Raw genomic sequence first — 57,671 nt, 5'->3', positions numbered from 1 at the left:
TATCTTGTTGGATTCGTTCAATCAAGATCTGCGTGTCGGCAGTCAAGTAAATGACAGCGGGCTGCTGTTTTAGGAGTGTGCGATTTTCTGGACGTAAAACAATTCCGCCGCCGGTTGCTAAAATTCCATCTTTTGTGGCTAGCTCTGCTAAAATAGCAGTTTCCTGTTCTCGAAAGGCTGCTTCGCCAAATTGATCGAAATAATCTGCGATGGGCATGTGGATGGCTTCCACGATTTGCGCATCAAGATCAATCAATTCCTTTGATAGACGCCGAGCCAACCGCCGACCAATTGTTGATTTTCCCGCACCCATGAAGCCAATTAAAATAATACTAGACAATTTATTTCCCTCCTGTCACCAAGTCGGCTACATCTTGGAAAAATTGTGGATAAGAAATGGCTACCGCTTCTGCGTCTTCCAATTCACAAGGTTCATCTACTAATAACGCCGCGATCTGCAACATCATTCCGATTCGATGATCTCCGCGACTGGAAACACTGGCAGCGTGTAAAGGCGTGGGTCCATGGATAATCAAGCCGTCTTCTGTTGGCTGGATATCAGCACCCATTTTTTTCAATTCCTCGGCAGTTGCATCGATCCGGTTGGTTTCTTTGACCTTTAATTCTTCCGCATCCTTAATGATTGTGGTTCCTTTTGCCTGAGTAGCTAGTAATGCAATAATTGGTAATTCGTCAATCAATCTAGGAATAATCTCTCCTTCAATCGTTGTGGCAGTTAAAGAGCTGAAACGAACTGTTAAATCTGCTGCTTGATTGTGGGAATCTTCGTTGGTTTGTTCGATCACCGCACCCATTGCCTGTAAAACATCCAAAATTCCTGTTCGCGTGGGATTGATGCCAACATTTTTCAAAAGCAGCTGACTGTTTGGTACCAAAACACCAGCAGCCAAAAAGAAAGCGGCGGAAGAAATGTCACCTGGGACAGTGAGCGCTTGACCGGTAAACTGTTGTGGTCCGGTAATCATAATTTCTTTTCCTCTAACGGAGATGGAACCGCCAAATTGACGAATCATTTCTTCCGTATGGTTGCGGGAAAGTTCTTTTTCGAGAATCGTTGAGGTTCCTTTTGCCTGCATTGCTGCAAAAAGAATCGCTGATTTGACCTGAGCGCTGGCAACCGGCATTTCGTAATGAATCGGAGTCAAATCTACCACACCATCAATCGTAATGGGAGGAAATTCGGTTTCTTCATCCCCATGAAGGCGTCCACCCATTTCGCGCAAAGGAAGCATCACCCGATTCATTGGCCGTTTGTTTAAAGAACTATCCCCATAAAGCTGGGTCTTGAAGGGTTGACCGGCTAAAATCCCCATCATCAATCGGATCGTTGTGCCGGAATTTCCAATATTAATTGGTGCATCTGCAGCTTTTAATCCAGAAAAACCTTGTCCATGAACGGTGATGATTTCACCATCATCTTCGATTTTTACACCTAGTTGTCGAAAGGCATGAAGGGTACTTAAACAGTCCTCCCCCCGCAAAAAATTTCTGATCGTTGTTGTTCCGTTTGCTAAAGCACCAAACATAATACTGCGGTGAGAGATTGACTTATCCGCCGGAATCGTCAACGTTCCTTTTAGTCCGTGATTATTTTCCACTAATTTCATTTTTTTCCTCCCCGATTATTTGGTCCAACAATGATAATCCGTGTTGGTTTCGATACATTTTTGTGCAGCAAGCAAATCTTTTTGATTTTTAAAACTGATTTGCAATACACCGATAATGTCTTCTCTTGTTTCCTGAATTTTCAGATTAATCAAGGACAACTTCGCAGCTCCCAAAAGTCCGGTAACCTCTGCGATGACTCCCGGCACATCCGGTACATCAATCAACAAGTCATAAAATGCCGGGATTGCTCCATGCTGATGAACGGGTAATTGATCCCGAGTATCCTTTGCCCGATTAAAAAAAGCAAAAATTTCTTGTTGATTATCTTCTTTGAGCCATCCCGCAATTTGTTCCATCTCCTGCTGCCATTGTGTCAGGCCTTCCAGCAAAAATTTCTTGTTGCTTAGAAGAATATCTGTCCACATGACTGGATCAGAAGAAGCAATTCGGGTAATATCCCGAAAACCGCCGGCAGCCAATTGTTTTGCCCGTGGATGTTCCTGATTAAAAAGATCTGCTTGATTCACTAAACCGGCGGCAATGATATGGGGCAGGTGACTCAACATTCCTGTAATGCGGTCGTGTTCTTCTGCTGAAAGCACTACATATTTTGCCCTTGTTCCTTGAAAAAGTTCCTGCAACAAAGCGACATCTGAGCTTTGTTCTTTGACCGGGGTAAAAATATAATAGGCATTTTCAAAAAGATCACTGTCTGCCGCCTGCACACCGGATTTGTGGGAACCTGCCATCGGATGTCCTCCGACAAACCGAAATTTTTTCGTTTGGGCAGCATGAACGATTTGTTGCTTGGTACTGCTGACATCGGTTACCAGCAAATTTTCTTTGACCGGTAATTGCTCCAATTGATCGAGAAAATTTCTAGCTGCATTGACGGGTACCGCAAGCAGAATAAGATCTGCCTGCGTGGCTCCCTCAGCGAAATCGGCTGGAATCAAATCCACGATTTTTTTTTCTTTTGCAATGTTGCGGGTGGTTTCAAGTTTGTCCCACCCTATCAGTACCGTTTGCGGATGTTGCTTCTTGATGCATAATGCCATCGAAGCGCCAATCAATCCCAGACCAACGATCAATATTCGTTGTTTCATTCTCAGCGCCTCCTAGTAATTTTTCAAGTACTCCCGATATTCTGCAACACTGGTTTTTAGTTCGGTGAAGGAATCGCTTGGAAATTTTTGTAAGAGTTCATTTGCCACGACAGTAGCGACGACGCTTTCAGCAACGACGCTGGCAGCCGGAACAGCCGTACTATCAGATCGTTCAACACTTGCTTTATAGGGTTCTTTTGTATCGATATCGACACTTTGCAAGGGTTTATACAAAGTTGGGATTGGTTTCATCACTCCTCGAACAACGATCGGTTCTCCGTTTGTCATGCCCCCTTCAAATCCACCAAGGTTATTACTCCGGCGAGTGTAGCCATCTTGCTCATCCCAAAGAATTTCATCCATGACTTGTGATCCGGGCAATGAACCGGCTTCAAAACCAACACCAAATTCCACACCTTTAAACGCGTTGATACTTACTACGGCTTGTGCGATTTTAGCATCTAATTTAGTATCCCATTGCACATAACTGCCCAATCCAGCGGGAACACCGCCGACAAGGACTTCGACGATGCCGCCAATTGTATCCCCTTTTTTCTTCGTTTCATCAATGAGATCCTTCATTTCTTGCTCTACATCGGGATCGATTACTCGAACATCAGAAGCATTGGAGATTTTTTGTATTTCTTGAATACTCAAGTTTTCCGGTAATTTCGCATGGATACCGCCAAGGCAAGTAACATGACCCGCAACGATGATTCCAAGTTCTGAAAGAATCTTTTTGGCGACAGCGCCGATTGCTACCCGCATCGTGGTTTCTCGTGCAGAGGAGCGTTCCAAAACATTCCGTAAATCGTCGTGATGGTATTTCATGCCACCGACAAGATCGGCATGACCGGGACGTGGGCGGGCAACTCTTCGTAATTTTTTATCTTTTTCAGGGACTTCTGCCACGGACATTACCGTTGTCCAGTTTTTCCAATCGTTGTTTTCAACAACCAGAGTAACTGGCGAGCCCAGCGTTTTTCCGTGACGAATGCCAGAGGTGATCCGTACTTGATCTTTTTCAATTTTCATTCGTCCACCGCGACCATAACCGGTTTGTCTTCTAGCAAGTTCAAGATTAATATCTTCTTCTGTCAAAGGTAGTCCGGCAGGTAAGCCTTCAATAATTGCAGTTAACTCAGGACCGTGTGATTCACCAGCTGTTATATAGCGCATATTAATTTCCTCCTAAATATTCCTTGATGTCGGCGATGGGAATCGGGTGAATCTTAGCTTCTCCGATTTTTTCTAATAAAATAATTTTTAATTGGTTCCCACGAGCTTTTTTATCATGAGTGATCGCATGATACAGGTGATCTGTCTGCCAGTTATCATAATGAATTGGCAAATGAAATTTTTGAATCATTGTTATTAGTTGTTGTGTACTTCCGCTAGGAGATAAACCGATTGATTCGGCATGACGATTGATAGCAACCATTCCAATAGCTACCCCTTCTCCATGACTCACGATACCATAGCCGGCGGTTTTTTCGATGGCGTGACCGATTGTGTGCCCAAAATTTAGAATCAAGCGATTGCCTTGATCAAATTCATCTTCTTCCACCACTTTACGTTTGATTTTCAAGGTTGCGGTAATAATGGCTTCAGCGTGAGCCAATAAATCTGCTTCGTCTTTCAAGGAAGAAAGCAGTTGCCATAAATCGATATCGGCGATTGCGGCGGATTTGATGATTTCTGCGATGCCTTCCCGAACACGGCGAGGTTCTAAGGTTTTTAACACCAATGGATCAATCAAAACAGCATCCGGCTGACTGAAAGTTCCCACCAGATTTTTTGCGTTCGCTGTGTTGACGGCTGTTTTTCCACCAATGCTAGAATCCACCTGTGCCAAAAGAGTCGTGGGAATTTGTACAAAATGAATGCCCCGCATAAAAGTTGAAGCAACAAATGCTGCCAAATCACCAACAACACCTCCTCCTAAAGCTAAAACACCATCACTGCGGGTAAAACCATTCTCTGCTAAAAAATCGTACAGCAACGCTGCTTGATCAAGGGATTTGCTTTTTTCGCCGGCAGGAACCACGGTCAAAACTGGTTGAAATCCACTTTTCTCTACTTGTTGCATAACTGTTTCTGCATAAAGAGGAGCGACATTGCTATCGGTAATAACCGCAACTTTCTGGGGTTTCCAGATTGTTTCCAGCCATTTTCCTGTTTGTTGTAGTGCTCCTTGATTGATAAGAATATCGTATTGATGATTTGCTAAATGAACCGTAAGCATAGCTTCCACTTCTTTCCTAAATTAGAAATTATTTTGATAAAGCCTTGATTTCCTGCATGGCTTTTTCCATGATTCCCACTTCTTTCATCATGCGCAGGTAAGTTTTTTCATTTAAGGATTGGGGACCGTCTGACCAAGCATTAGCAGGATCAGGGTGGATTTCAACGATCATACCATCTGCTCCGCTGGCAACTCCTGCACGAGCCATAGGTGGTACTAAATCCCAAATGCCTGTTCCATGACTTGGATCGACGATAATCGGAAAGTGACTAAGTTTTTTGATCAACGGAACAGCGCTTAAATCAAATGTATTTCGGGTAGCTGTTTCGTAAGTACGAATCCCACGCTCGATGAAAATCACTGGCGATTTGTCCTCTACTGCAACGTATTCTGCTGCATTCAACCATTCATCAATTGTTCCTGAAATTCCTCGTTTTAAGCCGATTGGTTTACCTGTTTTCCCCACAGCAGATAATAATTTAAAGTTTTGCATGTTGCGTGCACCAATTTGTAAAATGTCACTGTATTCGGCAATCATATCGATATGTCCTTCATCCATGACTTCCGTAATTACTTTCATGCCAAACTCATCGGCAGCTTGACGAATGTATTTCAAACCTTCTTCTTCTAATCCTTGAAACGCGTAAGGAGAGGTGCGAGGTTTAAATGCTCCCCCACGTAAAATTTTTGCTCCGCCGGCTTTTGCCATTCGGGCACATTCTCTGATTTGATCCAGTCCTTCAATCGAGCAAGGTCCAGCCATTGTAACAAAACTGCCGTCACCGATTTTTACTCCGTCAACATCAACGACGGTATTGCCGGGATGAAATTCGCGAGAAGTTAATTTGTAAGTTTTAGAAATTTTAACGGTATTCTCTACACCTTCAAAACTATTGAATGCCACGTCCTGCATGCCGCGAGTATCGCCTTTTAATCCAATGACGATGTGTTCTGTTCCTTGATCAATATTCACTTCTAAGCCTTCTTTTTTGATACGGTTCACCACGGACTCAACCTGTTCTTTGGTGGCATCTTTCTTCATAATCACGATCATTCTTTTTTCCTACTCTCTTTTAATTATTTTCAACGATTGGTTTAATTTTTTCTACCGGCATCTTTTGTCCAGTCCATAATTCAAATGAAGCAGCACCTTGATACAACAGCATGCCCAAACCGTTTGCGGTTTTTAATCCTTTTTCTCTTGCAAGTCGAAGCAATTTTGTTTCTCGTGGTTCGTAGATGACATCATAGACTGCTAATTCATCGTGTAAAAAGGAAACATCCGGTAATGCCATTGCACCATCATTTGGTTTCATTCCTACCCGTGTTGCATTAACCAAGAGAACACTGGTTGCGATAGCCTGCTGTAATGCTGAATGATCTTCAAGGTCTGCTAAATGAATCTCACAGTTGGTGTGACGACTGATTTGTGCTAATTTTACGGCAATCTGATCATAAAAGGCATCTTTTCGATTAAAGACGTGAATTTTTTTGACTCCGTCTAAAGCCGCTTGAGAAATAATCGCTGTCGCTGCGCCGCCTGCCCCCATCAGGGTAATTTCTTTGCCGATAATCGAGATACCAGCATCGGTTAAACTGGCCATAAAGCCAATTCCATCTGTATTGTGACCAATCAATTTTCCTTCATGGTGGACGATTGTGTTGATGGCACCAATCAATTGTGCGGCTTCGCTTAATTCGTCCATCAAAGGAACAGCCGCCATTTTATGAGGCATTGATAAATTGACACCCAATAACTGCAATGTCTGAATCGCTTCAACGCTGGTTTTAAGATCCTCAGGTTCTACATCAAATGCAAGATATCTGGCATCAATTCCTTTTTCAATAAAGGCTGCGTTGTGCATCATTGGTGAGATGCTGTGGCGAGCAGGCTTGGCATATAACCCGGCCAAACGGGTGTGTCCTGTGATTTCCATTTTTATTCCTCCTATTTTTTACAGCAAAACCAACAAAAAAAGATGTTGACTGTAGTAAATCATCCCTCTACAGTGAACATCTTCTAAGGAGCCTGAAAAGCTCGGTAAAATTAAAATAGCCACTATAGATTTCTTATCTACGTGGCTGTAAGTCGTGTCAAAAATCTCTAGCCATCATAGATACAAACTTGGTCTGTTTGCACCCATGAAATCATGAATACAAACCTATCTAAAATAGCTAAAGTAATAATTATTCAGTTGTGCGTGTTGTACTAATTTCATTAGAATCGCTCCAAGCTGATGTAAGATTGTTCTTAGTATAGACATAAAAAAAGTAGCTGTCAATTATTTTTTGAAAATTTTTTCAATTTTTCTGAGAGCTTACAACTCTTCTTCAAAAAATAAAAGCAGATCGTGTAAGGTCAGTTTCGCTTTTTCTGCAGCATTCAGGTCTTTGACGATTTTTCCTTTTTGCAAAAGAATCAGACGATTTCCATAATGCAAAGCATCTTCCATTCGGTGAGTAATCATCATGCAGGTCAACTGCTGCTCGGCTACTCGTTGTGCTGTGAGGGCCATCAATTGTTTGGAAGTTTTGGGATCAAGGGCTGCTGTATGTTCATCCAACAAAAGCAACTGTGGCGGGCGAATGGTTGCCATTAGTAAGCTCAATGCCTGCCGTTGTCCCCCGGAAAGATTACCGGTCGGAACATCCAGATGATTTTCCAATCCATTGCCGACTTGTTGACAGAGATCAAAATAACCAGCTTTTTTCTCATTGATTTTTCGTGAAACCAAGCGTCGTTGAACACCGCGTTTTTCTGCCAGCAAAAGATTTTCCGCCACCGTCATCCGAGGAGCCGTCCCCATTTTCGGATCTTGAAAAACTCGTGAAATATACGTTGCCCGTTTTTCTTCGGAAGCTTTGGTCACATCGACACCGTCAATGGTGATGCTGCCGGTGGTTACAGGCAATGTTCCAGAAACTATATTAAACAAGGTACTTTTTCCGGCACCATTCCCCCCTAGAACCGTAACAAAATCTCCCACTTGTAAGGTTAGATCAATCTGATCCAAAAGTATTTTTTGTTCATTGATGCCATTTTTGATTACTTTTGAAACGTTTTTGATTTCTAAAACACTCATTTGGACGCCTCCTTTTCCAACCCGGTTTTCAAATTCAGGGCTTGTCTGAAACGAGGAACCATCAGACAAATAGCTAGAATTCCAGAAGAAATAATTTTTAGATAAGTTGTATCAAAGCCAGCCCAGATGATGACAAAAATCAATAATTGATAAATGATACTGCCAATCACCACTGCTGCCAATCGTTCAGCAAAACTCAGTTCTCCAAACAATACTTCACCAATAATAATTGAAGCCAAACCGATGACGATGACCCCGATTCCTTTTGAAACATCCGCATAGCCGTCATTTTGAGAAATCAAGGCACCGGATAAAGCAATCACACCGTTTGACAAGGTCAATCCAAGAATCTTCATGCGATCGGTCTTGATTCCTAATGAACGAGCCATTTCTTCATTATCACCGGTGGCAATATACGCTTGTCCAAGTTCTGTGTAAAAAAACAATAGCAATAAACCAATTGTCACCAATACCGCAACAACTCCCAGCAGCACGATATCAAAATAGTTTGGTAAATGTAGCCCGTGAAAAATATCTTGAATACGGGGAAATTTCATCAAGCCTTTATTGGGGCTTTGCATAACGAATAAAATCACGGAATTTAAACCAGACATAACAAGAATACCGGCTAAAATCACTGGAATTTTGCCCTTAGTGAAAAGCAGACCGGTCACTAAACCGGCTGCCATTCCCGCCAAAACACCCAACAATGTTGCCAAAATTGGATGAATTCCACTAGTGATTGCAGTCACACAGACCGCACCTCCCAATGGGAAAGATCCTTCTGTGGTCATATCAGGAAAATTTAAAATACGATAGGTCATAAAAATTCCCAGTCCCAGCAACGACCAAAGTAGTCCCTGCCCAATTGTTGAAACAATCATTTATTCTTCTCCTCCCGTCGTGACAAGGGTTGCTGTGTCTGCTTTATCGCCAAGATCGATGTTAAACCGTTTTGCTTGATCCGTATTGATGATAGTATCCCCATCGGTAAAAGTGTAAACGGGGGTGGTCGCTGGTTCTGCTTCGCCTTTTAGGATTGCCGCAGCCATTTTTCCGGTTTGGATACCTAATTCTTTTTGATTGATACCGACAGTTGCTAATCCTCCTTGCTGAACCATAGTGTCAACAGAGGGAATGATCGGTACATTATTTTTATCTGCTTCGGAAACCACTGTCTCCATTGCACTTGCAACCGTATTATCTAATGGAATATAAATGAAATCAACGGATTGAGCCAAAACTTGAACCGCTTGAGCAATTTCATTTGTAGAAGAAACAGCTTTTTTTTCTGCCGTCAAACCCAGATCGGTGACTGCTGCTTCTGCCTGTGCTACTTGGAATTTTGAATTAGCTTCCAACGAAGAATACAAGATGCCGACTTTTTTTGCTTCTGGTAATAATTCATGGGCCAATTTGATTTGAGCAGCAACGGGTGGTTGATCCGAAACACCGGTGATATTTCCACCAGGTTTTTCATTGCTCTTTACTAAACCGGCACCTAAGGGATCGGTAACTGCACCAAGCAGAATCGGTAGTTTATCTGTTGTGTTGGCCAATGCTTGGGCCGCAGGTGTTGCTACCCCAATCAGAACATCGGATTTGTCCTGCACTAACTGTTGACTCATTGTGTCTAATTTACTTTGATCGGCTTGCCCGTTTTGGAAGTTGATTTTTAGGTTTTTCCCTTCTTCAAAGCCTTCTTTTTTCAATCCTTCTTTGATTCCTTCAGTGATTTGATCCAATGCCGGATGACTGACGAACTGTAAAATACCTACAGATTTAACGGTTTCTGCGGTCTTTTTTTCCGGTTCTTTGTTCATTCCTTCAAAAATAGCAAAACCTGCCAAAATAATTACTAGTCCAATAACTGTTGCGATTAACCCTTTGTTTTTTATCATTTTCTTCATCCTCCTAATAAGTAAAAAGACTAGCCATCTCCCTGCGGAAATTGCTAGTCGCAACTAAAAAACCGCATAGAACGTTTCTATGCGGCAATAATTTCAAAATTATTTGGCATAGACACAACATTAGAATGTTCTCTAAAAAGTTGTATCTATGGATTTTTTTCCATCAATACAACTATCTACGCCAGTTTTGCCAACTCTTCAATTGTCCTTGAGTTTGTAATGTAAATAGTTTCATGATGGTCACCCCTTCGTTTGTGTTGAAAATAGAATACCTGATTGTTTTTTATTCGTCAATAGAAAAATGACTGTTTTCTGAATTTTTTCTATTTTTCCTCAATTTCTTTGATGCTCCACATTGGTAGCCGATTCAACTCAGGAATAAATTCTTCTCCAAAATCAGTCAATTGCTCTACGACAAACCGATTTTTTTCTTTTCCTTTTTCAAAAAAGACAATTGTCACCTGATCGGGATTGACGCCGTACTTTTCTTGAATCCCCGCTGTATTATAGACAATCGGATAATAGAAAACTTGCCGATTAAATTCTTGCGCTTTTTCACTATCCAAAAGATCAAGGACCTGTTGATAGGTTTTTCCCTGGGGTTTGCTGAACATAACAGAAATCGCCTGTGACTTGCTGATTTGATGATCTCCACTTTGATAGCTCAAAGGCTGGATTTTTTTTGACGGAAGCGCGGAAAAAACCAGATGTTCGTATTCTGATTGGCGAATATGCCGTTGCGACCAAAGCATGCCGCCGGTAAAGAGTAACGAACAGGCAAGCAGACTGGCTCCCGTGAGCATTGCTCGTTTTGGTTCTCTGTCTACCCAGTCAGCCAGCTGATCCCAATGATCAAGAACCTGTGTTTTTATAGTTTCAAGCCATTTTTTTACCTCCAACGCTTTTCCCCCCTTTCCGTCACTTCTACATGGTTTATATCTATTATCCCATACTAGCAATTAATCACTATTAACGTCAAGAATCTTTCCATCTTTTCAAATCTTTTGTATGATAGAGGAAACGACTTTTAATAAAAAGCTTTCCCTATTTTTTTCTTTTACATAGTGGATGGACTTGAGTCAGAATCAGCAAAAAAAAGGACACAGGAGGAACCCGATGATTCATTTAAGTGACAATATTATGGAGATTTTAACCCCGATTTTTGAAATTATGATCCTTTGTTTAAATTTTCTCTCCATTATCGTTTTAGTTTGGGGTGTCATTATCTCCGGATATGATTTCATCCGATCAGAATCGACCCATATCGATCACGTTCGTGCCGCCCGCAACAACAATTTCATCAAAAACTTTTTAGGCAGTTACATCCTGCTCAGTCTGGAAATTTTGATTGCTGCAGATATCATCGAATCAATCATCAATCCTACGACCGAGGATATTTTGCGTTTGGCTGCTGTCGTCGTCATTCGCACGGTGATCTCCTTCTTCTTGCATCGAGAATTGCAGGATGCATTGGATGATGAGGAAGAAAATAAAATCAAAAAAATCAAACGCTAGTGTTATAATAAGCATTTAACAGGTAATTTATGAAAAGAGGAAAAAAAGATGTCATTTGACGGCGTATTTACTCATTTAATGATTGAAGAACTTTCGAAAGAATTAGTGCGGGGACGCATTTCAAAAATCCATCAGCCTTATACAAACGAAATCATATTGGTGATCCGTAACCAAGGAAAGAATAAAAAACTGCTCTTGTCCGCCCACCCCAGTTATGCCCGGGTGCAACTGACCAACATCGCATATGCCAATCCAGATACACCGCCGAATTTTATTATGATGCTGCGAAAGTATCTGGATGGCGCAATTTTGGAACGAATCCATCAGATTAACAATGACCGGGTAATTCATTTCACTTTTAGTCGTCGAGATGAATTGGGAGACTTGCAAAATATTGTATTGATCGTCGAATTGATGGGACGTCACAGCACGATTTTATTGATGAATCAAGAAACTGGAAAAATTTTAGATGCCATCAAACATATCGGTGCATCGCAAAATACGTATCGTTCCCTTTTACCGGGAGTCGATTATGTTGAACCGCCAAAACAGGACCTTTTGAATCCTTTTACTGCAAGTGATCCGGTGATTTTCGACCGACTTTCAAAAGCCCCAGAACTGACAAAAAACTATCTGCAACAACAATTTCAGGGGTTGGGGGCCGATACTGCAACAGAACTTGCTTTTCGCTTGAACCAAGCACCAAATGAAAAATTGCGTGTCTGGCATGATTTCTTCCAAACCCTAGAGGAAAAGCTTTCCCCCACGCTCGTCTTACAAGAAAAAAAAGATTTCTTCACACCTGTTCCCTATCAAACGCTGATTGAAGATGCAGAAATACAAACCACCGAAACCATCAGTCAGCTTTTAGATCTTTACTATCATGACAAAGCGGAACGGGATCGAGTTAAGCAGCAAGGCAGTGAATTGTTACGAAAAATGGAAAACGAGCTGACTCGGAATAAGAAGAAATTGCTGAAGCGTGAAAAAACACTGGCTGATTCAGAAAACGCAGAAGAATTTCGACAAAAAGGCGAATTATTGACTACCTTCATGACTCAGGTACCAAGAGGTGCAACCTCCGTCGAGTTGCCCAATTATTATGAAGAGGACCGTCTGATGACAATCGCCTTGAATCCGGCATGGTCACCCAATCAAAATGCTCAAAAATATTTTCAACGGTATCAAAAATTACGGAATGCGGTCAAACTGATTGGTGAACAAATTCGAGAAACCAAAGAAGAAATCGCTTATCTTGAATCTGTGCTGGCGCAATTGGAAATCGCTGGACCGATGGATGTAGAGATTATTCGGGAGGAACTCCAAGATCAAGGCTATTTGAAGAAACCGGCAAAGCGTCAGAAAAAAAATAAAAAATCACAACCAGAAATTTTTTACGCAACTGATGGGACAGAGATTCTGGTTGGTAAAAACAATTTGCAAAATGACCAACTAACCTTGCGTACTGCCCGCAAAACGGATTTTTGGCTTCATGCCAAAAACATTCCCGGTTCTCATGTTATTATCCGCTCCAATACGCCTTCAGAAGAAACCATTTTGGAGGCTGCTGAACTGGCTGCTTATTTTTCAAAATACCGTTATTCTGCACAAGTTCCGGTGGATTTGGTACAGGTCAAATACATCCACAAGCCAAATGGGGCAAAACCTGGCTACGTGATTTACGAGAATCAAAAAACCTATTTTATCACGCCAGAAGAAGAAGCCATTCAGGAACGTACAAAAAAACCAACTGCTTAGGCAGTTGGTTTTTTGCTGTTGATGATGAAGGTCCGCACATCGAAAAAAAATTCTTCTGCGATCTCCGAAAGTTTTGTTTGTTTTGGATAAATACCATAAAGATGATTCAGGGGTTCTTCTGCTAATGGGATCAAGCGGATTTGTTCTTTCGTTCCCCGATCGACGATGCCAGAGCCGGATGCGTACGCATCACTGGTTCGTAAAATATTGGTTAAGGTTCCCCGATCATTGGTAACGATACAGCTTTTTGTTTGATTTTTCAGAGGATCTTCCTCAAAATAATCAAAATTACCCCCCTCTTGATTAAAACGAACTTGAGAATAGTCTTTCAACTGTGTCGTTGCGATTTCTTTTTGCTCGGCTAACGGATGCTGTTTACCGACAAAAATATGCGTGCGAAAAGTACCGAGATCAACTTTTGCCAAGCCTGCCTGTTCTAAATAACGTTCCAGCCCTTTTTGATTTTTTTCATTCATATACAACAAGCCGATTTCGCTATGGCCTTCAGCTACTTCTTCAATTACCTTAGCAGTCGTTGTCTCCATGATCCGGTACTCTTCGTACTGAGGGAAACGCTGGATCAGACCGCCGATAATCGAGCCCAAAAAATCATAATGCTGGGAAGCAATAGAAAAACGTTCGGTGGGTTCTTTTTTTTGATAACGCGTCTCCAAACGATCCATTTGTACCAGAATTTTTTCTGCCCGCGCCAAAAAATCCTTCCCGTCGGCTGTCAAGACAGCACCTTGGTTGGTACGGACAAAAAGGCTCAATCCTAGTTCTTTTTCTAATTCTTTGATGCCGTTTGACAGGCTCGGCTGAGTGATAAACATTTTCCGAGCAGCTTCGCGAAAACTACCATTATTCGCGACTGCTACCACATAACGCAACTGTTGAAGATTCATTTGTTCCTACTCCTCAAAATAGAAAATTCCCCGATCCAATTTTTCTTGTAGTGGACGATTGTTATTTTCTAAAACTTCTTCTCTAAATTCTTCAATAAAACGTCGGGACATTTTCCCCACTTCATCAAAAACGAACCAATTGATCGGTCCCTTCGTAGGTGGTGTGGTCAATGAACCGACATAATGAAAGTGACTTCTTCGACGTGGTAAAAAAATTGTTGGATCAAAAATCTCCAGATGATTGTCAAAATCCCACGAATCGCCTGCTGTAAAAGGCATTTCTTGTTCACACAATTGAAATAAAACGCCAACGACCAGGTTGTTTCCTGCTTTATCCATATGGACCAAATGAAATTCGATTTCCTTTTGTTCTCCATCAAGCCAATGTTCACTAGGCATGTGGTAATGAATATCTGTCAGCAGATATTTTCTTTCTTCAAAAAGGACATAGCTGGTGCAATCATAGGGAACGAAATGAATCGTATTTTTAAATTCTTTTTCCGTAAAACGTTCTTTTTGATAGTGAAAACTGATTGGCTTAATTCCTTTTTGCTGCGTCTCTGATCGAACCAATGAAATTGGTGATTGAAAAGGAAATTCTGCACCTTCCTGATACCAATCACATAAGGTGTGCCAATATTCTGGTCCATTTTCTCCTTGATAACTCCAAGGAACATCCATGTTTCGCTTCAACCTGTTACCTCCTAAGTTTAAGAAATAAGGATTTCATTGATTTCTTCTAAAAATTTCTGATCACCGTAAAAGCGCTCATCCAGTAATTCTGGAAAAATGTTTTTAAAGAAATATTCGACACTTGGACGATGTTGAAACTGCTTGATCGTCTGTACCGATTCTAAAAACATTTCTCCGAATACCTTTTCCGGATTATTTTTATTGATTTCTTCAAAGGATTCATACAAAAGATCTACCTTATCGGCGATCGCCAAAATTTCCCCTTCCACCGTTTCATCTTTTCCTTCCGACAAGCGGCGTCGGTAGATTGCTTGAAACTCAGAGGGAATTTCTTGGTGAATAAATTCATCCGTCATTTTTTCTTCCACATGTTGCAACATCGCCCGCAATTCAGGACTGGCGTATTTGACGGGTGTTTTGATATCACCGATAAAACGCTCTGTATAATCATGATTCAACGCTTTTTCATAAAGGGATTTCCAGTCGATTGCGACACCGTTCATCTCCTCAATATCCCCTAAAACTTGTGCAATAGAAGCGACGCGATAGGAGTGTGCTGCAACACTGTGTTCGGTAAATTTAAAAAAACCTGGTGCTCGGTAAATTTTTTCCAGATTGTTCAATCCTAGCAAATATTCATTCAATCCCATAACGTTCCCCGCTTTCCTATTGAGTTGTTTCCATCCTACCAAAAAAATTTCTGAAAATAAACAAAAAGAGACTAAAAATTGTTTAGTCTCAAAAAATCCATCACTGCAACCAATTCTCTGGATTTTCTTTCCATTTTTCCAATAATACAAGATCTTTTTGGTCGATATAGTTGGTTTCCAGAGCAGTTGCGACCAAGGCACTATAATTTGTCAGAGTTACCAAAGGCATTGCTGCTTTTTCAAAATTTTCTTTTCCTTTTGGTAGTTCATAAGTAAAAATTGCGGCTACGCCTAAGACATCCGCACCTTCTTTTTTTGCTGCTTCGCAGGCTTCCAGTACACTGCCGCCGGTGGAAATCAAATCTTCAATAACTACCATTTTTTGATTTTTAGTGATCCGACCTTCAATCTGGTTGCCTTTTCCATGATCTTTCGCCTTACTGCGGATATAAACCATTGGCAACTCAAGAATTTCTGCCACCCAAGCGGCATGAGGAATACCAGCAGTTGCGGTTCCGGCAATGACTTCTACTTCTGGGTAAAAGTCTTTGATTTTTTCTGCCAAACCTCTGGCGATTTGCTTGCGAACAGCAGGATAACTCATCGTGATTCGATTGTCACAATAAATCGGACTTTTGATGCCGCTCGCCCAAGTAAAAGGTGCACTAGGACTCAAAAAAACCGCTTCAATCTCCAATAAATCTTTTGCAATGGTCATTTCTAAGGTCATTGATTTTCTCCGTTCCATTCATTTTTGATTTTCAAATACGCCTCATATGGGTCGGCTGCTTGGGTAATAGGACGACCGACAACGATGTAACTTGCCCCATTTTTTCGGGCATCTCCGGGAGTAACCACTCGTTTTTGATCTCCAATTTCACTGCCTGTCGGACGAATACCGGGCGTGAGACAAACAAAATCAGAAGCAGTTGACTGTTTGATTTTTTCAACTTCCAATGCCGACGAAACAACACCGTCCAAACCAGCCTGTTGGGCACATTGGGCGTAATGAATGACACTTTCTTCCAGAGATACATTAATCCATTGATCTTCTTGCATTTGTTTTTCTGTCGTGGAGGTCAACTGAGTAATTGCCAATAACTTAGGACGTTGTTTTCCCATGGGCGTTCCTTCTTCCAGTCCCCGTAAAGCAGCTTCCATCATTTTGACGCCGCCTGCCGCATGGACACATGTGATGTCGACGCCTAAGTCAGCCAATCCCCGCATGGCTTTTTCGACGGTATTTGGGATATCATGCAATTTTAAATCCAAGAAAACATCATGACCATTGCGCTTTAACCAGCGAACGGTTTCCGGTCCTTCTTGATAAAACAGCTCCATACCAATTTTGACAAACAGCGGTTCATTTTTCGGGAATTTTTTAAAGAAAAGTTCGACTTCGCCGCGACTGGAAAAATCCAGGGCGATAATTGGTCGTTGATTCATTTGCGTTCCTCCACTTCTTGAATAAGTTGTTGGATTGATTCAATCCCCAGCTCTGCCATCCGTAGTGGCAATCCCTCGATAAGTTTGGGACAAATATAGGGATCAGTAAAATTTGCGGTTCCGACAGCTACTGCACTGGCACCGGCCATAATCATTTCCAGTACATCATCCACCGTCATGACGCCGCCCATACCGATGATTGGCAAATCCGACACGGCTGCGACTTGGTGAATCAATCGGATTGCGACAGGCTTGATTGCCGGTCCGGATAATCCCCCTGTTTGATTGGCTAAAATCGGTTTGCGGGTTTTTAAATCGATTCGCATCCCTAACAGAGTATTAATCATGGTGAAGCCATCTGCGCCGCCCTTTTCAATTGCTTGTGCAATAGGAACGATGTCGGTGACATTAGGAGATAATTTAACGTAGACCGGAACCGTTGCCACTTTTTTAACAGCCTTCGTCAGTTCGTAAGCAACTTTGGGATCTGTACCAAAAGCAATACCCCCATGTTTCACATTCGGACAGGAAATATTTAACTCAATAGCACGAACATTTGGTGCATCTCCAATTCGTTCACAAACAGCAACGTAATCTTCTTCACAAGCACCGGCAACATTTGCAATGATTGGTAGTTCCGGATATTTTTGTTGCAATTCCGGCAAATAGTCTTCCATCACGACATTCATTCCAGGATTTTGCAATCCGATGGCGTTCAACATTCCACTAGGGGTCTCAGCCACACGAGGAGTTTCGTTGCCAAATCGAGGTTGAGGAGTCGTTGCTTTGATCATAATACTTCCTAATTGATTCAAATCATAATATTCCCCGTATTCTTTGCCAAAACCGAAACAGCCGCTTGCCGGCATGATCGGGTTCTTCAAGGTTAAACCGGGAAGTTTTACTGAAAGATCCATTATAAAACCACCTTTCCAACGGAGAAAATGGGCCCCTCATCACAAACCTTCACGCTTTTTTCTCCTGTTTCATCCTCTTGCAAATGACAAACACAGGCATAACAAGCACCGATGCCACAAGCCATTCGTGATTCTAAAGAAAGCTGCGTGTTGGGATGTTGCTGGTAGAGTTGTTCGACTGTTTTCAATAAGCCATTGCTTCCACAGGCAAAAACAGCAGCCGGCGGAGCTGAGGAATCGGCTAACAAAAGATTGCCGACGTTGCCGTGAACACCGTAGCTGCCATCATCTGTGGCAATTCGGGTCTCACCCAATGCACAAAATTCTTTTTCGTAATATAAAACTTCTTTTGACGCAAATCCCAAAAAATGAACGGGGGTGACGCCTCGCTTCACCAATTGGCGGGACAGTTCATATAAAGGGGGAATACCAATTCCTCCCCCGATGATATATGCCTGATCTCCTGCTGCCAACTGACTTAAATCAAACCCATTTCCCAACGGTCCCAAAACATCAAGAAAATCACCAGCTTTTAATTCAGAAAAGACTCTGGTTCCATCTCCTTCGACTCGATAAATGATGCGACAGGTATTTTGAGAAAGATCGATTTGATTTAGACTGATGGGTCTGCGTAAAAGCAAATCTTGTCTTGGAACGCGAATATGCAAGAATTGTCCCGGAGTCTTCATTTCTTGAACTAGTTTTCCCGAAAGCGTCATTTCATAAATTTTCGGAGCCAAATTTTTCTGAGAGACAATAGTCATTAATTCCTGTTTCATGAGTTCCTCCTTCATCCTTTACTTTCAAAAAAAGCATGTAGATTTCTTGCTTGTCCGTAATGATTTTGTTCAGTAAAAACAGTCGTGTTAGATTGCCGAGGTAGTAAAGGCACGAGCTTCCATCACCTTCAAAATTGCTCCCGCAGTATCTAAGGATGTACATAACGGTACACCATGTTCGACAGCCTCCCGCCGAATTAAAAAGCCGTTTTGTGAGCTGCCTTGGCGATTTTTATCCATCGTATTGACTACCAACTGCGCTTTTCCTCTTAGATAAGCGAGAGCGTTTGGCTCTTTGTCACTATCAGAAAGTTTGCCTACTGCCTTGACACGAATACCAAGATTTTCAAAATAGGCCGCAGTTCCTTCTGTTGCAACGATGCTAAAGCCGATTTCTGAAAAACGCTGCGCTAATTCTGCCGCCTCTTCCTTCGTATCATCAGCGATGGTAAACAGGACTGTTCCAAATTCAGGAATATGCAGCCCAGCTGCTTCAAATGCTTTATAAAGTGCTTTTTCCAAAGTCTTGTCCGATCCCATCACTTCGCCAGTAGATTTCATTTCTGGTCCCAGATGGGTTTCCACCTTTTGCAGTTTTGTAAAGGAAAAGACTGGTGCTTTTACGTGAACCGTGGTGCTTTCTGGATAAAGACCATTTTGATAACCCAATGTGGTTAATTTTGTTCCTAAAATTGCTTTAGTCGCCAACTGTGCCATCGGAATGCCAGTCACTTTGCTTAAGAAAGGAACCGTTCGACTTGCCCGTGGATTAACTTCGATCACATAGACCTGATTTTCATGAATCACAAATTGGATGTTCATCATTCCAATACAATTCAGACCCAAAGCTAATTTGATGGTGTAGTCGGTAATGGTTTGTTTGATTTCTTCTGATAATTTTTGTGGTGGATAGACCGCCATTGAATCACCGGAATGAACACCGGCTCGTTCGATATGTTCCATGATCCCCGGTATCAGAACTGTTTCTCCGTCACAAATTGCATCTACCTCGCACTCGCTGCCGATGAGATAGCTATCTACTAAAACTGGATGTTCCGGAGATGCTTTGACTGCGTGTTCCATGTAATCTTCTAAATCTGCTTGATTTTCAACAATTTCCATTGCTCGTCCGCCTAATACATAGCTGGGACGAACTAGAACCGGATAACCGATTCGTTGAGCAATTGCGACTGCTTCTTGTTTATTCGTTGCGGTATCCCCTGGCGGTTGCGGAATATTCAATTCTTTTAATGCCTGTTCAAATAAATCACGGCTTTCCGCCCGATCCAAATCTTCAATGCTGGTTCCAAGAATTTTCACACCAGCTTTTTCCAGCGGCTCTGCTAAGTTGATTGCTGTTTGTCCACCAAATTGAACGATCACGCCCATTGGCTTTTCCAAGTCGATCACATTTTGAACATCTTCCAGTGTCAACGGTTCAAAATAAAGTTTGTCCGAGATTGAAAAATCAGTTGAAACTGTTTCGGGATTACTATTAATAATAATTGCTTCATAACCAGCGGCTTGAATGGCTTGGACCGAATGGACGGTGGCGTAATCAAACTCCACTCCTTGTCCGATTCGAATGGGACCTGATCCCAAGACTAAGACAGAATCTTTGTCGGATTTCATACTTTCATTTTCAAATTCATAGGTGCTGTAAAAATAAGGTGTTGTGGACTCAAACTCTGCCGCACAGGTATCCACCATTTTATATACCGGTAAAATTTGTGCATCTTTTCGTGTTTGTCGAATGATTTCTGTTTCACTCCCCCAAAGCTCAGCGATTTTACGATCTGCAAAGCCATGTTGTTTCGCCTTTTTCAAAAGAGGGAGAGCAAATGGTTGTTCCCTTAATTGGTCTTCGATCTCTGTGATGTGCAAAAGTTTATCCAAAAAGAATAAATCAATTTTCGTCATTTCGGCAATATCCTGGATTGTATACCCCCGACGAATAGCTTCAGCAACGTAGAACAATCGATCGTCTTGCGCTTTGACCATTTTTGTGGTCACATCATTATCAGAAAGAGTTTTTAAGATGGGTAACTCCACGTGATAGGTACCTATTTCCAGAGAACGAACGGCTTTTAACAAAGACTCCTCAATATTTCGCCCAATCGCCATCACTTCCCCAGTGGCTTTCATCTGGGTTCCTAGAGTTCTTTCCCCATGTTCAAATTTATCAAAAGGCCAGCGAGGGATTTTGGTTACGACATAATCTAAAGTTGGTTCAAACTCAGCATAGGTCGTTCCGGTTACCGGATTTTTCATTTCATCCAGCGTTAAGCCTACTGCGATTTTTGCTGCTAATTTTGCAATCGGATAACCGGTTGCTTTACTTGCTAAAGCGGAAGAACGAGAAACCCTCGGATTGACCTCGATAACATAATAATTGAAGCTGTGGGGATCAAGTGCCAATTGAACGTTACAGCCTCCTTCGATTTTCAAGGCGCGGATGATTTTAAGGGATGCATCCCGCAGCAACTGATATTCATGATCGGCTAAAGTTTGACTTGGAGCAAAAACAATTGAGTCGCCAGTATGAATTCCAACAGGATCAAAATTTTCCATGTTGCAGACGACAATTGCATTATCTGCTGAATCCCGCATCACTTCATATTCAATTTCTTTAAAACCAGCGATACTGCGTTCAATCAAACATTGGGTTGCCGGTGATAACTTCAATCCGTTTTCAGCAATCTGCCGTAGTTCTTCTTCGTCGTCACACATTCCGCCGCCGGTACCCCCAAGGGTGAAGGCCGGACGAACAATGACTGGATAGCCGATGGTTTTGGCAAACACGACCGCTTCTTCTACCGTAGTAATGATTGCTGATTCAGGAATCGGCTGTTCTAATTCTTCCATCAATTTTTTAAATAAATCCCGATCTTCCGCTTGATCGATGGCAGCTAATTTAGTGCCTAATAATTCGATACCTAATTCATCAAGGATTCCTGAATTGGCTAATTCAATCGCCATATTTAATCCAGTTTGTCCACCTAATGTTGGCAGCAAAGCATCTGGATGTTCCTTTCGCAAAATTCGAGAAACGAATTCAAACGTAATTGGTTCAATGTAGACTTGATCAGCAATATCTTTATCTGTCATAATTGTCGCCGGATTAGAATTGACCAGCACAACTTCATAGCCTTCTTCTTTCAATGCAAGGCAGGCTTGTGTCCCGGCATAATCAAATTCAGCTGCTTGACCAATCACGATAGGTCCAGAGCCAATCACCATGATTTTTTTTATATCTGTCCGTTTTGCCATTGATGCTGCCCCTTCCATGTATCCATCATTTCTATAAATTCATCAAATAAATGCAAGGCATCATGTGGTCCCGGAGCCGCATCCGGGTGAAATTGCACACTGAATGCCGGATAATTTTTATGACGAATCCCTTCGATCGTTCCATCATTGACCTCGGTATGAGTAACCATTAGGACCTCTGGATTAATAGATGCTTCGGTAACAGCATAGCCATGATTCTGTGAAGTAAAATCAATTCTGCCGGTAGCAATTTCGCGAACCGGATGATTTAATCCCCGGTGTCCAAAGGGCATTTTATAAGTATCTGCACCATTGGCTAAGGCAAAAAGCTGATGCCCTAAACAAATTCCAAAAATCGGTACCTTTCCTTGAATGTTTCGAATCATTTCAATGGCTTCCGGTACATCTTTGGGATCTCCCGGTCCATTGGTCAGCATTACGCCATCCGGTGATAATTCTAAAATCGTTTTTGCAGGAGTATTGTAAGGTAAAACCGTAAGATTACATTGACGATTAGAAAGTTCGCGTAAAATACTGTGTTTCAGCCCAAAATCGATCACCACGACATTATGGCCGATTCCAGGACTAGGATAAGGTTTTGAAGTAGAAACCTGTGCCACTTGATTTGTTGGCAGTACAGCTGCCTTCAATTGGTCGTAAGCATGAGTAAAATTTTCCTCTGTAACGATACTGGCCTTCATGGTTCCGTACTTACGCAATTTTTTTGTTAATGCCCGGGTGTCGATACCAGAAATTCCAGGGATGCCTTTTTGTTTCAAAAATTCTGCTAAAGTCCATTGATTCCGCCAATTACTGGCTAAACGGGCGTGTTCCTTGACTACAACCGCCTTGCAGGTTGGGGCAATTGATTCATAATCATCTCGATTGATTCCATAATTTCCAATCATCGGATAGGTAAAAGCAATGATCTGTCCATTAAAACTTTGATCCGTGATCGTTTCTTGATAACCGGTCATACTTGTTGTAAACACAATTTCACCGAATACATTCGTTTCTGCGCCGAATCCTTCACCTTCAAAATAAGTGCCATCTTCTAAAATCAACCAACGCTTCATTTTTCTTCACCTTTTTTCCAAACAAGTTGTCCATTTACGAAAGTATAAAGGGTATCACCATATACCTCCCATTGATCAAAAGGCGTGTTGACTGCCTTTGATTCAAACTGATCTGCTGCAATGCGATGCGCATGTTGAAGATCAAAAACTGCCAAATCAGCTTTTCCGCCAATCGTCAATCGACCAGTCTCCAAACCGAATATTTCTGCCGGTTTAACGGCCATCCATTCAATGACCTGCGCTAATGTAAAGCGGCCGGTTTTTACAAAATGGGTATAAATCAACTGAAATGCGTATTCCGAACCCACAATACCAAATGGTGCTTTTAAAAAACTTTGATTTTTTTCTTCAAATCCATGGGGGGCGTGATCCGTGGCGATGCAATCAATTGTTCCATCTAAAAGACCTTCAATCAGCGCTTCTTGATCTTCTTTTCCTCGTAATGGTGGGTTCATTTTCCAATAACCAAAATCATTCGGAATATCGTTTTCGTTAAGAATTAAATGATGAGGGGAAACTTCTGCGGTAACGTGAATTCCGGCTTTTTTCGCATCTCGGATCACTCGTACACTTTCTTTTGTTGAAACGTGGCAGACATGGTAATGACATCCAGTTTCTTCCGCCAGTAGTAAGTCACGAGCAATCTGAGATGATTCCGTAGCGCTGAGAATACCCGGTAAATCTAATTCTTTTGCTTTATTTCCTGCGTGCATCACACCACCGAAGAGTAAGGACTCATCTTCCGTATGGGCAACCAGAGCCATATTGTTTGCGGCAGCGGCTTTCATTGCCAGATACATCGTTCCAGCAGTTTGAACGCCGACACCGTCATTGGTAAAAGCAAAGGCTCCCGCTTTTTTTAGAGCTTTTTGATCCGTCAAAACTTCACTACGAAGTTTTTCAGTGATGGGTGCATATTGTAAAATATTGACAACGGCATCTTTTTTGATAATTTCATATACGGCAGTCAATTTTTCTGCTGTATCTGGAACCGGATCAAGATTTGGCATCGCACAAACCGTGGTAAATCCTCCTCGAGCCGCAGCCTTACTGCCGGTTTTAATCGTTTCCTTATAAGTGTAGCCGGGTTCTCTTAAATGGACGTGAACGTCGACTAATCCTTGGGTGATCAATTGTCCTTGGGCATCGAATTCCTCATCAAAAACGGTATCAAACGCCGTTCCGATTGCCTTGATTTTTCCCTCTTCGATCCAAATTTCTACAGGAATCAACTGATTGTCGTGGGAAATGATCTTCCCATTTTTAATGAGTGTTTTCATCTGCAACTTCCTCCAATTTTTAGGCTTTTCCTGCTAGAACAGCTTCTAATATCGCCATTCGGACAAAAACACCGTTTGTCATTTGTTCAATAATTCGTGATTGCAGTCCTTCCACTAAGGAATCTGCTAACTCGACATCTCGATTCACTGGTGCCGGGTGCATGATGATTGCTTTTGGACGCATTTTTTTCGCCCGTTCTATGGTTAAACCATAAGCTTCGTGATACTCTTCTTTTGAAAAACTTTCTTCTTCTCCGTGGCGTTCATGCTGTACCCGTAGCATCATCATAACGTCCACTTCAGAAACAAGTTCGTCAAGAGGGAGAAAATGACCGTAAACTTCAAATTCAGGGTCGTACCATTCCTCTGGTCCGGAGAAAAAGACTTTCGCGCCTAAACGTTTCAACATCTGCATATTTGATTTTGCTACACGAGAATGGGTGATGTCTCCTACGATGGCTACTTTTAGTCCATCAAAATGACCGAACTCTTCGTAAATTGTCATCAAATCTAGTAAGCATTGCGTTGGATGTTGGCCACTGCCATCTCCACCGTTGATAATCGAACATTGGATGGTTTTACTTTGGATCAATTCATCGTAGTAATTCTCATCTCCATGACGAATGACAGCCACATCTACTCCCAAAGCCGACATCGTCAAAACGGTGTCATAAAGCGTTTCGCCCTTTTGAACTGAACTGGTAGATGCTTCAAATTCAATGACTTCCAGCCCTAATTTTTTTTCTGCTACATCAAAACTTTTATGAGTCCGAGTGCTATTTTCAAAAAATAGGTTTGTCGCAAAATACTGCTGCTTTTCTGGTGTCCATTTTGCACCGGCTTTAAATTCTTGCCCGCGTCGGATCAATCCCATAACTTCCTGATCGGTCAATGCCTCAACGGTTAATAGATGTTTCAAACTGATTCTCTCTGACTGAATGATCATGTTTTACTTCCTCCTGTTCGCTTCTGGATGTTTCCGGTAAGATCAGATTTAAGATGATGCCTAAGACAGTTGCTAAAGCCATTGCTGAAAGTGTGAAGGTTCCAAATTCGAAGATCAATCCGCCGATACCGATGACCAAGATCACCGAAGCAATTAAAAGATTTTTCTTTTTATCAAAGTTGATTTTATTTTCAATCAGTATTTTCAATCCGCTTGCTGCAATAACCCCGAAGAGGATAAAGCTGATACCTGCAATAACTGGACCAGGAACGCTCAGGATCAAGGCACTAAGTTTACCGACAAATCCCAAGACAACCGCAAAAGCCGCGGCTCCCCCGATAACGAAAACGCTGTGTACCCGTGTAATTGCCAGCACACCGATATTTTCGCCGTAGCTGGTTACCGGAGGTCCACCGACGAAACCGGCTACGATTTGAGCCAAGCCGTCCCCCATCAAGGTTTTATGCAAGCCCGGTTCTTCGAAAAAGTTTCGCTTAGTCAATTTATTTAAAACCATTAAATGACCAATGTGTTCCGTCATAGTAACGAAGGCAATGGGTGCCATCGTCGTGATTGCATTGATATGAAGTTTTGGTGTGTACTGTAGAAAAGGAACTTCGAAGTTTGGCATGGCAAACCAAGGAGCGTCAATAATTGGTTGTGTATCAACGATTCCAACCAGCAATGCGATCAAATAGCCGCTGACGATGCCCAGAAGAATCGGAATCAATCCCAAGAATCCTTTTAGCCACATGTTGAAGAATATTGTTAATCCCAGTGTCAGTAAAGCGACTAAAACATATTTGAAATCATAGTGATCGCCATTGTACATGGCATTGTTGGCGGCATTTGCTGCTAGTCCCAACCCAATTACCATGACTACCGGTCCAACGACGATTGGCGGTAGGATTCTATCCAACCAAGCAGAACCGATTTTTCTAACAATCAGAGAAACAAGGAGATAAACCAGCCCCGTGGTGATGGCTCCTTGCGCGATTGCCGGATAGCCATCTGATTTCATTAAAAGCTGCATTGCAGCGATAAAAGCGAAACTGCTTCCTAAGTAAGCGGGAATTTTTCCTTTTGTTGTTGTGAGATAGACCAAGGTTCCAAGTCCAGAGCTGACAAGTGCAATTCCCGGATCGATACCCACTAGAATAGGTACTAAAACTGTTGCGCCAAACATCGTGAATAAATGTTGCAGGCTGAGCCCCACCCAGTGAAGCGGCTTTGGTTTATCATGAATATCCAGTACAGCATCTTCATTGCGAAATTCTTTTGCCAATCAAATCATCTCCTAGTCGTTTTCTTTATTAATTAAAATTCGGTCTTGTCCATCTACTTCTTCCATTTCAACGATGATTTCCTCAGTCAATGACGTAGGAATGTTTTTTCCGACATAATCAGCACGGATCGGCAGTTCCCGGTGTCCTCGGTCAACCAGCACCGCCAATGAAATTTTTCGTGGACGGCCAAAATCCATGATTGCGTCCAGTGCTGCACGAATTGTTCGACCGGTAAATAATACATCGTCGATAACAATAACTTCCTTGCCTTCTAATGCAATGGGAATCGATGAAGAATGGACTTCTGGATCTTCATTTGTTATTTTATGATCATCACGGTAAAGGGTAATATCTAATTCTCCAACCGGTACCTCGATTTCTTCTAATTGTTTCAAACGTTCTGCAATTCGTTGTGCAAGATAAATGCCCCGCGTTTTGATTCCTACCAGCACCAAATCCTCGATTCCATGGTTTCTTTCGATAATTTCGTAGGTGATTCGAGTCAACGCCCGTTTCATAGTAACTGCATCCACGACTTCTTTTCTTGACATATTTATTCCCTCCTAATTTTTGACACAAAAAAACTCCTACCCGTTTATCAGGTAGGAGGTATGTTTTCAGAGCAACCACTGTATGTCCTTAGGCAGATTATTCTGTCTCCAAAGGTATACGGATGTCATCCAGCAAGGTGTGATAGTAGCGCACTACTCACACGTCTCACTCATCTCCTTCCTAGCCTCACAGGACTACATTAAAGGATAACTATTAAATTTTTTGTTAAGATAACGATACACTTTTTGTTATGAAAAAGCAATGCCTTCTCGTAATTTTTTTAAAGTTTTTTCAAAAATCTCTGGTAGAGGTGCTTCAAAAACCATTTTTTCACCGGTTCGAGGGTGAGTAAAGCCTAACAATTTTGCATGGAGAAATTGTCCATTGCCCTTCAATGTTTTACGAGGGCCATAGATAGGGTCGCCAGCAACTGGATAGCCAATATATTGCATATGAACTCGAATTTGATGAGTTCTCCCCGTCTCCAATTGTAATTCCACCAAAGTGAAGCCTTCAAATCGTTCCAAAACAGTGAAGTGAGTAGTTGCCGGTTTTCCCTCTTCCGTGACCGCCTGTGTTTTACGATCAACTTTTGAACGGCCAATAGGTGCTTCAATCGTGCCTTTTTCATGTGAAATCACACCATGAACTAATGCGACATACTTGCGCAAAGAAGTTTTTTCTTTTAATTGTTTAGCAAGCGCTTCATGTGCAAAATCATTTTTTGCAATCATCAACAAACCGGAAGTATCTTTATCGATTCGATGGACGATTCCTGGACGAACAACGTCATTGATGGTTGAAAGATCTTTTAACTGATAAAGCAGTCCATTTACCAACGTGCCATGGGAATGCCCTGCTGCTGGATGCACCACCATTCCTTGAGGCTTATTTACTACTGCAACATCCTCGTCCTGATAAACGATGTCAAGATGCAAATTTTCAGGAATCAGATCCAAGGTCTCTGGATCGGGAATCGTAATGAGGTATTTTTCACCCGCTTTGACTTTTGCATTGGCTTTGACCGGTACACCCTCTAATGAAACTGCCTGACTTTTCAGCCATTGTTGGATTTGGGAACGACTATAATCTGGCAAGCGTTCAGCCAAAATCTTGTCCAAACGCCCTTTTTCCTCTTGAATCGTGACGCTAATTTGTTTAGGCATGGGATTTCTCCTTCGTTTTTTCATCCCAAATGCTATAGATGAAAATCATGATTACTCCGATAACTAGCGACATATCCGCAACATTGAAAATCGGGAAATTGATAAAATCGGTTTGGAACATATCGACAACGTAACCTAAACGAACCCGATCAATAAAATTGCCTAATGCACCAGCAATAATCAAGGTCAGCCCAAAGGTAAAAAATTTGTTACCGTGACGATTTTTAACTAACAAATAGCCACATACGCTGACAGCAATGATGGTTACGACAGCAAAAAAAACAATTTGCCCTTCCATCATGCTCCAAGCTGCACCAGTATTACGAATATGAGTTAAAGAAAAAATATTTGGAATGACGGTTTGACTTTCACCCAGCGCAAAATTCGCCACCGTCCACCACTTGACAATTTGATCCAGAATCAGAATCAACAAACAGGTAAGTAAATAAATGATTAACAAAAAATTCAACTCTTTTCTAAAGGGGTCTATAAATCACGAGGTCGAATGATACCTAAAAGGTTGCCATTCGGATCCCCATCTTTGGTAATTAAAATAGCTTCAATTAGTCCGTCACCATGAAACAATGTCTCGATTTCAGCAACCGTCGTTTCGGCAGAAACAAACCGGTAGTTCGTTTTTTTGCCGTCAGAAATAATCAAATCACGAGCAGTTCGCCCGTTTAATTTGATTTCCCCCTTCAAGCTTTCTCGGGCAAACCAGTAACCCAACGCCCGTAAAGTAATCAAGCCTTCAAAACGCCCCTTCGTATATAAAGGAAACTGGGAATATTTCTCCTCCGCAATAGTCGCTAAAATATCTGTAATGGGCATTGAAATCTCAAATCCAGTCACATTTTTCCTGAAACGAGGCAAAACTTTTTCCGGTTGCAACAGTTCCTGTTCGATTTGTTTGATTTTATCAACTGCCCATTGATTCGGTTCAGCAATGATAAAATCTTCGTCAATTCGATCATGAACGATGGCGTTTCTAAGCTGAGCCATCTGCAAAAGATCTTCTGCATGATTGCCCACTGGCAAATTTCGCTGCTTGGATAAACGGCGCACCATTTCGCTAAATCCCATATTTCGGGGATTGCCTAAAATATCTCGCAACCACTTTTCAATTCGATTAAAACTTATTAAAAATGCATCAGCTTGTTTGGCCATTTTTATTCTCCTCACCTATATTATTGTTACGAACTTCTTTTATCACGTAGGCTTTTTGCAGAAAACGCCATAAAAAGAGAAAAAAGAAAAGGATTAAAATCAAACTTAGGATCAGACTTCTAAACATCAACGGTAAAAACAGCATCAGAATAAAAAACGCAAGATAGATTTGCACCATCTGAGGATTCATTTCGATAATTAGGTCCAATACCTCTTTTTGAGAATGAAAATGATACACTTTGCTTTTCAGGAGATAAAAAGAAACTTGGATTGAACAGCTGGCTGTCGGAATATCTTGTTCTTTGGTTTGATCATGATTGATAAAAAAAGCATTTTTATTCAAAAGAACTTTCAACGGACTGCCCATTCCATAAAATCCAGTTTTTCGAGTGACACGAACTTTCATGCTGAACCTCCTTATTATCCGGTACATACGGAAAAATTACAATAGAAAAATCAATCCTTGTTCTCTAAATGCCTGCATTTTGTTCATTTTATTACTACTACTCTTAGTTTAGTAGAGACAAGCAAAAAAAGCAAAAAGTCTGCGAAAGTCCCAAAACAACAGAAAAAAATCTGGTCAATTAAGTCCAGATTTTTTATCTTTACTATCCATTTATTCTTTAGAACAATCCAATTGCGTGTCCGTCTTCATCAACGTCCATATTCAAGGCGGCTGGTTTTTTCGGCAAGCCAGGCATGGTCATAACGTTGCCCGTCAGAGCAACAATGAAACCTGCACCTAGTTTAGGAATGAATTCCCGAATCGTCAAGGTGAAGTCCACTGGTGCACCCAATTTCGTAGGATCATCAGAAAATGAGTACTGCGTTTTCGCCATACAAAGTGGTAGTTTGTCCCATCCTTCCTTTGTGAATTCAAGCAGCTGTTTCCTTGCTTTAGGTGTGAATTGAACATCTGACCCACCATAAATTTCAGTAACAATCTTGCGGGCTTTTTCCTCAAGGGATAGTTGATTACCATACAAAGGCTGAAAATCGGTTGATTGTACAGCAATCCCGGCAATCACTGCCTCTGCAAGTTCTGTGCCACCCGCACCGCCTTTTTCCCAAACTGCGGTTCGCTTAACTGTAACACCTAATTTTTCACAAGCTTCTTCGATCAATCTCATTTCGGCATCGGTATCCGTAAGGAACTCATTGATCGCAACAACAACTGGAATACCATAGCGTTGCATATTTTTAATATGTCGCTCTAAATTAACAAATCCACGGTCAACCGCTTCGACATTTTCTTGTTGTAACTCATCCTTCGCAATACCACCATGAAGCTTCAATGCACGAATAGTGGCAACGACGACAATCGCATCCGGTGCCTTTTTTAAATTAGGAACTTTGATGTCTAAAAATTTCTCTGCCCCTAAATCTGCCCCAAAGCCTGCTTCAGTAACGGTATATTCCCCCAACCGCAACGCAAGTTTTGTCGCCATCACGCTGTTACACCCGTGAGCGATATTTGCAAAAGGACCGCCATGGACAAATGCCGAGGTTCCCCCGATGGTTTGAACCAGATTAGGTTTTAGTGCATCCTTCAGTAATAAAGTTAAAGCTCCCTCAACATTTAAGTCGGATACAAAAACCGGTTTTTTTTCATAAGTATAACCAATCACGATTTTACTTAATCGGTGTTTTAAGTTTTGCAAATCAGTTGCTAAGCATAAAATCGCCATGATCTCACTGGCAACGGTGATATCAAAACCATCTTCTCGAGGAACCCCTTGAATTGGACCACCCAGACCTACAATGACCTGGCGCAAGGCACGGTCATTCAAATCTACTACCCGTTTCCAGATCACTCGCCGGGCATCGAGCCCCAATTCATTTCCCTGTTGGATATGATTGTCGATCAACGCCGCTAATGCATTGTTTGCAGTCGTGATAGCGTGCATATCGCCGGTAAAATGAAGATTGATGTCTTCCATCGGCAATACTTGCGCCTGTCCGCCACCGGTCGCTCCGCCTTTAATTCCCATTACAGGGCCAAGAGAAGGTTCCCGCAAGGCAATCACGGTTTTTTTATTCAATTTATTTAAAGCATCTGCTAAACCGATTGTTACGGTAGATTTCCCTTCACCGGCTGCGGTTGGATTGATGGAAGTGACTAGAATCAGTTTTCCTTCCGGTTGTTGTTCTAAGCGTTGAATAGCCGGCCAATCGATTTTTGCTTTGTATTTGCCGTATAACTCCAAATCATCTTCTGTCAAGCCAATTTTTTCAGCGATTTTTCTGATTGGCTGTAAGGCTGCTGCTTGTGCGATCTCAATATCTGTTTTCATGAAGGAACCCCTTTTTTACGAACTATTTTCATTTTATCACTACTATTTGTTCAGTTATTTACCATTATAACGAAAAATAAATAAAAATACAGCAGAAATTTATGTATTTTATCAAAAAATCCCGCTCGTCACTGATGACAAGCGGGTCAAAGAAGGGATTAATCCTCAGATGGAGCAGACTGCTGTGAAAAAAGATCCGCTGGGACATGTTTTTCAAGTTCTCTCAGCAGATTGTCTCGCGTTTTTTTTCTCATCAAAAAATGATGAGTTTTATTCTTATAGGTCAGTTCTATTCCGTTTGGCAGTGAACAAATTTTCTGAATACCTTGGTAATAAAATCTGTCTCGCTTCCAAAAACGGGAATAATAAACTAACAGATAGGTCTCTTTAACAAAGAACCAGCGCAAAAAACCGATAATCGCCATAAAAAAGAAAAATAGCAACACCAGATTGCTTTTCCAATAAGGACGTGTATTTTCTAGCGAAAGTGTTAAACTATAAAAAAGAATCATCAGTGTAACTGACCAATAAATAATTGAAATGGATAATTCTGGTTGCCAATGGTATTTTTTTGCTTTCATTTACAATTCCTTTCAATCAACTTACACTATTTATTCTAACACAAAACAAGAAAAGGTGGTCAAATGATCAAAGCGTATATCGATGCCGCAACAAAAGGTGATCCTGGATTGAGCGGCGGCGGAATCTTATTAGTGGGTACAGAATTGCATCAGCAACATGCCCTACCATTACCAATTTTAACCAATCATCAGGCAGAATTCACGATTTTTCTGGAATTGTTGCAGTTGCTGCTTGAAAAGCAATGGCAGGATCAAACGATTATGGTCTACTCCGACAGTAAGGTTCTTGTTCAGACTGTAGATAAAAATTATACCGGAAATCCTGCTTTTCAGCCGATTTTTGAACAGATTCAGCAACAATTGCCGAAATTTTCTTTGCTGATTTTACAATGGATTCCGGAAAATCAAAACAAAGGTGCCGACCGTCTTGCCCGGCAAGGATTGCAAAAGGCTGTGAAATTACAAAATCGGCGACAATAATCGGGAAAAATTTTGTTTAAATCGCAGCCACCAGGACTGATTTTCAATGATTTCATCTGTCAAAAGGGTACAGTTCATCCGATCTTTTTCAAAGATTTCCTGCATTTGCTTGGTTATTTCTTCGTCATACACAAAGGCGCTGACTTCAAAATTAAGCGAGTAGCTGCGAATATCTTGATTGGTGGAACCAAAAGAAGAAATCAAATCATCCATGAGAATCGTTTTTGCATGTAAAAAGCCATTATTGTAGGAATAAATTTTTACCCCTCGCTTGTGGAGATAGTTGGCATAGTGCTGTGTTGCTCGGAAGATAAAGGCATGGTCTGGCATATCAGGAATCATAATACGAACATCTACTCCTGAACGAACCGCCACTAAAAGCGCGTTGATCATCGTATCATCTGGAATCAGATAAGGCGTTTGAATCCAAATTTTTTCTTCTGCTGCAAGGATCATTTTTACAAAGCCGCTTTTTAGAATTTCCTCTTCCGTTTCCGGGCCATCCGACACGATTTGCATGCTGACATTACCTTCTGTTTCCGGCAATACGAAATAACGATCTTCATATTCTAATTGATCGTCATCCTCTTGAACCGAGGCATTCCAGTCCTTAATAAAAATTTCCTGTAAGCTAAAACTGGCTGTTCCCACGATTCTGCCATGGGTATCCCGCCAGTAACCGAATTTTTCACTGCGACTTAAATATTGGTCTCCAACATTAAAGCCCCCTGTCCAAGCAATCCTACCATCAATTACCACAATTTTTCGATGCAGGTGATAATTTAAGCGGGTCTTTCGAATTAAATCCCGTGAGGTAATAAAAGGTGTCACTTTTCCTCCGGCGGCTACTAAAGGATCAAAGAATTTTGGACTGGAACCTTTTGCTCCCCACGGATCAAAGATTACCCGAACTTCTACCCCTTCTTTCGCTTTTTCCACTAATAAATTTAAAAAGTCATTTCCAATCTGGTCATCAAAAAAAGCATAATATTCAACATGCACATTGTCTTTCGCCTGCTTAATATCCGCAAATAATGCTGCAAATTTTTCTTTTCCATCGGTGTAAAACGACAAATCATTTCCCTTCGCCAGAGGGGACTCCTCCACGTTGCGTAAATACCGTTCCAATAATTCAGAACCCGAAGTTTTAACGGTACGATGGTATTTTTTATTGTTTTGATGAATCAATTGATTGATTTCCTTGATTCGGCTTCGATGTTCTTGATTGAATCGATACACCGTTTCTCCGTCAATTCCTCGTCCGCAAAATAAATAGACCAAAAAGCCGATGACTGGAAAAAAGACCAACGTCAGCAACCATGCTAAGACACTGGTAATCGATCTCGGTTTGCGAAAAACTGTAACGATAGCCCCTAACGTATTGACAAGCAACAGCCCGGCAATCACCCAATTGATGATGGACATATCCATTTCAATAGTCATTTTTTTCTCCTACTTTTCATTTATAAAAGATAATTGTGATCAAACGTGATATCTAATTTGAACTTCCCAATGGAATGATTGATTGTTTTCTCCAACGTTTCACGAATCTCGTCATCAGAAAGACTGATTTTTTGAGGAACAACAACATCAAAGGACAGTGTACCAGCTTCAATGCGAAAATCATGAACCCGCAAATCAGGATCAATGCGAAACAGCAATTCTTTTAAAATCAGTAAATTACTTTTGTATTCTTCATCGTGAATCGCCACTGGATCTAAATGACACACCAATGCTACATGTAGATGCGTCCAAAAGTCTTTTTCAATTGCGTCGATAATATCATGGGCATGGTTTAAACTCCAAGTTTCATCTACTTCGATATGGACAGAGGCAAAGCGTTTCTCAGGACCGTAGCTGTGAACCAACAGATCATGATAGCCTAAAATCGTCTGATAATTATCCAATCGCCGCTCCATTTCTTTGATTTCATTATCTGTGGGACGATTACCCATTAGTTCATTGACAAATTCCCTAACCATCGACAACCCGCTGTACAAAATATACAGCGCAATCAACAGACCCACATATCCATCTACACGCCAACCAGTCAGCCCTTCAACCCCCGCCGAAACTAAAACCGCTACCGTGGTAATTACATCATTTAAACTGTCTTGAGAAGTCGCCTTCAAGGTTGTCGATTGAATTTTGTCACTGATTTTAAGGTACATTCGACTTTGCCAAAACTTGATTAAGATTGAAATCAGCAACACCAAAAAAAGCCATGGAGAGAGATTAAGATGGACCGGTTGGATGATTTTTTTGATCGCACTTGTTAAAAATTGAAATCCAACAACTGTAATGATGATCGAGATCACAAAGCCGCTGATATATTCAAACCGTTCATGACCATAAGGATGTTCACTGTCCGCTGGTTTAGCAGCCACTTGAAAACCGAATAAAGTTACAACAGAGGAAGCTGCATCGGACAAATTGTTGATGGCATCTGCCATAATTGAAACACTACGAGCAGAAAGCCCGATAAAAAATTTCATCAAAAATAAAAGCAGATTTGAAGTCAAGCCAAGACTGCCGGATAAAACACCATAATTTTTCCGTAACTTCTTGTCAGATGATTTTTTTTCAATGAGGTGTAAGAGTAAATTTAACATAGCTGTTCCTTCTAACTGATTTAAAGACTTCTTCTTATTGTACACTTTTGGCTGGTGAACCGACAAGTCGCATCTCTAAAAATTATATAAAGATCCGTTTTATTGACAAAAATTAGGACAGCAATCCTAACAGTCGCTGTCTTCGAAAGACGTGTCGCTTCTGCTGAATTTACTGTCCCAAATAAATCAATTAATTTGCCAGCCAGTGTTGAACTTCAGCTAATGCCTCCGCAATACCCTCTGGATTTTTCCCGCCAGCTTGGGCCATATCCGGACGACCGCCGCCGCCACCGCCAACTTTTGGTGCAATGGCTTTGATCAAGTCGCCAGCCTTCAATCCTTTTTGATTGGCACTTGCACTCATTGCCGCCAAAAGACTGACTTTTCCTTCATTGGCTGTTGCTAAAACAAGTACCTCTGAAGTTGCCTTTTGTTTCCATTGATCTGCTAATTGCCGCAATTGGTTCATGTCTTTAACCTTGACCTGTGCAGCAATATATGTGATACCATTGCTTTCTTTTACGTCTTGGAAAATATCTGCGGCTTGCTGATTGGCTAATTTGCTTGCCAGTGCTTCGTTTTCTTTTTGCAGTTCCCGCAATTGTTGTTGCAGTTGTTCTGTTTTCGAAACAACTTCTTTGATTTGCGGTGATTTCACAATAGCAGCGATTTCTTTTAGCTGTTGTTCTTCACTATGCAACAATTCAAAGGCTTCTTTGCTGGTCACAGCTTCGATCCGACGGACACCAGCACCGATTCCTGACTCAGAAACGATTTTGAAAATGCCGATATCTTCCGTGTTTGACACGTGAGTACCACCGCAAAGTTCAATAGACCAGTCCGCAACGTTAACTACCCGAACGTCATGACCGTATTTTTCACCAAAAAGAGCCATAGCGCCCATGCCTTTAGCTGTATCGATATCAGTTTCAATCGTTACAACTGGCAGTGCTTCCCAGATTTTTTGGTTGACAATTGCTTCCATTTCTTGCAATTCTTCGGTAGTAACTTGTCCAAAATGAGTAAAATCAAAACGTAAATGACCCGGTGCTACCAAGGAACCTGCTTGATTGGCGTGATTGCCCAATACTTCTTTTAACGCTTTGTGCAGTAAATGAGTCGCTGTATGATTTTTGATGATTCGATTGCGACGGGCAACATTGACTTGCAAGAAATAGCGTTGGCCTTCTGCAAGTGGGCTGTTAACGGTCACTTTGTGTAAAAATTGACCATTTGGTGCCTTTTGTACGTCATGGACCGTGGCAACTAAATTGCCGTTTTCATCCGCAATGATTCCTTCATCTGCAACCTGTCCACCCATTTCAGCATAAAATGGTGTTTCCGCAAAAATAAGTTGTGCTTCACCGGAAGAGATTGAGTCAATCAGATTTTCTTCTTGAATAATCACCAGCAGTTCGCTTTCTGCTTCATGGTGTTCATAGCCGACAAAGCGACTGGTTACTTTGATATCTGTCAATAGTGCTGACTGAACCCCCATCGAATGTTCGGTGCTGCGGGCAGCTCTTGCTCGATCACGCTGCGCCTGCATTTCTTTTTCAAAACCGGCGTGATCGACTTTCAGTCCTTCATCTTCAGCAACTTCTTCCGTTAATTCAACTGGGAAGCCATAGGTATCGTAGAGTTTAAAAATATCGGCACCGTCTAAAGTATCTGCTTTTTGTTTTTTGACTTGTGAAATAAGCTGAGTCAAAATTTCCAGTCCTTCATTGATGGTTTCGTGGAAACGTTCTTCTTCATTACGAACAACTTTTTCAATAAAAGCTTGTTGAGCCACTACTTCTGGGTAGTAGCTTTCCATAATTTTTCCGACAACCGGCACTAATTTATACAAGAAAGCCTCATCAATACCCAGTTTTTTTCCATGCATAACCGCCCGACGTAACAATCGGCGAAGAACATAACCACGCCCTTCGTTAGATGGCAACGCTCCATCACCGATGGCAAAAGATAAAGCTCGGATGTGGTCGGCGATCACTTTAAAGGAAATATCGGTTTGAGCCGTTTCACCGTACTTAAATTTTCCGCTTAAGCGTTCAGTTTCGTGAATAATTGGTAAAAACAGATCAGTTTCAAAATTCGTTGGTGCATTTTGAACGATGGAAACCATCCGTTCAAGTCCCATGCCCGTATCAATGTTTTTATGTGGCAGTGGTTCATAAGTATCGTCCGCTTTATGATTAAACTCAGAAAAGACCAAGTTCCAGATTTCTAAATAGCGTTCGTTTTCGCCGCCAGGATAGTTTTCAGGATCATCTTCTGCGACATCGTTGTATTCTGGTCCACGATCGTAAAAGATTTCGGTATCGGGACCACTTGGACCAGCACCGATATCCCAGAAATTGTCTTCGATTTCAACAATATGCGCTAAAGGCAGGCCAACTTCTTCGTGCCAAATCCGTTTTGCTTCGGTATCTTTAGGATAAACCGTCACATAAAGTTTCTCCGGATCAAATGCCATCCATTTGTCATCTGTTAAAAATTCCCATGCCCAATGAATAGCTTCTTCTTTAAAATAATCACCAATTGAAAAATTCCCCAACATTTCAAACATCGTATGATGGCGAGCAGTTTTACCAACATTCTCAATATCATTGGTTCGAATGGATTTTTGTGCGTTAGTGATTCGAGGGTTTTCGGGAACGACAGAACCGTCAAAATATTTTTTTAAGGTTGCAACACCTGAGTTGATCCATAGCAAAGTAGGATCGTTGACAGGAACAAGCGAAGCACTTGGTTCAATCGTATGTCCCTTTGATTTAAAGAAATCCAAAAACAACTGCCGAACTTGTGCACTGGTTAATTCTTTCATTTTATTTCCTTCTTTCTTTTTCTAATTGAAGATATAAACAAAAAAAGACATCCTTGCAACCCAAGGACGTGAACACGCGGTACCACCTTGATTGCAATGATGTCGAATCATTACCTCTTCAGCTCGTTAACGCAGAGACGCGTTGATATTTCTATCAAGAAGCATAAGGGAGCAATAAAAGCGTTTCTTGTTCTTCTCTCAGCAATGAAGAACTTTCTGTAAAGAGTGACACTTGTTACCATGTCCTTATTCTTTTAAAAGTATAGGGCATCACCAAATGATTGTCAACGGCTTGCCAAAGATTCCTTTCCTATTTTTTAATCAGAATCGTTTTGCGATATAAAAATTCTGTCGGAGAAATCTCTTCTTCAACAGTGAGTTCACGGGAAGAACGGTAATACGTGGCAAAAGGCAACAAATCCAGTAAAGGAATGCCAGAGTTTTCCCACTGTTCCATTTTTAATTTGTTCCCGTCTGTCACCTCGTAACGATTCAGATGAGGAGAAAAAACTAAGCCAAACATATTTTCTCCCTTGATATGTTTTTTCACCTGATTGCCCCAATAAGAATCATCTGCATCCAGATCATTGCCCCAGCGAAATAGTCGGCGTGTGCCGCCACCTACCGCATATTCCCACTGCTCTTCTGTCAATAAATCGAAGCCGTTACGGCGAACCCGCTTGCGTAATTGTTCTTGGGTACAACTGGTATGTTCAAATACATAGTAATCGTCACTATTTTCCCCAAGTTCAAGATAATAGTGATCTTTTTTTAAATCTGTTTTTGGCAAAGACCAGGTCAAACTTTCTTCAAATGACTGTGGTGGAATAAATGTGGCTCGTATCGCTTCTTCCATTTTTTCAAATCGATCCACCTCACCGGTAAATTCTCCCGTGATTGTATTTAGGTTTCCTAAATAGGTTGTTCCAGCCGGTAAAGGAAACTTTTGAACCAACATGGGAGGAATCACCGCTTTGCGAAGGTCAGAGGTTGAATGATTGACGAAGGCTTGCCAATCCTCACTGGTTTCCAGCTGATAACGTTTAATAAGCGCATTCATTTTCTCAGATTGCTTCTCTGGACGGGGGTGATTCCATGCGGGCGTTGGTAAGCCTTGGATGCCTAAATCCCAACCCAAGATTGCTTCTTGATTTCCCGGTACAAAAACAAAATGTTCATTATCAATTAAAATTTCAAAGGTACGGCACTTGATTCCCGCCAATTCAAAATCAACCAGTTTTACTTCGTTGATTTTTCGTAAAGGACTGACAAAATACATCAAGACTTGGCGAAACATCTGATTCTTCACTTCATCACTCAGGTTTTTCCAGTTGCTCCATTCTAACGATTCAAAAAAATCCATGACGACTCCTCTTTTCCAACTTACTATCTCTTGTTAGAATAAGTATAGCATGAAAAGGAGAAAAACAATGACCCAAATTCATTTCGGTAACACCCCTTGGCTACAAGCAACAGCCTTTTATTTACGCTATTCAGTATTTGTATTGGAGCAAAATATTTTACCAATAGATGAGTTCGATCAGTTGGATCAATCCGATCGAAATTATTTCATCGCAATGACAAAAGGAAAACCTTCCGGTACGATTCGCTATCAAAGAAAAGGAAAACAGCTGCAACCGGATCGTTTCTGTATTCTCAACGAGTTTCGTCACCAAGGAATTGGTACCCAACTGATTCGAGCTTGTGAAGACAGAGGAAAAAGTGAAGGGTGCAGCATTTCTCGCTTGTCTGCGGAAACAAGTGCAGAATCTTTTTATAAAAAATTAGGGTATCAGCGAGTGTCATCGCCTTTTTTTGAAGATGGTATCCTTTGTGTGACAATGGAAAAAAAGCTTTAAACAAAAAAACGGAGTTCGCTCAAGAAGGAAAGCTTAAAGAGAACCTTCCTTTTTAAGAGCAAACTCCGACTCAATTATTTACTGGAATCTTTTTTATTTTTGCGAATGGCGCGACCTTGCTGCCGGCGTTCGACTTTTCGTTTCTGTTTATTGCTTTTATCAACTGCCCATTGAATTTTTTTCTTGTAGCCGGGCTTGATTTTTTTCTTCTTCTTTTTCACCAAACCAATCAACGTTGGGTCCAACTCATCTCGAGATTTTTCCCGCTTTTGTCGCCGATTTCGATCATAACCGTCAACGATTTCATCATTCTTGATTTCTTTTGGTTTAAAAACGACTCCGGTTCCTTCAATATCGCTGATAGCTTTTTCATCAGCCGGGTCGTATAACGTAATAGCTGTTCCGGGCAGATTGTTTCGTCCTGTTCTTCCAACTCGATGGATGAAGAAATCCAAATCAGCCGGAATTTCTGCATTAATTACATGAGAAACACCTTCAATGTCGATTCCTCTTGCGGCTAAATCAGTCGCAACTACATATTGATATTCCAAATTTTGGACTTGCCGCATAACCCGTTTCCGTTCTCTTGGAGGAACATCTCCGTGAATTTTGGCTACCCGCAGTCCCTTTTCTTTTAAGTAATCGGTGATTTCATCTACTCGCTGTTTTGTATTTGCAAAAACAATCGCCATATATGGATGACCCACTGTTAATAATTGATAGATCAATCGATTTTTATTTTTTCCTTTAGTCGAAATCAACCAATTATCAATCGTTTCGGAAATGACTGCTTTGGGCTTGATTTCTTCAATTAACGGATTTTGCATGTATTTTTTCAAAAAAGGACGCAATTTTTCTGGAATTGTTGCGGAAAATACTAGCATTTGCAATTTTTCAGGCAAACGTCCGGCGATTTGATCTACCTCAGCTAAAAAGCCCATGTCTAATGTCATGTCTGCTTCATCGACAACAAATGCTTTTGCTGTATGAACAGAAAGCGCCTGTTCATTCATCATGTCTAAAATTCTTCCTGGTGTTCCAATCACTACTTGTGGTTGTTGGTGCTTCAAGCGATCTAATTGTCGCTGTTTATCTGTACCACCAACAAAATTTGTGACCCGAATTTCAGGATCAGAAAATTGTGCAATCTGTTTGGCTGCTTGATAAATCTGGCTGGCTAGTTCACGACTTGGTGCCGTGATCACCACCTGAACTTCTTCCCGTGAATCAATCAAATCAAAAAGTGGAAGCAAAAAGGTATGGGTCTTTCCACTACCTGTTTGAGACTGACCTACGACACTCCGTCCTTTTTGAATAACGGGAATCAATTTTTTCTGTACTTCGGTCGGCTCGCTAAAGCCTTTATCTGCTAATGCAGTCATAATAAATGGTTGGAAATTAAATTCTTCAAAACTCATCTGAGCACCTTCTTTCATTAGATATTCCTTGGGCATTATAGCACAATTTTTAGCGTTCACCTATTTTTCTTTAGTAGAAATCGTACTGATCGTATAGGTATGGCTGCTTCGTTCATAAAATAATTGACGTCGTTTTTTCAAAAATGACCATAGAATCGTAATCAGAAAGACAAGCTGTAAAGCGACACCGGTCAGCGTTATAAGAATAGAAATCACCATCAAAAAATGATTTTTGCTTTGAACAAAAGGAGCAAGTAAGGCAGTGAAACGACCGATTCCTCCGTAAAAGAAGTACAAAATGCCGTAACGTTTTACCAAGGAACTGAAACGGATTCGTTTGTCTCCCTCCACCACTTGGATACGAACGATTTTTTTCCCGATAGTTTGTCCATTGCAAAGATAAGCAAAGCAGACGAAATAAAGAAAGACTTCAGCAAAATACCAGCCTAAAGAATTGGTGAAATCGATGGAATAGTCCTTGGAAAACCAACGATACATAATCAGAATTATTAAAGAAAGAATCCGTAGAAATCCCCAATCCAGCGCAAATGCTACCAATCGACGGAACAAGGTTACTTCTTTGCCCTTTGCATACGCAAGCTGATCGATTTCTTTTCGACTTGGCAGCACAAAAGTCAGCAAAGGTTCAATGACAAAACCTATCAGTCCACCTAACGTATTGTGAAGCAGATCGTTCACATCTGCCAATCGATACGGCCGCGGATAAATAAAATATAATCCGGTATATTGCGTCACCTCAAAGAAGAGAGATAACAAGAAACTTAGTAGAATTGTTTTGATCAAAGAAAATTTGAAGTAATACCGCAAATAAACCCCAAAGGGCACCACCAGTAAAATATTAAATACTGGTTCTAAAAACACATTTTGCTTCATTGCCGGCAAGTAAGTAGAGGGATCACCAAGAGATAAAACGGTCTGCTGCAAAAAATGTTCAAAGCTTGCACCAAGATGCCACTCTACCGTAGGAGTGGTATACTGTGCCACCTCACTGATCGGCGGTAGTGGCAGAATAACCAGGAAAAAAGCACACAAGAGATAAAAAATAAACGAATACAAGATAATTGCGCGGGATAATACGAAAGTTCCATATTTACGGTATTCATGAATAAGAAAAAAAGCAGAAAGGAATAACGCTAAAAATGGAAAAATTACGATTGCCCATTTAACTGGTACGACATAGGCAGACATTGGTTCCCTCCTTTGATAAAATTAATAGGATTTTTTTGCTGATTTTTTCACTCCTCAAACGCCTCTATTTCCCAAAATCTTTCCTTTGAAGTATGATAGAAATAGGAGGTGGTTTGATGTTAAATGTATATTTTGCTTTAGGTGTCCCTGTTTTTTTACTCCTTCTCTATTTAGGTATCGCCCTTTTTCGCAGAAAAAAAAGGATTCCCTATTTAGGATTTGCTCTTTTTATTATTGCCGGATTTCTAACGGCTTTCAGCTTTCAAGTAATCCAATTTGCGTTCCATCAGTTACGAACGATTTCAAAACTAAATCTTGAGGCACAAATTGGTTATCCAATCGTTTTACTAGGATTTCCCCTTGTTATTGGCATTATTTTAGTAGTTCTTAATATTTATCGCGGCTATCTTCGAGTAAAGGGTACACAACACAAGTAAGGGTCATCCCCTAAATGAATGGGTCGAAAAAAGGCTGGAACAAGCGCTGTTCCGGCCTTTTTGAACTACTCTGCTTCCGTTGTTTCTGAAACAAACTGCTCTTTTTCTTCCTCATCGAGTTTACTGATTAAATAATCAAAATCCGCAAGCGAAATTACCATGGCATCCACGTCATTGTTTTCATCAATCAATTCCAGTGCAGCATACTCATCACCGACATTTTGTAAAAGATCAATAAAATTCCGATCGCTAAAGCTTATATATTCCGTTCGTTTCATTTTTTCACTTCCTAATCAACAAATTCATAATATTGTATCTCCAAAGTAGCAGAAGTTTCTGCCAATTTGGACAGTGTTGCTAAATCCAGCAGAACGAACCCTTCATCTACGACAAAATAAAAATTGTCTTCCATCGCTTCTTCAATGTAAGGCAAAATTTGATTTTCATCCCCTTGATGGGCTGACTTCATAGCAGCCGCTCGTGAGTATAGACGATCATCCGTCAGCAAAAAAAATTCTTTTTCATACTTATAGACCGCTGCTTTGTAAAAACGATCTGAGAGCTGACCTTCGATCACAAAAAAGCACTCTCCGACATGGGGCAAAACACTCAATAATTCTTTTGGCTTCAACGCCTGCTGATAAAACATCCTAAATCCTCTCCTATAGCTTGATTATAGGGGAAGTTTCAAGAAAAATAAAATAATTGAGGTTCTTCATTAAGAAATAATTAAACAAACAGCAAAGAGGAAAAAAATTCTCTTTTGTCTTCAATTAATCCGCCCATTCTTGATAAAATTCTGCCAAAAAATCTGTCATGAATTTCTTTCGTCGCATGGCTTCTTCTTTACCTAATCTTGTATTCATTGAATCAGCCAAAAGAAATAGTTTTTCATAGAAATGATTGATAACAGTCGATCCTTTGCGATAGGTCGCTTTATCTTGATAGTTTTCCGGTTTAATCTCAGGATCATAAATAGGATGACCGTGAGAACCGCCAAAATAGGCAGTGCGCATAATCCCCAGCGCCCCCAATGCATCCAATCGATCCGCATCTTGAACGATTTGTCCCTCTATCGATAAATCGGCTTTTCCTTTTTCCAACTCTCGAGAAAAAGATAGGTGGGTGATGATATACAAGATTTCAGCAACTTGTTCTTGCGTCAGCGTAAGAGATTGCAGAAAAGCCTCAACCTCCTGCAACGCTTTTGCCGAATCAGCCACCACTTTATCATCGATGGTGTCATGTAAAAGTGCAGCGCCTTGAATAATCAGCGGGTCACCAGACTGCTCCTCTGTGATTTTCCTAGCCAATCTTGCAACACGTTGGGCATGATCAAATCCATGTCCGGTATGATCCTGCCCTAAACGCATTTTTGCAAATTCTGTGATTTTTTCGATTTGTTTGTCCATGCTAACGCCCCTATGATTTCTATCGGCTATTTCTTAATCTTGTACCTTATAGACAGAATAGTAGATTTTTTTAAGGTAATCAATCAGATATTGCGGATTCAAAGCTTCACCAGTTGCATCCAATATCAATTGATTTGGTTTACGAGAAGCCCCATATTGATGAATGTTTTGACACAACCAGTTTTTGATTGGTTGATAGTCCTCAGAAGCAAGCACCACATCAACATCGAGGTCTTTTTTCATTGCATGGTGTAATTGTGCCGCATACATATAGCCTAACGCATAGGATGGGAAATAACCAAAACTTGCCCCAGACCAATGTACATCTTGCAAAATACCTTCCAAATCATTTTCTGGTCGAATTCCCAAATATTCTTCGTATTTTTGATTCCAAAGTTCTGGCAATTGATCAACAGTTGCATCACCATTAAAAATCAGTTTTTCTAATTCATAACGAATAATGATATGCAGCGGATAAGTCAGACTATCTGCTTCGATTCGGATTAGGCTTGCTCTTGTCCGTTTCAATGAATCATAAAAAGCATCAAAGGACACATCATCAAAGGTTCCTTCCGCACATTCTTGGAAAAATGGGTATTGTTTTTTCCAAAATGCACGATTGCTGCCGACGATAATTTCATTAAACAAAGATTGTGATTCATGAATCCCCATTGAAGCCCCTTGGTGAACAGGTGTATATTCATACTTTTTATCAATATCTTGTTCATACATACCGTGACCCGCTTCGTGAATTACACCAAAAATTCCCATTGAAAAATCGTGTTCATTCCATCGAGTTGTTAAACGGACATCATTATGATTGATGCCAGTGGCAAAGGGATGGATTGTATCATCCAAGCGTCCACGGGAAAAATCGTAACCGAGTTCTGTCACCACTTTTGTAATGAATTTTCGTTGTTGCTCTTTGGTCATCTTCCGTGAAAGAAAAGAAGTATCTGGTTCGGTTCCCTTTTCTGCCAATGTTTTACGAATAGCCATAATCCCATCACGCAGTTGAGCAAAGACTTGATCCAAGATTTCCACCGTCATTTTCGGTTCATACTGATTCAATAAAACATCGTAATTGGTCGCTTCGTCTTTTTTCCAGTAAGGAATCAATTCTTTTGTCAAACGGATATTTTCAGATAATTCTTCTCGAAAATCAGCAAAATCCTTTGTTTTACGGGCTTTTTGCCATGCAGCATGCGCTTTTGATGTGGCCGCTGAATGTTCCACCATTTTTTCTGATGGAACAGCTTGGTTCAAATCATAGTCTTCTTTTGCAACCATGTAGGCAGCTTTTCCAACTTCAGAAAGTTCTTCTTGATGATCAGAAAAATAAGTCAAGGATTCTTTCATCTTAGGTCCGATCATTTTATCAAAATAAAGTCCATAAAGATAACTGTCCACCTCGCTGCGTTCTTCACTTGCCGCTTCCGGCATTCCGGTTTGAGAATCCCAATCCAAAATAGCGAAGGCCTGCATCAGTAAATTCATTTCTTTTAATTCTTGTAAAAATTCTTGTTCCTTCATTTCTTTCAGCTCCCTACTCTTTCATCCTGTATTTTTTTAGGCGGACGTTGCCCCCAATATTGGAAGAAATCCGTTCGCAAAGCCCCGTTATATAATTTACGTTTTTTGGTGGCTTTTTCCCCATAAAATTCCTCAAAGAGCAAATCACTTGTCAAAATGTACTTACTCCATGTTTTCAAAGGACGAAACACCTCGCCCATCTCGTGATACAATCGGCGGACACTTTCTTCTTCCCCTAAACGTTCTCCATAAGGGGGATTAGCAACGATCACACCGTATTCTTTCTCTGTTTTAAAATCCTTGACAGCTTGTTGCTTAAAAACAATCGAATCACCTAATCCAATTTCTTCCGCATTGGCTTGGGCAATTTCGATCATTTTGCCATTGATATCAGTACCCATGATATCCAATACATAATCGTAATCTGCTTGAGCTTCAGCATCTTCCCGAACTTTTGTAAAAATTTCTTTAGAAAACCAATCCCATGATTCGCAAGCAAAGGCGCGGTTAAATCCAGGAGCGATATTATGACCAATCAAAGCGGCTTCAATACAAAGTGTTCCTGATCCGCAAACTGGATCAACGAAAGGACGGTCTCTACGCCAATTCGTCAACATAACTAAAGCTGCTGCCATATTTTCTTTTAACGGTGCTCCACCTTTTTCTAACCGGTAACCACGTTTAAACAAGCTTGGTCCAGTGGTGTCTAGTGTCACTAACACGTGGTCTTTTAATAGCGCAACTTCCAATTGAAACAACGCCCCAGTTTCTGCTAAGGGAACGGTCGCTGGACGATGATAAAATTCCCGTAGCCGGTTTACGATTGCTTTTTTTGTGATTGCCTGACAATCCGGTACACTGTAAAGCTTGGATTTGATGGATCTTCCTGCAACAGGAAAAGCGGCATCCAATGGGAGAAAATCTTCCCACGGCAATGCTTTGACACTTTCAAATAATTCATCGAAACTGAAGGCGTCAAATTCACCAACAACGATTTTAACCCGATCCGCTGTTCGCAACCATAAATTTGCTTTGGCAATTGTTTCCATTGTTCCCTTGAACCGCGCCCGACCATTTTCCACCTGACAATCGATTCCTAAATCACGTAATTCTTTCCCTACTAAGGCTTCTAAACCACTTGCAGCTGTCGCAAGCAAGTGAAATTCCTGATTATTTTCCATGAGCACTCCTTGTTCGTTTTAATGTATTAAATTTTCCTATAGAAAATTTAATTTTATTCTCACACCGTATATCATTCCACTAGACTTCTTAGAATAAGTGGAACTGACATCCTTGTTCGTTTTAATGTATTAAATTTTCTTATAGAAAATTTCGTTTTATTCTCACGCCGTATATCATTCCACTAGACTTCTTGGAATAAGTGGAACTGACATCCTTGTTCGTTCTGATATACTAACTTTTGTTTGTTTCACTTTTTTTATTTCCAGCTTTTTCCAATAAAAAAGCCTTAGTTACAAAAAAAACCTTCCATTTTGGAAGGATTCCCTGAATACCTGTGATTTTCTGTAAGCCATGTTTTGTCCGACTACTTCTCAGGGAGTAAGCAATCGGGGTAATCATCTATCTGCAAAAAATTGCCCTCTTGGTCCGTTCATTTCCGTCCAAGAAGCGCCCCTACCATCGTTTGGGTTGCTCGCTCGAGGGGTTTACCGCGTTCCACCAACGGAGTTTCCTCCAGTTGCTTCGTCACTGTGGCACTTTCAAGGATACTCCAGCATAGCCGAAACCTTAGCTTGTTTTTCCTGCCGTTACATAAACATGTACCTTGGCTTATTTTTTCGCCAAGCACGAACACTACAGACATCTCAGTCTGTGCGAGCATGGACTTTCCTCAGCTTGAATACTCAAGCCGCGATTACCCGAAAATCACAGAATGTATTCTTAATTAAAATTGACGCGTTTTTTCATTGTCATCACTATCATCTGCCTGAGAATAGTTTCGGCTGAAATTTTGTGAAGAACGTGTCGTTTCATTGCTATACGCATCTTGATCCAATTTTTTGCCAAAAACTTCTTTTTCAAGATTTGACAAACGTTTCAAAATGTCAAAATTGGTGACCGTTTGACTCTTAGGCGCTTCTGTTTGAACACGAGCAGTTACTGCTTGGCTCTTGGATAATTGAGCAACTTTGGCATTCAACCGGTCATTTTCTTCTTGTAAAGCAAGGATTTCTTTGTTGTAGCCTTCATAATCCTTGATGATGTTGTCTAAAAATTCATCAACCTCAACAGGATCATATCCCCGCATCTTTGTTTTGAATTCTTGTTGTAAAATGTCTTTGGGACTGTAAATTAAATTTGCCATCTTTTACACCTCATTAGTTTTCATCGATTCATTCAACTAGCTTTCTAAATTATTTTATCAAAAAATAGCGAGAAATCAAACAGAATCACTCATTTATTACATTTTGTAAATCATCCATTGTAATTTTATCAATAAGATAAGGATTATTCTGTGAAAATTCCATTGCTTCTTTAAGAAAATACTGTGTTTTTCCAGGAAATTCTTCATCATAAACCATAATCACGCCGCCAGAATGCTCTAGAAAAAAACGTGTATGGTTGCGTAATTGGCTCGGATTTTTATATCCTTCATGACTTGTTGCGTTCACATAGTCGGCTTTGCTGCGAAGTTCAAACAGTTTTTCCCGATTTTTTTCGTTCCATTGTTCTCCAAATCCCTCGAACGGAAAAATCAGACCCAACTTTAAAGAAGGATACTCTTTCTTAAGGGAAAAAACAACCTCTGCTCCCCAAAATTCAGTTCCTAAATTGCCACCAATCAAGATCCACTCTAATCCCTCATCCAAATAACGCAACAAAACATTTTTTATACTTTTCTTAATGATTGCGATTTTCGGGTCTTTTTCTTGAAAAATCCCTAATTCATAGCTGCGATAACCGGTTAATAGCATTGTTTTAATGGTTTCCATGGCCGATACCTTTTCTTTCTAATTCTCTTTTTGGTATAATGACTCGGTAGGAGCGTGAAAAATATGGTTTTAAGATATCCTAATGGGCAAATCTATTCCAAAAATCCTTCACAAACTAAGCATACACAAACCGTTAAAGAAAAACAACGGGCAGTGGACTTTAGTAATCGTGGCATGCGATTTGAAGAAGCCATCAACCTCAGTAACGAGTATTATCTTAATCACCAATTAGCAGTGGTTCATAAGAAACCGACCCCCATCCAAATCGTAAAGGTCGATTATCCTCGACGCAGTGCTGCAGTTATCAAAGAAGCCTATTTCAAAGAAGCCTCAACCACCGACTACAATGGTGTTTTCCAAGGACATTACTTGGATTTTGAAGCAAAAGAAACGCAGAATAAAACCTCATTTCCTTTTAAAAATTTTCATGACCATCAAATTCGCCACATGAAAAATTGTTTGCAGCAATCTGGCGTGTGTTTTGTCCTGCTGTGGTTTTCAGCATTAAATCGCTGCTTCTTTTTGGATAGCACACATTTGATCACACATTGGGATCTGCAAAAAAGTACGGGAAAAAAATCACTTTCCCTTTCATTGATTGAAGAAATCGGTATTGAGATTCAACCGGGCATTGCACCAAGAATTCCCTATCTCGATGCTGTTCAATACCATTTAGACAACAAAGGAGTTTTGTAAATTATGCCGAATGACAGTCAATCTCGTATGGCAAGACGTTCTACAGGAAATACAACAGGAAACAAAAAACCACAACCGAAGAAAAAACGTTCGGTAGGTTCCGTGATTCTAAAAATTTTCGGTGGATTGATTATTTTAGGCTGTATCGCCTTTCTATCCGGTTTGGGATTATTTTGGTTCTACGCAAAAGATTCACCAAAACTTGTTGAAAGTGAGCTGGATGCTGCCGCTTCTTCAAAATTCTACGCTACAAATGGTGACCTTCTAATGGATTTAGGTTCAGAAAGTCGTGATAAAATCGCGCCGCAAGATGTTCCTCAACTATTGGAGGATGCGATTGTTTCAGTGGAAGATCGCCGATTTTATAAACATATCGGTGTGGATCCCATTCGGATTGCCGGTTCTGCCCTGTCAAACGTCACCACTGGCGGGTTGCAAGGTGCCAGCACCCTGACTCAGCAGTTGATTAAGCTTTCTTTCTTTTCAACGAAGGCTTCTGATCAAACGCTGAAAAGAAAAGCACAAGAAGCATGGCTGGCTTTGCAATTGGAACAGAAAAAATCCAAGCAGGAAATTTTGACCTACTATATCAATAAAGTGTATCTTTCAAACGGCGTGTATGGAATGGAAACCGCAGCAAAAACGTATTACAACAAGGAATTAAAAGATCTTTCCCTTGCTCAGACCGCATTGATTGCCGGTATTCCTCAAGCACCAAGTTATTATGATCCTTATCAAAATCCGGAACAAGCCAAGGAACGCCGAGATACTGTTTTGTATACCATGTTGGACAACGATAAAATTACCGAAGCAGAATACAAAAAAGCAAAAGCTACAAAAATCGATGATGGTTTGGTTGATTTTGAATCCTTGAAGAAAAAAGCAGTTAATTCAAAAGTTGCTGACAACTATATCAAAGAAGCAATTGCTGAAATTTCAGAAAAAACTGGGAAAGATGTGTACACTGATGGCTTAGAAGTTCATTTGAACATTGATATGAATGCGCAAAATCGGTTGTATGATATCGTTAATAGTGAGGACTATATCGATTACCCTGATGAAGAAATGCAGGTTGCCAGTACATTGGTGGATACAAATTCAGGGAAGGTTTTAGCACAAATCGGCGGACGGAATATTTCTGATGATGTGGTGTTTGGATACAACCGCGCGACGAACACCAGTCGGGACTTTGGTTCAACGATGAAACCAGTCACTGATTACGGTCCTGCCTTCCAAGAATTAAAATACTCTACTGGTAAAACGATTGTGGATGGTCCTTATCAATACGAAGGCACCGATATCGATGTAAAAAACTGGGATAATCAGTATATGGGCTCCATCAGCTTACGAACCGCATTGTATGAATCTCGAAACGTTCCGGCAGCGAAACTTTTTGATGAGGTTGGCGGCGATAAAGTTGCTGATTTTCTCAGTGGTTTAGGAATCAGCTATAAATCCATCGTTCAATCCAATGCGATTTCTAGTAATACGGATACGCAGGATGGCACAAAGTACGGAGCTTCGTCCTTAAAAATGGCTGCGGCTTATGCAGCATTTGCCAACGGCGGTATGTATTATGAACCGCAATATGTCAGCAAAATTGTTTACCAAGACGGCTCTGTGGATGAATTTAAACCAAGTGGTAAAAAAGCCATGGATGAAGGAACTGCTTATATGGTGACGGACGTCTTAAAAGATGTTATTACTAAAGGAACCGGTACGAATGCGTTGATCGATGGTTTGATTCAAGCAGGAAAAACCGGAACTTCTAACTATACAGATGATCAATTAGAAAAAATCGGTCAAACGCAAGGTGTCTATCCCGATATTACTTTCGTAGGTTACACACCACAATATTCATTATCCGTTTGGACCGGTTATGATCAGGATGAAAAGCTGACACCAATTACCGATTCATCTACCCATGTTGCCACTGATGTCTATCGTGAATTGATGCAGTACGTTTCTGCAAGTGCGGACAATAAAGACTGGAAATTGCCTGATGATTTGATTCGTGTAGGCGGCGAATTGTATTGGGAAGACAACTATCAACCGCAAGTTGTGCCATCCTCTACTTCGACAACAACAACGGAATCAAGCAGTTCAAGTACCGAAAGCAGTACGACCAGCGAGAGTTCCACAGAAAGCTCTTCAGAAACGCAACCATCGTCATCATCCAGTGAATCAAGTTCACAGCCAGAAACAACGCCTCCTTCCAGCAGTGTCACTGAACCAAGTAGCAGCTCTTCGGAAGAAAACAACCCTGGAGGCGACCCTGGTAATAACGAAAATGGCGGCAATAATGGTGATAACGATTCATAAGAGCCAAAAAATCACTGACCCAGAAAAAGCGGTCAGTGATTTTTTTAATTTATTTTCCCCTTCATCCGTTCTTTTCCCTCTTGACACATGAACAACAGTGGACAACTGGCACATTTTGGGGCGCGCGCAGTACAATGGTAGCGGCCAAAGAAAATCATCGTATGATGGGCATCAACCCATGTTTCTTTAGGAAGTTTGCGCATTAAGGTCTCCTCTACCTCGAGAACCGTGGCATTCAGTTTACAAATACGCAATCGTTTAGATACTCGTTCTACATGGGTATCCACTGCAATTCCAGGCACCCCAAACGCATCCCCCAATACCACATTTGCCGTTTTTCGACCGACACCGGGCAACTGCATTAATGCTTCGCGGGTTTTAGGAATTTTACCCTCAAAATCCGTCAAAAGCATCTTCGCACAAGCTTTAATGTTTTTAGCTTTATTGCGATACAATCCGATAGTACGAATTTTTTCAATGATTTCTTCTAATGGTGCTTCTGCCAATGCTTCCGGTGTAGGAAAAGCTTGAAATAAAGCAGGCGTCGCTTTATTGACAGATACATCTGTCGCTTGTGCACTCAAAATTACTGCAATCAATAGCTGAAACGCATTTTCATGCTGTAACTCGCCATGGGCATCGGGAAACATTTCAGCCATCAAATGAATGGCTTCTTGGGTTTTTTCTTTACTTAACATTAGTCATCACCATCTAACCAATTATGTAATGAAACTTTGGGTAATTGTTTTGTTGCAGTAGGTTCTTTTTGCATTTGCTGCCGTTTTCTTCTCTTTCGTTCCGCATCGACTTGCTCTTTCGTGTTTATCTGGTTTTTTTCCCAGCTCAATAAAATAGAGTCGATATAATTAAAGTTATATTTTTGATTCAAAACAGCCTCCTTTAATGCTAATAAAATCAACTCTGGACTGTAATGGTCTTCTTCCAGCCATTGCCCGATTCGTTGATATTGAATCGGTGATAAAGTACGCCCAAATTCCTCTTCAAAAGTTCGATACAGTGTAGTTACCTTATCTTCTTTTTCCTGATTCACTGTTTGTTGTTGCTGTTGGGTCATTAATTGTTCTAGCTTATCAAATATAAGTTCAAAGTTATAGCGATCATTTTTTTTTCCATAAACATCTGTAATCGTTTCAATCGTAAGAAATTGTTTTTTTACTAGTTGATTCAGCAACAGCAAAATTTCTGGCTGCTTCATCTGTAAATCATCTGCCACGATGGACAGGTCGGGAAAATCATTTCCCATTTGATGATGGCGATAAAGCTGTAGCCAAAACAAAAATTCTTCATTCGTCATACCGATTCGACGGTAATTGGCTAAAATAAGGTTAGCAAGAGTCGTTTGTCCGCTTTCCAAGTAGTCTTTTAAAGATATCATGCACTTCTCCTCTTTCTTTCCCTAGTATACTTCATAGCAAATAAATTCACTACCCAAAGCTTATCAAAAAAGGATTGCTACCGGTAATGGGCAGCAACCCTGCTTTTTAAAGCATCCCTATTTTCAGATTTATCGTTGAGGAACAGCCGCGATAACTTCTACCTCAACTAAAGCATCTTTTGGTAATCGTGCAACTTCGATTGCTGAACGGGCCGGAAAATCACCTGCAGAAAAGGCTTTTCCATAGACTTCATTAAAAGGGACGAAATCCTCCATGTTTTTCAAAAAACACGTGGTCTTGACCACATCTTTTTCTGCTATCCCAGCTGCTTCTAAGATTCCATGAATGTTTTTAAAAACCTGTGCAGCCTGCTCTTGAATCGTCGTTCCAACAATTTCTCCCGTTTGTGGATCTAAAGGAATTTGACCAGAAGCAAATAAAAAACCATTGACGATTTTCCCTTGAACGTAGGGTCCGATCGCAGCGGGGGCATTAGGTGTTTGAATTATTTTCATCACGTTTCTCCTTACATTCTGGGCATAGTCCATAAACTTCCAACCGATGCTCATTGATTTCAAAACCTGTCAACTGACTAGACGCCATTTCAACATCCTCAAGTCCCGGATAATAAAAATCAACGATCTTGCCGCAATTTTGACAAATCGCATGATAATGCGGCTTTGATGAAAAATCAAAACGGCTAGAGGCATCCCCATATTTCATTTCCTGAACAAAACCGATATCGGTAAACAAGCGTAAATTATTATAGACTGTTGCGACACTCATATTAGGAAAATCGGCAGCAATTGCTTGATAAATTTCATCGGCTGTAGGATGGGAATGATGTTTTACCAGATAGTGTAAAACGGCATACCGTTGAGGAGTGATCCGCACATTATCTTTTTTTAATTGTTCAACAGCTTGTTCAAGCACTGAACTTTCCATCTGTGCTCCTCCTATTCCTTCCATTTAGTATTCTCATCATACTATTTTCAAGCTAAAATTTCTAGCTTCTACACAAAAAAAGACAGCCGGAAAAACAAAATTTATCTTTGCTTTTTGCTGTCTTCAATAAATTTGTTGTTCACCTTTTCTTATTTCTCATCAAATTGATAAAGAGCGGTAGACAAATAACGTTCTCCATTGTCCGGAACGATTGCTAACACGCGTTTGCCTGCACCTAATTCTTTGGCAACCTTCAATGCTGCATTGATTGCTGCGCCAGAAGAAATTCCAACCAGGATTCCTTCCTTGGTTCCCATTTCTCGTGCAGTTGCCATTGCATCATCACTGGTGACTGCAAGAACTTTATCATATACGCTGGTATCCAATGCGTCCGGTACAAATCCAGTTCCGATTCCTTGGATTTTATGAGGACCAGGACTACCTCCTTCTAAAATCGCAGATTCTGCCGGTTCAACACCGTAGATATGGATTTGCGGATAGACACGTTTCAATTCACGTCCAGCCCCAGTAATCGTGCCCCCAGTTCCAATTCCCGCAACAAAAGCGTCTAATCCTTGTACACCAAAAGCTTCTTGGATTTCTTTCCCAGTTGTTTTTTCGTGGATATCCGGATTTGCGGGATTTTCAAACTGCAAAGGGAGGAAATAGCCATGTTCTTTTGCTAATTCTTTAGCCGTTTCAATCGATTTCTTTATCCCCTCTGCACCAGGTGTTAAGACCAATTCTGCTCCATACGCCTGCATTAATTTACGACGTTCAATACTCATTGTATCCGGCATAACAATAACCACACGATACCCTTTTGCCGCGCCAACCATCGATAAACCGATGCCCGTATTCCCTGAAGTTGGTTCAATAATTGTGTCTCCAGGATGAAGTTTGCCTTCTGATTCTGCCTTTTCAATCATGCTTAATGCAATCCGATCCTTCACACTACTACCAGGATTAAAAAATTCCAGTTTTACATAAACATCTGCTGCACCTTCTGGAACCAAATTATTCAACTTCACGATAGGTGTGTGTCCAATCAACTCGGTAATAGATTGATGTACTTTCAACATAGAAATTCCTCCTTATTTAACTAATTTAATCATAACCAATGTCTTGCGTTCTTGCGAATATTTTGCATTAAAAAAAGCCAAGTTCAAAACTCGGCTTTCCCTCTTTAAACAGATAATTGTTGTCCAACCATAATAACATCACTGGTTAATCCATTCATCGACATCAATTGATCGACCGTTAACCCGTAAGATGAAGCAATATCCCACAATGTATCCCCAGAAGCCACCGTATAGGTTCCAGTACTTGTAGAAGCTGAAGCCGTTGTTGTTTGTGCGGTCTCTGTCGTTTGTGTTTCCGTCGTCGCCGATGGTGCTCCATTAGATGGCGTATCAAATCGCGTCAAATTATAGGCTTGAATCAACCAATTTAATTTTTGATTGTAGCCGGGATCTGTTGCATAACGACCAGTAAGATACGCAGTCGCATCCATATAGCTGGAAGTATTACTTTTCCATGTTCCTGAATAATGGGCAGTACCGGTTGAAAAGCTCGTGCTGCGCAATACATTCGCATGGTCTTGGAAAGATTCCCAATATGAGTTGTATTGACGGAAAGGCTCGTTCATCGTTACCCATTGTCCATTTAGATATTCTTGCGTGGGCAGATAAACCGACTGTCCATTGTAAGAACCTTTGACCCCAAATAAATTATAGTAAGGAGCACTTCCTAACATGGAGGTTCCATTACCGCTTTCTAATAAAGCCTGTGCAATCATCACTGAAGCATAAAGATCATTGGCACTTGCTACTTCTGCTGCTGACCAGCCGATTTGCTCAATAAACGTATTCACATCATTTGTTGTTTGATATTCGGCAGCACTAGCGGTTGCAGGATTCAAAGCTAGGACGCTGGGGGTTACCAACAAGCCCGTTCCAACAACTGTCGCAATCGATTTTTTATTTATTTTGAATGTTATGGCGGTTTTCGCCTGGTGTCGTTGACTTCTTGTTTGATACTGATTCATAGAACAACCTCCGTAAGTCTTTAAAAAAACTTTCCCATTTCTTAACTTTTTCATTATACGACTTTTCCGATAAAACGACAAACAAAATAATTGCTGTAATATTTATTTAATAAAACTAACCTCATCGAAATAATTTTAAGAAACGAAAGAAAAAACTTTTAAAAACACGATAAAAAAACTCCGGGAAACCGGAGTTTTTCGTAGATATTTTGGCTCTATAATGAATTGTAGGTAGCAACCACATTTTCCGTAGTGAAACCAAATTCAGTCAAAATCTTGTTCCCTGGAGCGGATGCACCAAAATGATCAATAGCGATGATTTTCCCATCAAAGCCAACATATTTTTCCCAGCCAAATGGTGCAGCTGCTTCAATCGCTACCCGATTCGTTACTGCTTTTGGTAAGACGGATTCTTTGTAGCTGTCTGTTTGTGCGTCAAACAATTCAAAACTTGGCAAAGAAACAACAGAAACATCTTTTCCTTGTTTTGCCAATTCTTCTTGTGCCGCAACTGCTAAAGCAACTTCAGAACCAGTTGCGATTAGAATTCCTTCAGGCTTTTCACCCTTTTGAGGAGACAACACGTAACCGCCTTTTGCGACATTCTCATCTGCTGTTTTTGCTGTTCCTGATAAGACTGGCAGATTTTGTCGGCTTAAAACAAGAATCGTTGGTACGTCAGTTGAGGTCATCGCAATTTTCCATGCTGCACGGGTTTCGTTCCCATCTGCTGGACGAATAACTTGCACATTAGGCATGCAACGAACGCTGGCTAATTGTTCGATTGGTTCGTGAGTTGGTCCATCTTCTCCTACTGCAACTGAATCATGTGTCAGAACGTAAGTTACCGGTACTTTTTGCAAAGCTGCTAAACGGATTGCAGGACGCAGATAATCTGTAAATACGAAGAAAGTTCCTCCATAAACCCGCGTGCCCCCATGTAATTGAATCCCATTCATGGCTGACGCCATTGCAAATTCACGAACGCCAAACCAAATATTGCGGCCTTCATATTGTCCTGGTTCAAAATCTTTTTCCGCTGCAACCATTGTATTGTTGGAAGCAGATAGATCTGCGGAACCGCCCCATAAACTTGGTACAGCTTGGGAAAGGGCTTGAATCATTTCTTTGCTTGATACACGACTCGCTTGACTTGTTCCTTCCTCATAAACAGGCAATCCTTCTGCCCAGTTTTCAGGAAGCTCACCAGCAAAGGCTTGTTTAAATTGTGCAGCTAATTCTGGATACGCTTTTTCATATGCAGCA

57 protein-coding genes and 1 other RNA gene (2 of these 58 only partly in view) are annotated in these 57,671 nt (G+C 40.9%); 7 read left to right on the top strand and 51 right to left on the bottom strand.

Features of this window, described 5'->3' with window-relative positions; all coding sequences use genetic code 11:
• The 11 genes from BN1875_RS13070 to BN1875_RS13020 all read right to left on the bottom strand — a co-directional run.
• A protein-coding gene (locus BN1875_RS13070; RefSeq protein ID WP_048605253.1) for a shikimate kinase crosses the window boundary here: on the bottom strand, positions 1-340 show its 5' portion. The gene continues 170 nt to the left of window position 1, outside the view; 340 of the gene's 510 nt are visible here — the first part of the coding sequence; its start codon is at positions 338-340; its stop codon lies off the left edge, out of view.
• A gap of 1 nt (position 341) precedes the next feature.
• The gene (aroA, locus tag BN1875_RS13065) at positions 342-1,628 is read right to left on the bottom strand and encodes a 3-phosphoshikimate 1-carboxyvinyltransferase (protein WP_048605252.1); all 1,287 of its coding nucleotides are present in this window, start codon (positions 1,626-1,628) and stop codon (positions 342-344) included.
• A 15-nt stretch (positions 1,629-1,643) separates the two neighbouring features.
• Positions 1,644-2,735, bottom strand: coding sequence for a prephenate dehydrogenase (locus BN1875_RS13060; protein ID WP_048605251.1), 1,092 nt, complete (start codon positions 2,733-2,735; stop codon positions 1,644-1,646).
• A 12-nt stretch (positions 2,736-2,747) separates the two neighbouring features.
• On the bottom strand, positions 2,748-3,914 hold the full coding sequence (gene aroC, locus BN1875_RS13055) for a chorismate synthase (RefSeq protein ID WP_048605250.1): 1,167 nt from the start codon (positions 3,912-3,914) through the stop codon (positions 2,748-2,750).
• 1 nt (position 3,915) lies between these two features.
• A complete protein-coding gene (gene aroB / locus BN1875_RS13050) occupies positions 3,916-4,980 on the bottom strand; it encodes a 3-dehydroquinate synthase (RefSeq protein WP_048605249.1) in 1,065 nt (354 codons plus the stop codon).
• Positions 4,981-5,008: 28 nt separating this feature from the next.
• Positions 5,009-6,034, bottom strand: coding sequence for a 3-deoxy-7-phosphoheptulonate synthase (gene aroF / locus BN1875_RS13045; RefSeq protein WP_048605248.1), 1,026 nt, complete (start codon positions 6,032-6,034; stop codon positions 5,009-5,011).
• A gap of 19 nt (positions 6,035-6,053) precedes the next feature.
• The gene (aroE, locus tag BN1875_RS13040; protein WP_187115935.1) at positions 6,054-6,923 is read right to left on the bottom strand and encodes a shikimate dehydrogenase; all 870 of its coding nucleotides are present in this window, start codon (positions 6,921-6,923) and stop codon (positions 6,054-6,056) included.
• Positions 6,924-7,298: 375 nt separating this feature from the next.
• Positions 7,299-8,063, bottom strand: a complete 765-nt coding sequence (locus BN1875_RS13035; RefSeq protein ID WP_048605246.1) for an ABC transporter ATP-binding protein — start codon at positions 8,061-8,063, stop codon at positions 7,299-7,301.
• Positions 8,060-8,947, bottom strand: coding sequence for an ABC transporter permease (locus BN1875_RS13030; RefSeq protein ID WP_048605245.1), 888 nt, complete (start codon positions 8,945-8,947; stop codon positions 8,060-8,062). The genes BN1875_RS13035 and BN1875_RS13030 overlap by 4 nt, the downstream gene beginning before the upstream one ends.
• Positions 8,948-9,961 carry a tryptophan ABC transporter substrate-binding protein gene (trpX, locus tag BN1875_RS13025; RefSeq protein ID WP_048605355.1) on the bottom strand — a complete coding sequence of 338 codons (1,014 nt, stop codon included), beginning with the start codon at positions 9,959-9,961 and terminating at the stop codon, positions 8,948-8,950.
• Between the two features lie 335 nt (positions 9,962-10,296).
• Positions 10,297-10,872, bottom strand: a complete 576-nt coding sequence (locus BN1875_RS13020; protein WP_053082163.1) for a hypothetical protein — start codon at positions 10,870-10,872, stop codon at positions 10,297-10,299.
• A gap of 217 nt (positions 10,873-11,089) precedes the next feature.
• Between BN1875_RS13020 and BN1875_RS13015 the strand changes: the two genes are divergently transcribed.
• Both BN1875_RS13015 and efbA read left to right on the top strand, forming a co-directional pair.
• Complete coding sequence (locus tag BN1875_RS13015) at positions 11,090-11,488, top strand: DUF1622 domain-containing protein (RefSeq protein ID WP_048605244.1); 399 nt, start codon at positions 11,090-11,092, stop codon at positions 11,486-11,488.
• A 48-nt stretch (positions 11,489-11,536) separates the two neighbouring features.
• The gene (gene efbA / locus BN1875_RS13010) at positions 11,537-13,246 is read left to right on the top strand and encodes a fibronectin-binding protein EfbA (RefSeq protein ID WP_048605243.1); all 1,710 of its coding nucleotides are present in this window, start codon (positions 11,537-11,539) and stop codon (positions 13,244-13,246) included.
• Here efbA and BN1875_RS13005 read toward each other — a convergent pair.
• The 19 genes from BN1875_RS13005 to BN1875_RS12915 all read right to left on the bottom strand — a co-directional run bounded on the left by BN1875_RS13005 (position 13,243) and on the right by BN1875_RS12915 (position 32,254).
• Entirely contained in the window at positions 13,243-14,151 is a 909-nt protein-coding gene (locus BN1875_RS13005) for a LysR family transcriptional regulator (protein ID WP_048605242.1), read from the bottom strand. The genes efbA and BN1875_RS13005 overlap by 4 nt on opposite strands.
• 6 nt (positions 14,152-14,157) lie before the next feature.
• Positions 14,158-14,844 (bottom strand): carbonic anhydrase family protein, encoded by a 687-nt coding sequence (locus BN1875_RS13000; RefSeq protein WP_048605241.1) that lies wholly within the window; start codon positions 14,842-14,844, stop codon positions 14,158-14,160.
• Positions 14,845-14,861: 17 nt separating this feature from the next.
• Positions 14,862-15,494, bottom strand: coding sequence for a YfbR-like 5'-deoxynucleotidase (locus BN1875_RS12995; RefSeq protein WP_048605240.1), 633 nt, complete (start codon positions 15,492-15,494; stop codon positions 14,862-14,864).
• 100 nt (positions 15,495-15,594) lie between these two features.
• The gene (gene pyrE / locus BN1875_RS12990) at positions 15,595-16,224 is read right to left on the bottom strand and encodes an orotate phosphoribosyltransferase (RefSeq protein WP_048605239.1); all 630 of its coding nucleotides are present in this window, start codon (positions 16,222-16,224) and stop codon (positions 15,595-15,597) included.
• Positions 16,221-16,940, bottom strand: coding sequence for an orotidine-5'-phosphate decarboxylase (gene pyrF / locus BN1875_RS12985; protein WP_048605238.1), 720 nt, complete (start codon positions 16,938-16,940; stop codon positions 16,221-16,223). Before pyrF ends, pyrE begins: the two co-directional genes overlap by 4 nt.
• A complete protein-coding gene (locus BN1875_RS12980) occupies positions 16,937-17,857 on the bottom strand; it encodes a dihydroorotate dehydrogenase (protein ID WP_048605237.1) in 921 nt (306 codons plus the stop codon). The genes pyrF and BN1875_RS12980 overlap by 4 nt, the downstream gene beginning before the upstream one ends.
• Positions 17,857-18,636: a dihydroorotate dehydrogenase electron transfer subunit gene (locus tag BN1875_RS12975; RefSeq protein WP_048605236.1), complete on the bottom strand. Its 780-nt coding sequence runs from the start codon at positions 18,634-18,636 to the stop codon at positions 17,857-17,859. Before BN1875_RS12975 ends, BN1875_RS12980 begins: the two co-directional genes overlap by 1 nt.
• Positions 18,637-18,723: 87 nt before the next feature.
• Positions 18,724-21,906: a carbamoyl-phosphate synthase large subunit gene (carB, locus tag BN1875_RS12970; protein WP_048605235.1), complete on the bottom strand. Its 3,183-nt coding sequence runs from the start codon at positions 21,904-21,906 to the stop codon at positions 18,724-18,726.
• Positions 21,885-22,982, bottom strand: coding sequence for a carbamoyl phosphate synthase small subunit (locus BN1875_RS12965; protein WP_048605234.1), 1,098 nt, complete (start codon positions 22,980-22,982; stop codon positions 21,885-21,887). Before BN1875_RS12965 ends, carB begins: the two co-directional genes overlap by 22 nt.
• Positions 22,979-24,262: a dihydroorotase gene (locus BN1875_RS12960; protein ID WP_048605233.1), complete on the bottom strand. Its 1,284-nt coding sequence runs from the start codon at positions 24,260-24,262 to the stop codon at positions 22,979-22,981. Before BN1875_RS12960 ends, BN1875_RS12965 begins: the two co-directional genes overlap by 4 nt.
• A 19-nt stretch (positions 24,263-24,281) precedes the next feature.
• Positions 24,282-25,208 (bottom strand): aspartate carbamoyltransferase catalytic subunit, encoded by a 927-nt coding sequence (locus tag BN1875_RS12955; protein ID WP_048605232.1) that lies wholly within the window; start codon positions 25,206-25,208, stop codon positions 24,282-24,284.
• A complete protein-coding gene (gene uraA, locus BN1875_RS12950; RefSeq protein WP_048605231.1) occupies positions 25,159-26,493 on the bottom strand; it encodes a uracil permease in 1,335 nt (444 codons plus the stop codon). Before uraA ends, BN1875_RS12955 begins: the two co-directional genes overlap by 50 nt.
• A gap of 12 nt (positions 26,494-26,505) precedes the next feature.
• Complete coding sequence (pyrR, locus tag BN1875_RS12945) at positions 26,506-27,045, bottom strand: bifunctional pyr operon transcriptional regulator/uracil phosphoribosyltransferase PyrR (RefSeq protein WP_048605230.1); 540 nt, start codon at positions 27,043-27,045, stop codon at positions 26,506-26,508.
• Positions 27,046-27,294: 249 nt separating this feature from the next.
• Positions 27,295-28,212: an RluA family pseudouridine synthase gene (locus BN1875_RS12940; protein ID WP_048605229.1), complete on the bottom strand. Its 918-nt coding sequence runs from the start codon at positions 28,210-28,212 to the stop codon at positions 27,295-27,297.
• Positions 28,205-28,672 carry a signal peptidase II gene (lspA, locus tag BN1875_RS12935; protein ID WP_048605228.1) on the bottom strand — a complete coding sequence of 156 codons (468 nt, stop codon included), beginning with the start codon at positions 28,670-28,672 and terminating at the stop codon, positions 28,205-28,207. The genes BN1875_RS12940 and lspA overlap by 8 nt, the downstream gene beginning before the upstream one ends.
• Positions 28,673-28,698: 26 nt before the next feature.
• Entirely contained in the window at positions 28,699-29,379 is a 681-nt protein-coding gene (locus BN1875_RS12930) for a CBS domain-containing protein (RefSeq protein ID WP_048605227.1), read from the bottom strand.
• Positions 29,363-29,785, bottom strand: coding sequence for a hypothetical protein (locus tag BN1875_RS12925; RefSeq protein WP_048605226.1), 423 nt, complete (start codon positions 29,783-29,785; stop codon positions 29,363-29,365). Before BN1875_RS12925 ends, BN1875_RS12930 begins: the two co-directional genes overlap by 17 nt.
• 217 nt (positions 29,786-30,002) lie before the next feature.
• A complete protein-coding gene (locus BN1875_RS12920; RefSeq protein ID WP_048605225.1) occupies positions 30,003-31,673 on the bottom strand; it encodes a formate--tetrahydrofolate ligase in 1,671 nt (556 codons plus the stop codon).
• 158 nt (positions 31,674-31,831) lie between these two features.
• Entirely contained in the window at positions 31,832-32,254 is a 423-nt protein-coding gene (locus tag BN1875_RS12915; RefSeq protein ID WP_048605224.1) for an EbsA family protein, read from the bottom strand.
• Positions 32,255-32,317: 63 nt separating this feature from the next.
• Here BN1875_RS12915 and BN1875_RS12910 point away from each other — a divergent pair, with 63 nt between their 5' ends.
• Positions 32,318-32,734 (top strand): ribonuclease HI family protein, encoded by a 417-nt coding sequence (locus BN1875_RS12910; RefSeq protein WP_048605223.1) that lies wholly within the window; start codon positions 32,318-32,320, stop codon positions 32,732-32,734.
• On the opposite strand, the gene cls is transcribed toward BN1875_RS12910, so the two are convergent.
• The 4 genes from cls to BN1875_RS12890 form a co-directional block, all read right to left on the bottom strand.
• The gene (cls, locus tag BN1875_RS12905) at positions 32,714-34,177 is read right to left on the bottom strand and encodes a cardiolipin synthase (protein ID WP_048605222.1); all 1,464 of its coding nucleotides are present in this window, start codon (positions 34,175-34,177) and stop codon (positions 32,714-32,716) included. The genes BN1875_RS12910 and cls overlap by 21 nt on opposite strands.
• A gap of 20 nt (positions 34,178-34,197) precedes the next feature.
• A complete protein-coding gene (locus tag BN1875_RS12900) occupies positions 34,198-35,346 on the bottom strand; it encodes a cation diffusion facilitator family transporter (protein WP_048605221.1) in 1,149 nt (382 codons plus the stop codon).
• 190 nt (positions 35,347-35,536) lie between these two features.
• On the bottom strand, positions 35,537-38,176 hold the full coding sequence (alaS, locus tag BN1875_RS12895) for an alanine--tRNA ligase (protein ID WP_048605220.1): 2,640 nt from the start codon (positions 38,174-38,176) through the stop codon (positions 35,537-35,539).
• Positions 38,177-38,486: 310 nt separating this feature from the next.
• On the bottom strand, positions 38,487-39,539 hold the full coding sequence (locus BN1875_RS12890; RefSeq protein ID WP_048605219.1) for a DUF7278 family profilin-like fold-containing protein: 1,053 nt from the start codon (positions 39,537-39,539) through the stop codon (positions 38,487-38,489).
• Positions 39,540-39,606: 67 nt separating this feature from the next.
• Here BN1875_RS12890 and BN1875_RS12885 point away from each other — a divergent pair, with 67 nt between their 5' ends.
• Positions 39,607-40,035 (top strand): GNAT family N-acetyltransferase, encoded by a 429-nt coding sequence (locus BN1875_RS12885; RefSeq protein WP_048605218.1) that lies wholly within the window; start codon positions 39,607-39,609, stop codon positions 40,033-40,035.
• 74 nt (positions 40,036-40,109) lie between these two features.
• Here BN1875_RS12885 and BN1875_RS12880 read toward each other — a convergent pair whose 3' ends face one another.
• Together BN1875_RS12880 and BN1875_RS12875 are read right to left on the bottom strand one after the other, a co-directional pair.
• Positions 40,110-41,453 (bottom strand): DEAD/DEAH box helicase, encoded by a 1,344-nt coding sequence (locus tag BN1875_RS12880; protein ID WP_048605353.1) that lies wholly within the window; start codon positions 41,451-41,453, stop codon positions 40,110-40,112.
• Positions 41,454-41,513: 60 nt separating this feature from the next.
• A complete protein-coding gene (locus tag BN1875_RS12875) occupies positions 41,514-42,662 on the bottom strand; it encodes a VanZ family protein (protein ID WP_048605217.1) in 1,149 nt (382 codons plus the stop codon).
• Positions 42,663-42,778: 116 nt separating this feature from the next.
• Between BN1875_RS12875 and BN1875_RS12870 the strand changes: the two genes are divergently transcribed.
• Positions 42,779-43,099: a hypothetical protein gene (locus BN1875_RS12870; RefSeq protein WP_048605216.1), complete on the top strand. Its 321-nt coding sequence runs from the start codon at positions 42,779-42,781 to the stop codon at positions 43,097-43,099.
• A 65-nt stretch (positions 43,100-43,164) separates the two neighbouring features.
• On the opposite strand, the gene BN1875_RS12865 is transcribed toward BN1875_RS12870, so the two are convergent.
• The 8 genes from BN1875_RS12865 to BN1875_RS12830 all read right to left on the bottom strand — a co-directional run bounded on the left by BN1875_RS12865 (position 43,165) and on the right by BN1875_RS12830 (position 48,998).
• The gene (locus BN1875_RS12865) at positions 43,165-43,377 is read right to left on the bottom strand and encodes a hypothetical protein (RefSeq protein WP_048605215.1); all 213 of its coding nucleotides are present in this window, start codon (positions 43,375-43,377) and stop codon (positions 43,165-43,167) included.
• Between the two features lie 11 nt (positions 43,378-43,388).
• Positions 43,389-43,748, bottom strand: coding sequence for a hypothetical protein (locus tag BN1875_RS12860; RefSeq protein ID WP_048605214.1), 360 nt, complete (start codon positions 43,746-43,748; stop codon positions 43,389-43,391).
• Between the two features lie 124 nt (positions 43,749-43,872).
• Entirely contained in the window at positions 43,873-44,511 is a 639-nt protein-coding gene (locus BN1875_RS12855) for an HD domain-containing protein (protein ID WP_048605213.1), read from the bottom strand.
• 33 nt (positions 44,512-44,544) lie between these two features.
• Positions 44,545-46,044, bottom strand: a complete 1,500-nt coding sequence (locus tag BN1875_RS12850) for a carboxypeptidase M32 (protein WP_048605212.1) — start codon at positions 46,042-46,044, stop codon at positions 44,545-44,547.
• A gap of 5 nt (positions 46,045-46,049) precedes the next feature.
• The gene (locus BN1875_RS12845) at positions 46,050-47,225 is read right to left on the bottom strand and encodes a THUMP domain-containing class I SAM-dependent RNA methyltransferase (RefSeq protein ID WP_048605211.1); all 1,176 of its coding nucleotides are present in this window, start codon (positions 47,223-47,225) and stop codon (positions 46,050-46,052) included.
• A gap of 341 nt (positions 47,226-47,566) precedes the next feature.
• Positions 47,567-47,932, bottom strand: an RNA gene (rnpB, locus tag BN1875_RS13410) — RNase P RNA component class B.
• Between the two features lie 18 nt (positions 47,933-47,950).
• Positions 47,951-48,370: a cell division regulator GpsB gene (gene gpsB / locus BN1875_RS12835; protein ID WP_048605209.1), complete on the bottom strand. Its 420-nt coding sequence runs from the start codon at positions 48,368-48,370 to the stop codon at positions 47,951-47,953.
• Between the two features lie 85 nt (positions 48,371-48,455).
• On the bottom strand, positions 48,456-48,998 hold the full coding sequence (locus BN1875_RS12830; protein ID WP_048605208.1) for an SLOG family protein: 543 nt from the start codon (positions 48,996-48,998) through the stop codon (positions 48,456-48,458).
• A 63-nt stretch (positions 48,999-49,061) separates the two neighbouring features.
• On the opposite strand from BN1875_RS12830, the gene recU reads away from it, so the two are divergent.
• Together recU and BN1875_RS12820 are read left to right on the top strand one after the other, a co-directional pair.
• The gene (gene recU / locus BN1875_RS12825; RefSeq protein WP_048605207.1) at positions 49,062-49,694 is read left to right on the top strand and encodes a Holliday junction resolvase RecU; all 633 of its coding nucleotides are present in this window, start codon (positions 49,062-49,064) and stop codon (positions 49,692-49,694) included.
• Between the two features lie 27 nt (positions 49,695-49,721).
• Positions 49,722-52,016: a PBP1A family penicillin-binding protein gene (locus tag BN1875_RS12820; RefSeq protein ID WP_187115934.1), complete on the top strand. Its 2,295-nt coding sequence runs from the start codon at positions 49,722-49,724 to the stop codon at positions 52,014-52,016.
• Between the two features lie 44 nt (positions 52,017-52,060).
• Here BN1875_RS12820 and nth read toward each other — a convergent pair whose 3' ends face one another.
• The 7 genes from nth to tkt all read right to left on the bottom strand — a co-directional run.
• Positions 52,061-52,714 (bottom strand): endonuclease III, encoded by a 654-nt coding sequence (gene nth / locus BN1875_RS12815; RefSeq protein ID WP_048605205.1) that lies wholly within the window; start codon positions 52,712-52,714, stop codon positions 52,061-52,063.
• On the bottom strand, positions 52,714-53,412 hold the full coding sequence (locus BN1875_RS12810; protein WP_048605204.1) for a DnaD domain-containing protein: 699 nt from the start codon (positions 53,410-53,412) through the stop codon (positions 52,714-52,716). The genes nth and BN1875_RS12810 overlap by 1 nt, the downstream gene beginning before the upstream one ends.
• Before the next feature lie 129 nt (positions 53,413-53,541).
• Complete coding sequence (locus tag BN1875_RS12805) at positions 53,542-53,928, bottom strand: RidA family protein (RefSeq protein WP_048605203.1); 387 nt, start codon at positions 53,926-53,928, stop codon at positions 53,542-53,544.
• Positions 53,906-54,358: a Fur family transcriptional regulator gene (locus BN1875_RS12800; protein WP_048605202.1), complete on the bottom strand. Its 453-nt coding sequence runs from the start codon at positions 54,356-54,358 to the stop codon at positions 53,906-53,908. Before BN1875_RS12800 ends, BN1875_RS12805 begins: the two co-directional genes overlap by 23 nt.
• A 149-nt stretch (positions 54,359-54,507) precedes the next feature.
• The gene (cysK, locus tag BN1875_RS12795; protein ID WP_048605201.1) at positions 54,508-55,440 is read right to left on the bottom strand and encodes a cysteine synthase A; all 933 of its coding nucleotides are present in this window, start codon (positions 55,438-55,440) and stop codon (positions 54,508-54,510) included.
• A gap of 104 nt (positions 55,441-55,544) precedes the next feature.
• On the bottom strand, positions 55,545-56,405 hold the full coding sequence (locus BN1875_RS12790) for a glucosaminidase domain-containing protein (protein ID WP_048605200.1): 861 nt from the start codon (positions 56,403-56,405) through the stop codon (positions 55,545-55,547).
• A 215-nt stretch (positions 56,406-56,620) separates the two neighbouring features.
• Positions 56,621-57,671, bottom strand: the 3' portion of a protein-coding gene (tkt, locus tag BN1875_RS12785; RefSeq protein ID WP_048605199.1) for a transketolase. Its footprint extends 944 nt past the window's final position; only the last 1,051 of its 1,995 coding nucleotides appear in the window; its start codon lies off the right edge, out of view; its stop codon occupies positions 56,621-56,623.

The organism is Enterococcus massiliensis (assembly GCF_001050095.1).
GTDB classification, from domain to species: Bacteria; Bacillota; Bacilli; order Lactobacillales; family Enterococcaceae; genus Enterococcus_C; species Enterococcus_C songbeiensis.
Note: the sequence above shows the minus strand (reverse complement) of the source record. Positions and strands in the feature narration are given on the sequence as shown.

Bases quoted from the DNA above. Each gene is read 5' to 3' on its own strand.
- aroA (WP_048605252.1), bottom strand. From the start codon at position 1,628: ATGAAATTAGTGGAAAATAATCACGGACTAAAAGGAACGTTGACGATT.
- BN1875_RS13060 (WP_048605251.1), bottom strand. From the start codon at position 2,735: ATGAAACAACGAATATTGATCGTTGGTCTGGGATTGATTGGCGCTTCG.
- aroC (WP_048605250.1), bottom strand. From the start codon at position 3,914: ATGCGCTATATAACAGCTGGTGAATCACACGGTCCTGAGTTAACTGCA.
- aroB (WP_048605249.1), bottom strand. From the start codon at position 4,980: ATGCTTACGGTTCATTTAGCAAATCATCAATACGATATTCTTATCAAT.
- aroF (WP_048605248.1), bottom strand. From the start codon at position 6,034: ATGATCGTGATTATGAAGAAAGATGCCACCAAAGAACAGGTTGAGTCC.
- BN1875_RS13035 (WP_048605246.1), bottom strand. From the start codon at position 8,063: ATGAGTGTTTTAGAAATCAAAAACGTTTCAAAAGTAATCAAAAATGGC.
- BN1875_RS13030 (WP_048605245.1), bottom strand. From the start codon at position 8,947: ATGATTGTTTCAACAATTGGGCAGGGACTACTTTGGTCGTTGCTGGGA.
- BN1875_RS13015 (WP_048605244.1), top strand. From the start codon at position 11,090: ATGATTCATTTAAGTGACAATATTATGGAGATTTTAACCCCGATTTTT.
- efbA (WP_048605243.1), top strand. From the start codon at position 11,537: ATGTCATTTGACGGCGTATTTACTCATTTAATGATTGAAGAACTTTCG.
- BN1875_RS13005 (WP_048605242.1), bottom strand. From the start codon at position 14,151: ATGAATCTTCAACAGTTGCGTTATGTGGTAGCAGTCGCGAATAATGGT.
- BN1875_RS12995 (WP_048605240.1), bottom strand. From the start codon at position 15,494: ATGGGATTGAATGAATATTTGCTAGGATTGAACAATCTGGAAAAAATT.
- pyrE (WP_048605239.1), bottom strand. From the start codon at position 16,224: ATGACCTTAGAAATGACCATTGCAAAAGATTTATTGGAGATTGAAGCG.
- pyrF (WP_048605238.1), bottom strand. From the start codon at position 16,940: ATGAATCAACGACCAATTATCGCCCTGGATTTTTCCAGTCGCGGCGAA.
- BN1875_RS12980 (WP_048605237.1), bottom strand. From the start codon at position 17,857: ATGGATCTTTCAGTAAAACTTCCCGGTTTAACCTTGAAGAACCCGATC.
- BN1875_RS12975 (WP_048605236.1), bottom strand. From the start codon at position 18,636: ATGAAACAGGAATTAATGACTATTGTCTCTCAGAAAAATTTGGCTCCG.
- carB (WP_048605235.1), bottom strand. From the start codon at position 21,906: ATGGCAAAACGGACAGATATAAAAAAAATCATGGTGATTGGCTCTGGA.
- BN1875_RS12965 (WP_048605234.1), bottom strand. From the start codon at position 22,982: ATGAAGCGTTGGTTGATTTTAGAAGATGGCACTTATTTTGAAGGTGAA.
- BN1875_RS12960 (WP_048605233.1), bottom strand. From the start codon at position 24,262: ATGAAAACACTCATTAAAAATGGGAAGATCATTTCCCACGACAATCAG.
- BN1875_RS12955 (WP_048605232.1), bottom strand. From the start codon at position 25,208: ATGATCATTCAGTCAGAGAGAATCAGTTTGAAACATCTATTAACCGTT.
- pyrR (WP_048605230.1), bottom strand. From the start codon at position 27,045: ATGTCAAGAAAAGAAGTCGTGGATGCAGTTACTATGAAACGGGCGTTG.
- BN1875_RS12940 (WP_048605229.1), bottom strand. From the start codon at position 28,212: ATGCCTAAACAAATTAGCGTCACGATTCAAGAGGAAAAAGGGCGTTTG.
- BN1875_RS12930 (WP_048605227.1), bottom strand. From the start codon at position 29,379: ATGGCCAAACAAGCTGATGCATTTTTAATAAGTTTTAATCGAATTGAA.
- BN1875_RS12925 (WP_048605226.1), bottom strand. From the start codon at position 29,785: ATGAAAGTTCGTGTCACTCGAAAAACTGGATTTTATGGAATGGGCAGT.
- BN1875_RS12920 (WP_048605225.1), bottom strand. From the start codon at position 31,673: ATGAAAACAGATATTGAGATCGCACAAGCAGCAGCCTTACAGCCAATC.
- BN1875_RS12915 (WP_048605224.1), bottom strand. From the start codon at position 32,254: ATGAAAGCAAAAAAATACCATTGGCAACCAGAATTATCCATTTCAATT.
- BN1875_RS12910 (WP_048605223.1), top strand. From the start codon at position 32,318: ATGATCAAAGCGTATATCGATGCCGCAACAAAAGGTGATCCTGGATTG.
- cls (WP_048605222.1), bottom strand. From the start codon at position 34,177: ATGACTATTGAAATGGATATGTCCATCATCAATTGGGTGATTGCCGGG.
- BN1875_RS12900 (WP_048605221.1), bottom strand. From the start codon at position 35,346: ATGTTAAATTTACTCTTACACCTCATTGAAAAAAAATCATCTGACAAG.
- alaS (WP_048605220.1), bottom strand. From the start codon at position 38,176: ATGAAAGAATTAACCAGTGCACAAGTTCGGCAGTTGTTTTTGGATTTC.
- BN1875_RS12890 (WP_048605219.1), bottom strand. From the start codon at position 39,539: ATGGATTTTTTTGAATCGTTAGAATGGAGCAACTGGAAAAACCTGAGT.
- BN1875_RS12885 (WP_048605218.1), top strand. From the start codon at position 39,607: ATGACCCAAATTCATTTCGGTAACACCCCTTGGCTACAAGCAACAGCC.
- BN1875_RS12880 (WP_048605353.1), bottom strand. From the start codon at position 41,453: ATGAGTTTTGAAGAATTTAATTTCCAACCATTTATTATGACTGCATTA.
- BN1875_RS12875 (WP_048605217.1), bottom strand. From the start codon at position 42,662: ATGTCTGCCTATGTCGTACCAGTTAAATGGGCAATCGTAATTTTTCCA.
- BN1875_RS12870 (WP_048605216.1), top strand. From the start codon at position 42,779: ATGTTAAATGTATATTTTGCTTTAGGTGTCCCTGTTTTTTTACTCCTT.
- BN1875_RS12865 (WP_048605215.1), bottom strand. From the start codon at position 43,377: ATGAAACGAACGGAATATATAAGCTTTAGCGATCGGAATTTTATTGAT.
- BN1875_RS12860 (WP_048605214.1), bottom strand. From the start codon at position 43,748: ATGTTTTATCAGCAGGCGTTGAAGCCAAAAGAATTATTGAGTGTTTTG.
- BN1875_RS12855 (WP_048605213.1), bottom strand. From the start codon at position 44,511: ATGGACAAACAAATCGAAAAAATCACAGAATTTGCAAAAATGCGTTTA.
- BN1875_RS12850 (WP_048605212.1), bottom strand. From the start codon at position 46,044: ATGAAGGAACAAGAATTTTTACAAGAATTAAAAGAAATGAATTTACTG.
- BN1875_RS12845 (WP_048605211.1), bottom strand. From the start codon at position 47,225: ATGGAAAATAATCAGGAATTTCACTTGCTTGCGACAGCTGCAAGTGGT.
- gpsB (WP_048605209.1), bottom strand. From the start codon at position 48,370: ATGGCAAATTTAATTTACAGTCCCAAAGACATTTTACAACAAGAATTC.
- BN1875_RS12830 (WP_048605208.1), bottom strand. From the start codon at position 48,998: ATGGAAACCATTAAAACAATGCTATTAACCGGTTATCGCAGCTATGAA.
- recU (WP_048605207.1), top strand. From the start codon at position 49,062: ATGGTTTTAAGATATCCTAATGGGCAAATCTATTCCAAAAATCCTTCA.
- BN1875_RS12820 (WP_187115934.1), top strand. From the start codon at position 49,722: ATGGCAAGACGTTCTACAGGAAATACAACAGGAAACAAAAAACCACAA.
- nth (WP_048605205.1), bottom strand. From the start codon at position 52,714: ATGTTAAGTAAAGAAAAAACCCAAGAAGCCATTCATTTGATGGCTGAA.
- BN1875_RS12810 (WP_048605204.1), bottom strand. From the start codon at position 53,412: ATGATATCTTTAAAAGACTACTTGGAAAGCGGACAAACGACTCTTGCT.
- BN1875_RS12805 (WP_048605203.1), bottom strand. From the start codon at position 53,928: ATGAAAATAATTCAAACACCTAATGCCCCCGCTGCGATCGGACCCTAC.
- BN1875_RS12800 (WP_048605202.1), bottom strand. From the start codon at position 54,358: ATGGAAAGTTCAGTGCTTGAACAAGCTGTTGAACAATTAAAAAAAGAT.
- cysK (WP_048605201.1), bottom strand. From the start codon at position 55,440: ATGTTGAAAGTACATCAATCTATTACCGAGTTGATTGGACACACACCT.
- BN1875_RS12790 (WP_048605200.1), bottom strand. From the start codon at position 56,405: ATGAATCAGTATCAAACAAGAAGTCAACGACACCAGGCGAAAACCGCC.